This is a genomic window from Citrobacter sp. S55_ASV_140 (genome assembly GCF_018919505.1).
Taxonomy (GTDB): domain Bacteria; phylum Pseudomonadota; class Gammaproteobacteria; order Enterobacterales; family Enterobacteriaceae; genus Citrobacter; species Citrobacter werkmanii.
In genome coordinates this window covers 1-57,671 of sequence record NZ_JAHLQZ010000009.1, presented here as the reverse complement: position 1 = coordinate 57,671, position 57,671 = coordinate 1, and the positions used below count along the sequence as shown (strand labels likewise).

Below are 57,671 nucleotides of genomic sequence, written 5' to 3'. Positions count from 1 at the left end.
ATGTCCGGTCCGGTAGCGCAGTATGGCGATCAGGAGTTTACTGGCGCAGAGCAGGCGATTGCGGATATCAACGCCAAGGGCGGGGTGAAAGGTGACAAACTGGTCGTGGTGAAATATGACGATGCCTGTGACCCGAAACAAGCGGTAGCGGTCGCGAACAAAGTGGTCAACGACGGGATTAAATACGTTATCGGCCATCTGTGCTCATCTTCTACCCAGCCCGCGTCAGATATCTATGAAGATGAAGGCATTCTGATGATTACCCCGGCAGCGACGGCGCCGGAGCTGACCGCGCGTGGTTATAAGCTGGTGATGCGCACCACCGGCCTGGATTCCGATCAGGGGCCAACTGCCGCCAAATACATTCTGGAAAAAGTGAAGCCGCAACGCATTGCCATCATTCACGATAAGCAGCAGTACGGTGAAGGTCTGGCGCGTGCGGTGCAGGACGGCCTGAAGAAAGGCAACGCCAACGTGGTGTTCTTTGACGGGATTACCGCCGGTGAAAAAGACTTCTCGACGCTGGTAGCGCGCCTGAAGAAAGAGAATATCGATTTCGTTTACTACGGTGGTTATCACCCGGAAATGGGGCAGATCCTGCGTCAGTCTCGTGCTGCTGGTCTGAAAACCCAGTTTATGGGTCCGGAAGGGGTAGCGAACGTGTCGCTGTCTAACATTGCGGGTGAGTCTGCGGAAGGCTTACTGGTAACCAAGCCGAAGAACTACGACCAGGTGCCAGCGAACAAACCGATTGTGGATGCTATCAAGGCCAAGAAACAGGATCCAAGTGGCGCATTCGTGTGGACCACTTACGCCGCGCTGCAATCCTTGCAGGCCGGTCTGAACCAGTCTGACGATCCGGCTGAAATTGCCAAGTACCTGAAAGCAAACTCAGTAGAAACCGTAATGGGGCCGCTGTCCTGGGACGAGAAGGGCGATCTGAAAGGCTTCGAATTCGGCGTGTTTGACTGGCATGCTAATGGTACGGCGACAGACGCCAAGTAATTGAGTGCCGAGTGGCGGCTTCGCCTTACCCGGCCTACATACCTGGAAAATTGCGAGGTGGTTTTTTATTTTTTGCTCCCAGCATGTAGGCCGGATAAGCGTCAGCGCCATCCGGCTTTTTTATCTTTTTTCCCAGCCATCCGCCTGGGCTGTAAAGCCTAACGCCTGCATAAACGCGGCCATCACGCTGCGGTCTTCAACGCCTACATCTGCCATCCACCATGAACTCACACTTGGGTTTTCACGGATCACCTCTTCGATCAAATACTGCCCGACGCCGCGACGACGGGTGATTTCACGTACGCGCAACGAATCCAGAGCACCTTGTGTGCCGCTCAGGGTGACACGTACTGCGCCTAACAGACGCTCGTTAAAACGCGCGGCGTAGATCCGGTGCGTTTCATCTACGCTTAATGATGAGGCGGAATATTCCGGCCAGATTTTGCCCAGATCAATCAGATCCTGAGCGCTAAAGTTGTTTAAACGAACGATGGTCAGCTTCATTAGCAGCATGTCCAAATCACAAAAGATGAGATCAGTGTACCGAAATAATTCGCCCGGATGCTTTCTCTTTTTTATGCGATTAACCAGGTTAATAGTTTTGCGACAACGGTAATGACAGTTTGAAACATTAGAGATTGAAAAACAGGCAGGATAATACCCTGGAATGCAGCATTTTATTCCGCTCTTTGTACCGTTATTTTATGCTGACAAACGTGCTTTTTTTTGTTTATCTATAGTGAAAAGCAGAATATTATCTTTTCTTAATCGACTGAAATATAGAGATTTTAGTCTGATTTTGCTTAAAAAACTGCGCTAACCCATTAATGAGACTGGTAAAAATAGTGCAGTTCAAAAAAAGCACAGTCTGCTTTTTAACCACATAAATACAAAATATTAATTACGTCACGAATGGGGATTCAGTTAATGAAACGGAATGCGAAAACAATCATCGCAGGGGTGATAGCACTGGCAATGTCGCATGCTGTCATGGCAGAAGATATCAAGGTGGCTGTTGTCGGGGCGATGTCGGGTCCGGTCGCGCAGTGGGGTGATATGGAATTTAATGGCGCACGTCAGGCCATTAAAGATATCAATGCCAAAGGCGGGATCAAAGGCGACAAGCTGGTGGCCGTGGAATATGACGATGCTTGCGATCCAAAACAGGCCGTTGCCGTAGCAAACAAAATCGTCAACGACGGTATTCAGTATGTTATTGGCCACCTGTGCTCATCTTCGACTCAGCCAGCGTCAGACATCTATGAAGACGAAGGGATCCTGATGATTTCCCCGGGCGCCACTAACCCGGAACTGACCCAGCGCGGTTACGCACACATTATGCGTACTGCGGGTCTGGACTCCTCTCAGGGACCAACCGCCGCGAAATACATTCTGGAGAAGGTGAAGCCGCAGCGCATCGCCATCATCCATGATAAACAGCAATACGGCGAAGGCCTGGCGCGTTCGGTGCAGGACAGCCTGAAAGCGGGCAAAGCCAACATCGTCTTCTTTGATGGCATCACCGCCGGGGAAAAAGATTTCTCTGCGCTGATTGCCCGTCTGAAGAAAGAAAATATCGACTTCGTCTATTACGGCGGCTACTACCCGGAAATGGGGCAAATGCTGCGCCAGGCGCGATCCGTTGGCCTGAAAACGCAGTTTATGGGGCCAGAGGGGGTGGGTAATGCCTCTCTGTCTAACATCGCCGGTGATGCCGCAGAAGGCATGCTGGTGACGATGCCAAAACGCTATGACCAGGATCCGGCGAATAAAGCGATTGTCGATGCGCTCAAAGCTGACAAGAAAGATCCAACCGGACCGTACGTGTGGATCACTTATGCAGCCGTCCAGTCACTGGCGAGCGCAATGGATCGCAGCGGAAGCAAAGAGCCGCTGGATCTGGTGAAAGATCTGAAAGCACACGGGGCTGATACCGTGATTGGGCCGCTGAAATGGGACGAAAAAGGCGATTTGAAGGGATTTGAGTTTGGTGTCTTTCAGTGGCACGCAGATGGTTCATCAACCGTTGCGAAGTAATACCTGAAGACGAGTTATCCCACCGCCCGTGCAAAACGGGCGGGTTAAGAAAGGTTACCTTATGTCCGAGCAGTTCCTCTATTTCTTGCAGCAGATGTTTAACGGCGTCACGCTGGGAAGCACCTACGCGCTGATCGCCATCGGTTATACGATGGTGTACGGCATTATTGGCATGATCAACTTCGCCCATGGCGAGGTGTATATGATCGGCAGCTATGTCTCCTTTATGATCATCGCTGCGCTAATGATGATGGGGATTGATTCCAGTTGGCTACTGGTCGCGGCGGGTTTCGTCGGCGCGATTGTGATTGCCAGCGCCTACGGCTGGAGTATTGAACGGGTGGCGTATCGGCCCGTGCGCAGCTCCAAGCGCTTGATCGCGCTGATTTCCGCTATCGGGATGTCCATCTTCCTGCAAAACTACGTCAGCCTGACGGAAGGTTCACGCGACGTGGCGCTGCCCAGCCTGTTTAACGGCCAGTGGACTGTCGGCAGTAGTGATAACTTCTCTGCATCTATCACCACTATGCAGTTGGTTATCTGGATTGTAACCTTCCTCGCGATGCTGGCACTGACGCTGTTTATCCGCTATTCGCGTATGGGACGTGCCTGCCGCGCCTGTGCGGAAGATCTGAAAATGGCCAGCCTGCTCGGCATTAACACCGACCGTGTGATTGCGCTGACCTTTGTGATCGGTGCGGCAATGGCGGCGGTTGCGGGCGTGCTGCTCGGTCAGTTCTATGGCGTAATTAACCCTTACATCGGCTTTATGGCCGGGATGAAAGCCTTTACCGCGGCGGTACTGGGCGGCATTGGCAGCATTCCTGGCGCGATGATTGGCGGCCTGATTTTGGGCGTTGCCGAAGCGCTTTCCTCTGCTTATCTGAGTACGGAATACAAAGACGTGGTGTCGTTCGCGTTGCTGATTCTGGTACTGCTGGTGATGCCGACCGGTATCCTGGGTCGTCCGGAGGTAGAGAAAGTATGAAACCGATGCATTTTGCAATGGCGCTGCTCTCTGCCGCCATGTTCTTCATCCTGGCGGGCGTCTTCATGGGCGTCCAGTTAGAGCTGGACGGCACCAAACTGGTGGTGGACACCGCTGCGGATATCCGCTGGCAGTGGGTGTTTATCGGCACTGGCGTCGTGTTTCTTTTCCAACTGTTGCGTCCGGCGTTCCAGAAAGGTCTGAAGAGCGTCTCCGGGCCGAAGTTTATTCTGCCAGCGATTGACGGCTCCACCGTTAAACAGAAACTGTTTCTGGTGGCGCTGCTGGTGATTGCCGTGGCATGGCCGTTTATGGTCTCGCGCGGCACGGTCGATATCGCCACGCTGACGATGATTTATATCATCCTCGGCCTCGGCTTAAACGTGGTGGTGGGGCTTTCCGGCCTGCTGGTGCTGGGCTACGGCGGCTTCTATGCCATCGGCGCTTATACCTTTGCGCTGCTGAACCACTATTACGGCCTCGGTTTCTGGACCTGTCTGCCGCTGGCGGGGCTGGTTTCTGCCGCTGCGGGGTTCCTGCTCGGCTTCCCGGTCCTGCGTCTGCGCGGTGATTATCTGGCGATTGTGACCTTAGGCTTCGGCGAAATCGTCCGTATCCTGCTGCTCAACAACACCGAAATCACCGGCGGCCCGAACGGTATTAGCCAGATCCCGAAACCTACTTTTTTCGGTCTTGAGTTCAGCCGCAGCGCGCGTGAAGGCGGCTGGGATACCTTCAGCAACTTCTTTAACGTGAAGTATGACCCGTCCGATCGCGTGATTTTCCTCTATCTGGTGGCGCTGCTGCTGGTGGTGTTCTCGCTGTTTGTCATCAACCGTCTGCTGCGCATGCCGCTGGGACGTGCGTGGGAAGCGCTGCGTGAAGATGAAATCGCCTGCCGTTCGCTGGGCTTAAATCCTACACGCATCAAGCTGACCGCCTTTACCATCAGCGCCGCGTTCGCGGGTTTTGCCGGCACGCTGTTTGCCGCGCGGCAGGGTTTTGTCAGCCCGGAATCGTTCACCTTTGCCGAGTCGGCCTTTGTGTTGGCGATTGTGGTACTGGGTGGAATGGGCTCGCAGTTTGCGGTCATTCTCGCAGCTATCCTGCTGGTGGTGTCACGCGAACTGATGCGTGATTTCAATGAATACAGCATGTTAATGCTGGGTGGTTTGATGGTACTGATGATGATCTGGCGTCCGCAGGGCTTGTTACCGATGACCCGTCCGCAGTTGAAGCTGAAAAACGGGGAAGCAAAAGGAGAGCAGGCATGAGTCAGCCATTATTATCCGTTAACGGCCTGATGATGCGCTTCGGCGGTCTGCTGGCGGTGAACAACGTTGAGCTGGAACTGAGACCGCAGGAAATCGTCTCGTTAATCGGGCCGAACGGCGCGGGAAAAACCACGGTCTTTAACTGCCTGACCGGTTTTTATAAACCGACGGGTGGGACGATTAAGCTGCGTGACCAGCATCTGGAAGGGCTGCCGGGTCAGCAAATCGCGCGTATGGGCGTGGTGCGTACTTTCCAGCACGTACGCCTGTTTCGCGAAATGACGGTGATTGAAAACTTGCTGGTGGCGCAACATCAGCAATTGAAAACCGGTGTCTTTTCCGGCCTGTTAAAAACGCCGTCGTTCCGTCGCGCGCAAAGTGAAGCCCTGGATCGCGCCGCCACCTGGCTTGCGCGTATTGGTTTGCTGGAGCATGCCAACCGTCAGGCCAGTAATCTCGCCTACGGTGACCAGCGTCGCCTGGAGATCGCCCGCTGCATGGTGACGCAGCCTGAGATCCTGATGCTTGACGAGCCTGCCGCTGGTCTCAACCCGAAAGAGACCAAAGAGCTGGATGAGCTGATTGCCGAACTGCGCAACCATCACAACACCACCATTCTGTTGATTGAGCACGATATGAAACTGGTGATGGGCATTTCCGACCGTATTTACGTGGTAAACCAGGGCACGCCGCTGGCGAACGGGACGCCGGAACAGATTCGTAATAACCCGGACGTGATCCGCGCCTATTTAGGTGAAGCATAATGGGGGCGAGGCATAATATGGATAAGGCGATGTTATCGTTCGATAAAGTCAGCGCCCACTACGGCAAAATTCAGGCGCTGCACGAGGTGAGCCTGTATATCAATCAGGGTGAAATCGTAACGCTTATCGGTGCCAACGGCGCGGGGAAAACCACCCTGCTCGGTACGTTATGCGGCGACCCACGCGCGACCAGCGGACGCATTGTCTTTGATGGTAAAGACATTACCGACTGGCAAACGGCTAAAATCATGCGTGAAGCGGTGGCGATCGTCCCGGAAGGGCGTCGTGTGTTTTCGCGCATGACGGTGGAAGAGAACCTGGCGATGGGCGGTTTCTTTGCCGAGAAGGACCAGTTTCAGGAACGTATCAAATGGGTGTATGACCTGTTTCCGCGCCTGCATGAGCGTCGCATTCAGCGTGCGGGTACCATGTCCGGCGGTGAACAGCAGATGCTGGCGATAGGCCGTGCGCTGATGAGCCAGCCCCGGCTATTGTTGCTTGATGAGCCGTCGCTGGGTCTGGCGCCGATTATCATCCAGCAGATCTTTAATACCATCGAGCAGTTGCGCGAGCAGGGGATGACCATCTTCCTCGTCGAGCAGAACGCCAACCAGGCGCTGAAACTCGCCGACCGCGGCTACGTGCTGGAAAACGGTCATGTGGTACTGGAAGACACCGGCGATGCGCTACTGGCGAATGAAGCGGTGCGTAGCGCTTATCTGGGCGGTTAAGATTTCTCTTAAGAGCTAAGGGGCCTGATGGCCCCTTTTTATCGCGTTATGTTATTATTGAGAATGGTTATCAATAATAACATGAACATGGAGAAGGGATGATACGTTCAGGTACCTGCATGATGATTGGAACTCTGTTATTGGCGTTTGCATCTGGTGTTCAGGCACTGGAACCGCAAACGTTCGACCCGCGCGATCCATCTATCTGGGAAGAGAAACCGGCCAACCCGTTGGCACAATCCAGCTCGCCCTGCGAAGTATTCACCAGCTCGGTATGCCCTGGCTGGGAAGATGAAAAATCAGATATCCAACGTGAACGTGAGCGGCGGGAACAGCAGCGTTTACAGAATGAATTTGAGCGACGCTGGCGTCGGGATTAACGTTACCGGAGTAAATGGGCAGCGTGTCAGGTAACGTCGCTAGCTAAATCTGCAGGTATTGCGAGCCTTGTCCCAGCAAGTATAGGTTATTTGCTGCATAATCAACGGCTTGATGTATATCTTGAGTCAATGGTAATTGAATGAATGATTTACCGCGTCAAACTGACGTGCTGCCCATGCCCGCAATAGACGGTGTTACGGTCTCTTTTAATGGACTGCACTATCTGCGCCCCGAGCTACTTCTGGATTTCGTGAGTATCAGTAGCGCGCCGTTGCTTGCCGTTACGCCTGTTGCATTGCTGTACTCTTCTGTTGGTGTGCTGCAGCAGGTCGACTTACGCAAGCTGCCGGTTGAAGTCGTTGGCCGTGTGGTTTATCCCATCACTTCGCTGAAGCTTCCTGCGTTACGAGGAAAGCTCATCATTAACGCCCAGTCGCGACGGCTCAAGTTTCTGGAAAGTCTGGCGGCGATATCGCCGGAAGATAATATCCACGGTATGCAGGTCCTGGGACTGGCGCTGGAGTTTACGTTCGCACAGCCTGAGTGATCTCATCTGTACGGCAAATCTTTTTATGGGCCGGGTAAGGCACCTCCCCGGCTTTGTTGTGCTCCACCCCGCATTTTCCTGTCACTCCGCTTTCACCGCCTTGCCATCTGTTTGTCGCCTTACTATCTTTTTTTTGTAATAAAAAAGTTATTTTTCTGTCATTCGAGCATGTCATGTTACCCCCGCGAGCATAAAACGCGTGATATCGCGCATCCGGCACAACAAGAGAGATAACCGATGATATCGTTACGACATACAGCTTTAGGACTGGCACTTAGCCTGGCATTTGCAGGTCAGGCGCTGGCAGTCACCACCATCCCGTTCTGGCACTCAATGGAAGGCGAACTGGGTAAAGAAGTTGATTCACTGGCGCAACGTTTTAATGCCGCCAATCCCGACTACAAAATTGTTCCACAGTATAAAGGCAACTATGAGCAAAGCCTGAGCGCAGGTATTGCCGCCTTCCGTACCGGAAACGCGCCTGCGCTGCTGCAGGTTTATGAAGTGGGGACGGCAACGATGATGGCCTCGAAAGCCATTAAACCGGTCTATGAAGTATTCAAAGAGGCCGGTATTAACTTTGATGAATCTCAGTTCGTGCCGACGGTTTCCGGTTATTACACTGACTCGAAAAGCGGACATTTACTCTCCCAGCCGTTTAACAGCTCCACGCCGGTGCTGTATTACAACAAAGATGCCTTCAAAAAAGCCGGTTTAGATCCTGAGCAGCCGCCAAAAACCTGGCAGGATCTGGCGGAATACACCGCGAAGCTGAAAGCCGCAGGTATGAAGTGTGGCTATGCCAGCGGTTGGCAGGGCTGGATCCAGATTGAAAACTTCAGCGCCTGGAACGGTCTGCCGGTCGCCACCAAAAACAACGGTTTTGACGGTACTGATGCGGTGCTGGAGTTCAATAAACCGGAGCAGGTGAAACACATTGCACTACTGGAAGAGCTGAATAAAAAGGGCGACTTCAGCTACTTTGGACGTAAAGATGAATCCACCGAGAAGTTCTACAACGGGGATTGCGCCATTACTACCGCTTCTTCAGGTTCTCTGGCCGACATCCGCCACTACGCCAAATTCAACTATGGCGTCGGCATGATGCCGTACGATGCCGATGTGAAGGGCGCACCGCAGAACGCGATTATCGGTGGAGCCAGTCTGTGGGTGATGCAGGGTAAAGACAAAGCCACCTACGAAGGTGTGGCGCAATTCCTTAATTTCCTCGCAAAACCAGAGATTGCTGCCGAATGGCATCAGAAGACCGGCTATCTGCCGATCACCACCGCCGCGTACGATCTGACTCGCGAGCAGGGCTTCTATGATAAGAACCCCGGGGCCGATATCGCCACCCGTCAGATGCTGAACAAACCGCCGTTGCCGTTCACTAAAGGGTTACGTCTGGGCAACATGCCGCAGATCCGTACCATCGTGGATGAAGAGCTGGAAAGCGTGTGGACCGGAAAGAAAACCCCACAGCAGGCGTTGGATGCCGCGGTTGAGCGTGGCAATCAGTTACTGCGCCGCTTTGAGCAATCGACCAAATCGTAATGTGAAATGCCGGGTGGCGGCTGCGCCTTACCCGGCCTACAAATGCGCGTAGGCCGGATAAGCGTAGCGCCATCCGGCGCTGTTCAGGAATCAAACCTCAATGTCCTCATCCCGTCCGGTGTTTCGCTCGCGCTGGCTTCCCTATTTACTGGTGGCCCCGCAGTTGGTTATCACCGTTATTTTCTTTATCTGGCCCGCCGGTGAAGCGCTGTGGTACTCGCTACAAAGCGTTGATCCTTTTGGCCTTTCCAGCCAGTTTGTCGGACTGGAAAACTTTGTCGCGCTGTTTCATGACCCGTACTACCTTGATTCGTTCTGGACGACGATAAAGTTCAGTACGCTGGTTACGGTAAGCGGCCTGCTGGTGTCGCTGTTTTTTGCTGCGCTGGTGAATTATGTCGTGCGCGGTAGCCGTTTTTACCAGACGTTGATGCTGTTGCCCTACGCCGTTGCGCCCGCCGTTGCCGCCGTACTGTGGATCTTCCTGTTTAACCCGGGTCGCGGGCTGATCACCCATTTGCTCGCTGAGTTTGGCTATGACTGGAATCACGCGCAAAACAGCGGTCAGGCCATGTTTCTGGTGGTGTTCGCGTCGGTCTGGAAGCAGATTAGTTACAACTTCCTGTTCTTCTTTGCCGCACTGCAATCTATTCCCCGGTCGTTGATCGAAGCCGCCGCGATTGATGGCGCAGGACCGGTTCGCCGTTTCTTTAAACTGGCGCTGCCGCTGATTGCGCCGGTCAGTTTCTTTTTGCTGGTGGTTAATCTGGTGTATGCCTTCTTTGACACCTTCCCGGTGATCGACGCCGCCACGGCAGGTGGGCCGGTACAGGCGACCACGACGTTGATTTATAAGATCTATCGTGAAGGCTTTGTCGGCCTGGATCTCTCTGCGTCAGCCGCGCAGTCGGTGGTGCTGATGTTCCTGGTCATTATTTTGACGGTGGTGCAGTTCCGCTATGTGGAAAGTAAGGTGCGTTACCAATGATTGAGAACCGTCGTGGGCTGACAATATTCAGCCATACCATGCTGATGCTGGGAATCATGGTGATCCTGTTCCCGTTGTACGTCGCGTTTGTCGCGGCGACGCTGGACAACAAAGCGGTATTTGAAACGCCGATGACGCTGATTCCCGGCACGCAGTTGCTGGAAAACATGAAATACATCTGGGTCAACGGCGTGGGCGTCAACAGCGCACCGTTCTGGCTGATGATGCTCAACAGTTTCATCATGGCGTTCAGTATTACGGTGGGGAAAATCACCGTCTCTATGCTCTCCGCATTCGCCATCGTCTGGTTTCGCTTTCCGCTGCGCAATCTGTTCTTCTGGATGATTTTTATCACCCTGATGCTGCCGGTTGAGGTGCGTATTTTCCCGACGGTAGAAGTGATCGCCAACCTGAAAATGCTCGACAGCTACGCGGGCCTGACGCTGCCGCTGATGGCGTCGGCTACCGCGACCTTCCTGTTCCGTCAGTTCTTTATGACCCTGCCGGATGAGCTGGTTGAAGCGGCGCGTATTGACGGCGCGTCACCGATGCGCTTTTTCCGCGATATCGTGCTACCGCTGTCAAAAACCAATCTGGCGGCGCTGTTCGTGATCACCTTTATTTACGGCTGGAACCAGTATTTGTGGCCGTTGTTAATTATTACCGATGTCAACCTGGGCACTGCGGTAGCGGGCATCAAAGGCATGATCGCCACCGGCGAAGGTACCACCCAATGGAATCAGGTGATGGCAGCCATGCTGCTGACGCTCATCCCTCCGGTAATTATCGTGTTAGCCATGCAGCGTGCCTTTGTGCGTGGTTTAGTGGACAGTGAGAAATAAAATGGCAGGACTCAAACTACAGGCAGTAACCAAAAGCTGGGACGGCAAAACCCAGGTGATTAAACCGCTGACGCTGGACGTTGCGGACGGGGAGTTTATCGTGATGGTCGGGCCATCCGGCTGCGGCAAGTCTACGCTGCTGCGGATGGTGGCCGGGCTGGAGCGGGTCAGCGGCGGCGATATCTGGATCGATAATAAGCGCGTCACCGAGATGGAGCCGAAAGATCGCGGCATTGCGATGGTGTTCCAGAACTATGCCCTCTACCCACATATGAGCGTAGAAGAAAACATGGCCTGGGGGCTGAAGATCCGTGGAATGGGTAAGGAGCATATTGCCGAGCGGGTGAAAGAGGCGGCACGTATTCTCGAACTGGGTGAACTGCTCAAACGTCGCCCACGCGAACTTTCCGGCGGCCAGCGTCAGCGCGTGGCGATGGGACGGGCGATTGTTCGCGATCCGGCGGTATTCCTGTTCGATGAGCCGCTTTCTAACCTCGATGCCAAGCTGCGCGTCCAGATGCGTCTGGAGTTACAACATCTGCATCGCCGACTGAAAACCACCTCGCTGTATGTGACGCACGATCAGGTTGAAGCGATGACCCTTGCCCAGCGGGTGATGGTGATGAACAAAGGCATTGCCGAGCAGATCGGTACGCCGGTTGAAGTGTACGAGAAACCTGCCAGCCGCTTTGTGGCGAGCTTTATCGGCAGCCCGGCGATGAACCTGCTGGATGGGCGTATTAGCGCTTCGGGTACGCATTTTGAACTGGATGACGGCATGGCTTTGCCCATCGCCAGGAGCGTCCGGGAGTGTATTGGGCGTAACATGACGCTGGGTATCCGCCCGGAGCATATTGCGTTAAGCTCGCAGGCCGATGGCGGTGTGCCGTTGGTTGTCGACACGCTGGAAATGCTGGGTGCGGATAACCTGGCGCACGGGCGCTGGGGCGAGCAAAAGCTGGTGGTGCGACTGGCGCATCAGCATCGCCCGACGGCAGGCAGCACGCTGTGGCTGCATCTGCCAGAAAATCATTTGCATCTTTTTGATGGCGAAACAGGACAACGCGTATGAGTAACTGGCCTTATCCCCACATTGTCGCCCATCGCGGCGGCGGTAAGCTGGCTCCGGAAAACACCCTGGCGGCGATAGACGTGGGGGCGCGATACGGGCATACCATGATTGAGTTTGACGCTAAGTTGTCGAAAGACGGCGAGATCTTTTTGCTGCACGACGACAATCTCGAACGGACCAGTAACGGCTGGGGCGTGGCGGGTGAACTGAACTGGCAGGATCTATTACGCGTGGACGCAGGCGGTTGGTTTAGCGGCGAGTTTAAAGGCGAACCGCTGCCGCTGCTCTCGCAAGTGGCCGCGCGCTGCCGTCAGCACGGCATGATGGCGAATATTGAAATTAAACCCACTACCGGCACCGGAACGCTAACCGGCAAAGTCGTGGCGCTGGCCGCGCGTGAACTGTGGGCGGGAATGACGCCGCCGCTGTTGTCGTCTTTTGAAATTGACGCGCTTGAAGCGGCGCAGCAGGCGGTTCCAGAACTGCCGCGCGGTTTACTGCTTGATGAATGGCGTGACGACTGGCGCGAACTCACTACCCGGCTCGGCTGCGTCTCGATTCATCTTAATCATAAGCTGCTGGATGAAGCGCGCGTGGATGCGTTGCGCGACGCGGGGCTACGTATTTTGGTTTATACCGTCAACCGACCCCAGCGCGCGGCAGAGCTGCTGCGCTGGGGAGTGGACTGCATCTGTACCGATGCTATTGATACGATAGGACCGGATTTTCAACCCTATTAAGGCCCAATCGTTTTTAACGGAACGTTAGGCTGCGGCGTGCTGGAGGGCTTCAGCATGTCGCCGTTCTTTTTCTCCGACAGCATATGTTGCTGTTTATTCAGCGAACTGTCCGGGTTGCGGGTTCCGTTCAACATGCCACCGTTGCTGTTGGGCAGCATCTGCTGTTGACCCGAATTCAACTCTCCAGGCTGGGACTGAAGGACTCGCTGGGAATTGGTGTTGATTTGGTTTTCCATATGCTGTTGCTGCATGCGGGTTTGCGTTTGCAACTGCTGGTTGAGCATCCCTTTTTGCTGAATTTGCTGCGTTTGCATTTGGGTTTGCATACGCTGCTGGCTCGGGATCTGGTAACCCGGTTGATTCGGGTTATTCATGGTGTTGATGGGCTGTGCAAAGCCTGCAAACGGCAATAGCATGGCTAAAAGTAAGAGTCGTTTCATCGCTTTTCTCCTCTCGGGGATCGCTTAAGTTTACTCCTTTCTCGCCGTTACGATGATTATTTCAGAGTTATGCACCAGGCTTAGTGGGGGCCGACCCCATACATCTGGAGAATAACGATGATAAAACCGACGTTTTTACGCCGGGTAGCCATTGCTGCTCTGCTCTCAGGAAGTTGTTTTAGCGTTGCTGCCGCGCCGGCAGCGCCACCGCCGGTATCCTACGGTGTCGAGGAAGATGTGTTCCATCCCGTGCGTGCGCAGCAGGGAATGGTGGCCTCGGTGGATGCGTTAGCCACCCAGGTCGGGGTGGATATCCTCAAACAGGGGGGCAATGCCGTTGATGCCGCCGTCGCCGTTGGTTACGCGCTGGCGGTGACGCATCCTCAGGCGGGGAACCTGGGCGGCGGTGGTTTTATGCTGCTGCGCACCAAAGACGGTAACACTACGGCGATTGATTTTCGTGAAATGGCGCCTGCTGCCGCGACCCGTGATATGTTCCTCGACGATCAGGGTAACGCCGATGCGAAAAAGTCGCTGACGTCGCATCTGGCATCCGGTACGCCGGGTACCGTGGCGGGTTTCTCGCTGGCGCTGGAGAAATACGGCACGATGCCGCTGAATAAAGTAGTGCGTCCGGCGATGAAGCTGGCGGAAGAGGGTTTTGTGGTTAACGATGCGCTGGCCGACGACTTAAAAACTTACGGCAGCGAAGTGATCCCTAATCATGAGAACAGCAAAGCCATTTTCTGGAAAGACGGCGAGCCGCTGAAGAAGGGCGATAAGCTGGTCCAGAAGGATCTGGCGAAAAGCCTGGAAATGATTGCCGAAAACGGCCCGGATGCGTTTTATAAAGGGGCGATTGCCGACCAGATTGCCGGCGAAATGCAGAAGAACGGCGGTCTGATGACCAAAGAGGATTTAGCCAGCTATAAAGCCGTTGAGCGTACGCCAATCAGTGGTGACTATCGCGGATATCAGGTCTTCTCCATGCCGCCGCCATCCTCGGGCGGTATTCACATCGTGCAAATTCTCAATATTCTTGAAAACTTCGACATGAAGAAGTACGGCTTTGGCAGCGCCGATGCCATGCAAATCATGGCGGAAGCGGAAAAATACGCCTATGCCGACCGTTCAGAGTATCTGGGTGACCCGGACTTTGTGAAAGTGCCGTGGCAGGCGCTGACCAACAAAGCCTATGCGAAAACGCTGGCCGATCAAATTGATATCAACAAGGCCAAACCTTCCAGCCAGATAAAACCGGGCAAGCTCGCCCCGTATGAAAGCAACCAGACCACCCACTTCTCGGTGGTGGATAAAGACGGCAATGCCGTGGCGGTGACCTATACCTTGAATACAACCTTCGGCACCGGGATTGTGGCGGGTAATACCGGTATTCTGCTCAATAATGAAATGGACGATTTCTCTGCCAAGCCGGGCGTGCCGAACGTATACGGACTGGTGGGCGGCGATGCCAACGCGGTCGGGCCGAAGAAGCGTCCGCTGTCGTCGATGTCGCCGACTATCGTGGTAAAAGACGGGAAAACCTGGCTGGTGACCGGCAGCCCTGGCGGGAGTCGAATCATCACTACTGTGCTGCAAATGGTAGTGAACAGCATTGATTTCGGAATGAACGTCGCCGAAGCGACCAACGCGCCGCGCTTCCATCATCAGTGGTTGCCGGATGAGCTTCGCGTCGAGAAGGGCTTCAGCCCGGACACGCTCAAGTTGCTGGAGCAAAAAGGACAGAAAGTGGCGCTGAAAGAGGCGATGGGCAGCACGCAAAGTATTATGGTTGGGCCGGATGGCGCCCTGTATGGCGCGTCCGACCCGCGTTCCGTGGATGATTTAACGGCGGGATACTGATTTTTACTACCAGGCCCGGTGTCAGGCACCGGGCTATTTGCAGATTATGCCGTGAGTAATCGAGCTGGATTATCAACACAGAGCTTACGAAGAGTATTGTTGTCTACTCCACGTGCAGCCAGATAGGCGAGGAAAACATTCGGGACAAATCCCCAACCATTCCCCCCATTTTTTGCCCACATCTGTTTGAGAAAAACATCATGGCTTAAAACGATTTGGTCGGCGTAACCTAACTCAATCAGGTGTGCTACCGCATCAGCTGTCTCCTGAACGCCCGGCGCGACACCTTCTTTTGGGAAGGTAATGTCCAGACCAATCATGTCAAATTCAAGCCATACGCCGCGGTCGAGCATTTTACGTTGATAGACGACATCTTTTCCTGAAGGGTCCGAATGCGCCAGCGAGACTTTTGCCGGAGAGACGTTCATTTCTTCCAGCACAATATCCAGCACCTCATCCCCCAGTCGCAGCCACCCCGGCATATGGATATTCATCGCCGTGTGGGGGTTGTTACATTGTGCCAGAGACGCTGCTCGCAGGCTGTTACGCTCCGCTTGGGTAAAAGCAGGTGATACGCCGATTTCACCGATCATGCCAGCACGAATATCCGTCTCGCCAATACCCTGATTCAGTTCTTTATCAATGAGTGAGGCTAACAGCTCGACAGGTTTATGGATCCGGGTGCTTTCAAATTTCTCCAGATAAGGCCCCGATGACGCAACGATATTCAAACCCGTTTTTAAGGCAACTTCTCGTAGCGCTGAGGCGTCCCGCCCAATGGATTCTGATCCCGTGGCGTCGACAATCGTCCTGCCGCCCAGGGACATAAAGTTATTGATTTCAAAAATAACATCATCAATCTCTTTTCGGTCCATGTTATCGGCGCAGCAGTAGGGGTCGTGTTTCAGCCCCCACTGCAGGTCAGCACTGACTTTCTTTCCCACCAGTTGCTGTGAAAAAGCATAATGTGGCTCGTCAACGACCGATGACAGATCGTTAAACAGATGTTCATGCGGTAGCGTCAGACTCATATCAGTATTCGCCACCGGGCCAGTTACGGTTTGCAGGAAACCTTTCATCCTGACACCTCCATTTTTTGCGCCATTTTGGATGCTCTGTATTCAGGTATGGTGGTAACAATCGCACCGACTAACGCGAACAGCGTACCGATGATGGTGACCAGGTAGACCGTATTGCCTAATGAAGGGATCAATTCATCAATTAGCACAGAGCCAAGCAGTTGGCCCGCTGTTGACGCTACGCCCAGCATCAATAGCCCTAAGCCTCTCACCAGAATCGCCATCAGCCCGATGGACAGCAGACCCAGAGGACCACCGAGATACATCCACCATGTATCGGGTAACTGGACGGTGACATGGCCTAATGCGATACGGATCGCCAGCGCCGCGCCCAGGACACAAAAGCCGACAATGAAGTTCCATGTAATGGACACCAGCATGGAGCCTGTTGCCTCGGCGACCTTAGCATTCCCCGCAGGCTGCCAGCCAGCGAGTAACCCTGCCAAAAAGGGAAGGATAGCGAGCAGGATAAACGAGGTGGAGTGCCACTGTGGCGACACGACAAAAACTGTGGCGATAACTGCGAACAATGCGCCAGTAATGCGCCATGGCGTAAAATATTTCTTCTCATCCACACCGACGCCAAAACGGTCGCACAGCAGGCCGGAAAGGAGCAGGGCGGAAATTAATGCCGTTTGAAAGGTGGCAACGCCCAGCGCGCTGGCGGATGCGCCTTCAGAAAATACGACCATCGCCCCGCATAATCCTGCAAACCAATTCCATAGCGGGATTTTTCTCTTTTTAATCAGAGTGGGTATTGAGGCGAATTGCTGGCGTGTTTCTTTGCGCGCAATAATAATAAAAAACATGACGACCAGACCGCTGGCAAACGAGATTACTGCACAAGCATTACCGTCTTGTAACCAGTGTCCTAACTGTCCATTAACGGCAGACTGCATCGGGGAAAGCATACCGGCTAAGATGGTGGCAAGCATCAGTAAGGGGGTTGAGTACTTATTCTTGTTCATACATCAATCCTTATATTTTATAAAAGGAGTAACTTTCGTTACTCCATTGTTTTTTATTTTCTGGCGATGAATTGAAGCGTGTTGACCCACAGGTCGGTATAAAATGGCCATGACATAAACTGCTGGGTTCCCCAGTGTGGGGAGCAGTCACTCATAAAGCAGGCGGTTTTACCCTGTTGGTATTCACCGAACACTAACAATGGGTCATTATTTATTGTTAAGACAACATCGGCATCGTCTCTGGCGACGACCTGGTTATATCCCAGAAATACCGGATAATCTGAGAATCCGTTAACAACAGGATGTTCAGGTGAGGCAGCCTCAGCATAGATACCCTCTGGCTTTTCTACCCGGTCATCGCCATCAAGCATAATAACTGGCAGAACCTCAGCAAGAACGGTGTTCTTATAATTGGCTTTTGCCTCAATACCCATAAATGACAGATAGCCGCCAATCATGAGTAGTCCACCGCCATTTTTGACGTACTCTTTAATTGATTCCAGGGCATTTGGCTTTATTTTTAGCTGATAAAATGTCTCATTTTGCAACAGGAAGGTATTGCTACCAATGTCGCTAATAACAATAACATCGTAACGGTTTAACTCATCAATGTTCTCTGGAAATGCAATTTGTACCGTGTGGGCAGGCATGTAATCAATTTCAACGCCGCCTTTCCTCAAGCATTCCAGTAACCATGTAGCGCCTTCTTCATATTTACTGGAAGTGAAGCTGTCATAACCTTTTGAATGAATCATGTGAATATGCCAGGATTCTCCAATAAAGAGCACATTTAGTTTTTTCTGCGTATTGTTCATAGTCTGCCCCTTGATTTAGTGAGTAGAGATAGTTTGTTTGTAATGTGAACCCTGAATGCGATGAAGAACGGATTCGTTTTCCGGCATATCAGACGCATTCGGCGTTTCAACCGCAAGCGAGGCAAATGCGCTGGCGTAGCACAATGCGGATGCCAGTGATTTTCCTTTAGCCAGGCCAGAGGCGAGAGCACCATTGAAAGCGTCGCCAGCGCCAGCGGTGTTTTTTACTACTGCCGGAAATGCCGGGGAATAGATGAATTGTGTTCCGTCATAAGCGAGAGAACCTTTGCTACCTAACGTAATAATGGTATTTTTGACGCCTTTCTGATGAATAATTTTGGCTGCGCATTTGGCTGATTCGATATCATTAACCGCCATATTGGCCAGCAGGCCCGCTTCCGTTTCATTCGGCGTAATATAGTCAATGTTATCAATGATGGTGTTAACCATGTCATTGTATGGCGCTGGATTGATAATGACTGGTATGTCATTTTTTTGTGCGAGACGAATTGTTTGCTGCAGTGCTTCGTAATTCGTCTCCAGTTGTACAAGAACAATATCTGAATGAACAATGGCTTCTTTCTGAATGGTGATTTCATCAGGGGAAATTGTCATGTTGGCGCCAGGGTAGATAGCGATGACATTATCTCCGGTATCTCCATTCACCATGATGGTTGCTGTACCTGTTTGTGTTTCTTTGGTCTGGTAGATAACACTTTTATGGATTTTTGATGAGTTTATAAAATTAATGGCGTAATCACTAAAATGGTCTGAACCTACTTTAGTAATAAAATGCACATCAGAATCGGCATAGCTCGCGGCTAATGCCTGATTACATCCCTTACCGCCGGGTGAAAAAATAAATTTATCGGCAAGCAATGATTCTCCCGTTGAGGGTAATCTCGGTAGATAACTGATAATATCAACATTGAACGAGCCAATAACACATACATTATTTTTCATGGCAGAGAGACCTTTTTTTATTTTCTGTGCTGATTCATATTTTTCCAGCACATAAGCAATTTCATTTTTTGCGACGTTATCAAGAGAATCAAGGGTAATAAATGCACCACCATGACAGCGAGTAAGATATCCCTGTCCGGCAAGTTCATTGAGATCTGAACGAATAGTTTCCTTTGTTACCTTGAGACATTTCGCCAGATTTGAAACTTTTACAGCTCCCGAAATACTGAGTTCTTTCAATATTCTATGATGGCGTTCAAATTTCATTTTTTACCTCACCGTGGTTAAGTTAGTCCCAGGGGAAGTATATTGTTGTGATTGTCACCATAAAGTGACGGCAGAAACCAAAAAAAAACAAAAATGTAATATTAATTTTATTAAGGTTACGAAAAATAGAGATGAAGATAAAAAGTGAATAGCCATATAATTCAGAGGGTTGTTGGGCCTGAGCATGACGGCGGTGAGAAGATGGGCAGCAATCAATAACTTTATTTCAGGACAGGGTGGCGCTTCCGTTTCTGGATTTAACGGCGGGAAATTAAGAATAACGGCCTACAGTATTCTGAATGATGTAGGCCAGGTGGAGTGGTTATGGCACATATCCCTGAAGTGATTCAGACCAGTGGAATATTTGGCTGCTTTTATCCTGCAGGTTAACGCGTTCTAAATCATAAAATCCGTGCGTCTTTGCCGAGCGCATTTTGAGAATGTACTTACTTTCGTCGATGTCATGCTGCCTTGTGCCATCTTTATTCCAGTCTCCAGCGATGTCCGTATATTGATAAACAAGGTCAGAAAATATGTTGATTATCCTGTTGTCTTTGATCGCATAGAGTTCCAGTACTTCATAAAATGCGCCACCGCCGGAATACGCATCAGAGTATCCACCCCGCACCCCGAATGCCAGTGTATCGGGTGCTATCCGGTACGGTGCCAGATCCAGTTTTGTATAATAAGCCAGCGGTCTGGCGGACTCATCATCGCTCTCTTTTTCGGCGGCTTTATTCCACCCCGAGAGTTGGTTTAACGGTTTTTCCGAACGAGCAATCGGTGTTAGCCGTTGGTTCTGCCAGGAAAAAACGCCGAGATATAATTTATTAGCGCGTCCGTTGCTGTAGTTTTCCGGGCAGTTGTTATCTGCGTATTTCTTTGCCTGCCCGGCATCGGCCTGATTGTCAGCGAAACAGGCGACGCCAATATATTTGCCGTCTTTGCCCCAGGCTTTGGCACCCGTGAGGATCAGGTTGCCAGGATCTTCATTCGGCGCAACCCAGGCAATCCACTGGTTCTCAGATAATCCCTGTGGAAGCTCGCCAAATCCTTTCGCTGGTGTTGCTCCCGCCATTTGCTCAGCGAAAATTTGTTTACCTTCAGGATGTTGGATTGCACTGGGTACGGAATCGAGATTTTGTACGGTAGTGGCAAAAGCAGGGGAGAGCGAGGCCAGCAAAACCAGGAGAAGGTACTTTTTCACTATTGCGTCCTTTCAATAAGCAAGGCGAAAAATTCGCCCTGAGATTTATTTCACACGCGCCATAAAGTAGGCATCAACATACTCACCGTTGCGCAGGCCGTATCTCTTACCGGTGCCTTCGATTTCAAAGCCGTACTTCTTATAGACCGCCACGGCGGGCTCATTATCAACAAATACCGTTAGCTCAATGCGGTCAACGCGCAGCCAGTTGTCGCACATGTCGATCATGGTGCGGATCAGCGCGCTGGCGACGCCGCGGTTTTGCCAACGAGCGTCAACGCAAATACCGAAATCAGCGACGTGGCTGCGGCGCGGGCGCTGGGCAACTGCAATGGAAAGATGTCCCACGACGATATCATCGATGCAGGCCACCAACTGTTTGATCCCCGGTTGATCGGCGAGTCGCGTTTGCCACATCTCCATGGAAGGATGAGGAACCTGTAGCGTGTTGTGGTACACCTCCGGCTGGGCGTGAATCTGACGAATGGCGTCGTAATCTTTCGGTTCAGCGTGGCGTATCACTATCTCACTCATTCCTTATCTCCTGCAGGGTTAATTGAGCATTTACACTCGCTGAGAAAGAAAATTCCGTCAACTGCATTTTTTTGCAAAAAGAAGTAGACAAGTGCGAATGAGAATGATTATTATTGCTCTGCGTTCAGGGGAACCCCTACGGAGAACCTGAAAGCACGACATTGCTCACATTGCTTCCAGTATTATTTTAGCCAGCTTTTGCTGGCTTTTTTTTTGGGTTTTGTTTCAGCCTGGCTTACTTGCCATTTTGTCCCCGGCAAAGAATCCAACATTCAGTCTCCTCACGCTTTGCGCTATGGTGTAAACAATCACCTTCAAAAGGATCGTCTCATGACCTTACACTGCGCATTTATTGGATTCGGTAAAAGCACCACCCGTTACCATCTCCCTTACGTTCTGAATCGTAAAGATACCTGGCATGTCGCGCATATTTTCCGTCGTCACGCTAAACCGGAAGAGCAGGCGCCGATCTATTCCCACATTCACTTCACCAGCGATCTGGATGAGGTGCTGGGCGATCCACAGGTAAAACTGGTGATCGTCTGTACGCATGCTGATAGCCATTTTGAATATGCCAAACGCGCGCTGGAGGCGGGTAAAAGCGTGCTGGTTGAGAAACCGTTCACGCCGACGCTGGCGGAAGCAAAAGTGTTGTTCGAACTGGCGCGAAGCAAAGGACTGACCGTCACTCCGTATCAGAATCGTCGTTTTGATTCCTGTTTTCTCACGGCTAAAAAAGCGATTGAGAGCGGCAAACTGGGTGAAATAGTGGAAGTTGAAAGCCATTTTGACTACTACCGACCCGTGGCGGAAACCAAACCGGGCCTGCCGCAGGACGGCGCATTCTATGGTTTGGGCGTACACACCATGGATCAGATTATCTCGCTGTTCGGGCGTCCCGACCATGTAGCCTATGACATTCGCAGTCTGCGCAACAAGGCGAACCCGGATGATACCTTTGAAGCGCAGTTGTTCTACGGTGACCTGAAAGCCATTGTGAAAACCAGCCATCTGGTGAAAATCGACTATCCGAAGTTTATTGTTCACGGCACCAAAGGCTCGTTTGTGAAGTACGGTATCGACCAGCAGGAAACCAGCCTGAAGGCCAATATTATGCCCGGCGAACCCGGTTTCGCCGCTGACGATTCTGTTGGTGTGCTGGAGTATGTCAATGATGATGGCGTTACGGTGAAAGAAGAGGTGAAACCGGAAGTGGGGGACTACGGTCGCGTCTATGATGCGCTGTACCACACGCTGACCGTCGGTACGCCTAATTACGTCAAGGAATCTGAAGTTCTTACCAACCTGGAAATCCTCGAACGGGCCTTCGAACAGGCGTCTCCCGCGACGATAACCCTCGCCAAATAGCTCTTACCGACTCCTCTGAGGTTGTTCATATTTTTTGAACAGAGGAGTCAATTTTCACCCTCTATGATCCCAGACGGATTGGGTCCACACTTACTCCATCGAAAACATCTGGGGGTGAACATAATGATCTATTTACGCAAAGCGAACGACCGTGGTCATGCGAATCATGGCTGGCTCGATTCCTGGCATACCTTTTCTTTTGCTAACTACTATGACCCGAACTTTATGGGGTTTTCGGCACTGCGCGTGATTAACGATGACGTGATCGACGCAGGTCAGGGCTTTGGCACTCACCCCCATAAAGACATGGAAATCCTGACCTACGTACTGGAAGGCGTGGTGGAGCATCAGGACAGCATGGGCAACAAAGAGCAGGTTCCGGCCGGTGAATTCCAGATTATGAGCGCCGGGACGGGGATCCGACACTCGGAGTACAACCCGAGCAATACTGAGAAACTACACCTGTATCAAATCTGGATCATGCCGCAGGAAAACGGGATTACGCCACGCTATGAACAGCGCCGTTTCGATGCGGTGCAGGGCAAACAGCTGGTGCTGTCGCCGGATGCCCGCGATGGTTCGCTGAAAGTGTACCAGGATATGGAGTTGTACCGCTGGGCGCTGCTCAAAGATGAGCAGTCGGTGCATCAGATTGCCGCCGAGCGCCGCGTCTGGATCCAGGTGGTAAAAGGCAATGTCACCATTAACGGAACCAAAGCCACCACCAGCGATGGTCTGGCAATCTGGGATGAGCAGGCAATTTCGATTCATGCCGATAGCGACAGCGAAGTGTTACTGTTTGACCTGCCACCGGTATAACGTGCTGTAACCTGATGTAGGCCGGATAAGACGCGAAAGCGTTGCCATCCGGCTTTTCATCGTTTGTCATTAATTCCGTGCGTCCGTGGTAAACTGGGGAAATCTATCCCTTTTTAACGCTTCAGGACGATGAAAAAGAAAAGACCCGTACTTCAGGATGTAGCCGACCGCGTGGGCGTCACCAAAATGACGGTCAGTCGCTTTTTGCGTAACCCGGAGCAGGTCTCCGTGGCGCTGCGGGGCAAAATTGCCGCTGCACTTGATGAGCTGGGTTATATTCCCAATCGCGCACCTGATATCCTGTCTAACGCCACCAGTCGCGCTATCGGCGTGCTGTTACCGTCTCTCACCAACCAGGTTTTTGCGGAAGTGTTACGCGGCATTGAGGCCGTCACCGACGCGCATGGTTATCAAACCATGCTGGCGCACTACGGCTATAAGCCCGAAATGGAGCAAGAGCGTCTGGAGTCGATGCTGTCGTGGAATATCGATGGTCTGATCCTCACTGAACGTAGCCATACACCCCGTACGCTGAAAATGATCGAAGTCGCGGGTATCCCGGTCGTCGAGTTGATGGACAGTCAGTCCCCGTGTCTGGATATCGCCGTCGGTTTTGATAACTTCGAGGCCGCACGTCAGATGACCGCCGCTATCATCGCCCGCGGGCACCGTCATGTTGCTTATCTTGGCGCGCGTCTTGATGAACGTACTATCATCAAACAGAGGGGCTACGAACAGGCTATGCGCGATGCCAATCTGGTGCCGTACAGCGTGATGGTGGAGCAGTCTTCATCTTACTCATCCGGTATTGAACTTATCCGTCAGGCGCGGCGTGAATATCCGCAACTGGATGGTGTGTTCTGTACCAACGATGACCTGGCGGTAGGGGCGGCATTTGAATGTCAGCGTTTAGGGCTGAGAATCCCTGACGATATGGCGATTGCCGGTTTCCACGGCCATGATATCGGTCAGGTAATGGAGCCGCGTCTGGCGAGTGTGCTCACGCCGCGTGAACGAATGGGCAGCATTGGCGCAGAACGCCTGCTGGCGCGCATCCGAGGTGAAGCAGTCACACCTAAAATGTTAGATTTAGGTTTCACCTTGTCACCGGGTGGATCTATTTAAGCCAACAACTTTGAAGTAGCTCACACTTATACACTTCGGGCACGAATGGATATTGCTTCTCTATTTATCCGGCTGGACAATGTTACCGATAACAGTTACCCGTAACAATTTCCTGATTCTTGTACCAGTGGGGGCAACGCTTTGAGCACGACTAATCATGATCACCACGTTTACGTTCTGATGGGCGTATCAGGCAGCGGTAAATCTGCTGTCGCAAGTGAAGTGGCGCATCAACTGCAGGCCGCGTTTCTTGATGGCGATTTTCTCCATCCGCGCAGCAACATCATGAAAATGGCTTCCGGTGAGCCACTCAACGATGACGACCGTAAACCGTGGTTACAGGCGCTGAATGACGCCGCCTTTGCGATGCAGCGTACCAATAAGGTGTCGCTGATCGTCTGTTCCGCGCTAAAAAAAGTCTATCGCGATCAGCTGCGCGACGGTAACCCGAACCTCTCATTCATTTACCTGAAGGGCGATTTTGACGTAATCGAAAGCCGCCTGAAGGCGCGTAAAGGGCACTTCTTCAAAACGCAAATGCTGGTAACCCAGTTCGAAGCGCTGGAAGAACCGGATGCGAATGAAAAAGATGTTCTGGTGGTTGATATCGATCAGCCGCTGGACGGTGTGGTAGCTAGCACCATTGAAGTGATTAACCAGGGCAGTAAGTAGTGACTACATTAACGCTTGTTTTAACAGCAGTAGGGTCTGTTTTATTACTGCTGTTTTTGGTGATGAAGGCGCGTATGCATGCCTTTGTTGCTTTGATGGTGGTGTCTATTGGTGCAGGTCTCTTTTCCGGTATGCCGCTTGATAAAATCGCGGCGACCATGGAAAAAGGGATGGGAGGCACGCTCGGCTTTCTGGCGATTGTGGTGGCGCTGGGGGCGATGTTTGGCAAGATTTTGCACGAGACCGGCGCGGTCGATCAGATTGCCGTCAAGATGCTGAAATCTTTCGGTCACAGCCGCGCGCATTATGCGATTGGTCTGGCCGGCCTGATTTGCGCGCTACCGCTGTTCTTTGAAGTGGCGATTGTGCTGCTGATAAGCGTGGCGTTCTCAATGGCGCGTCACACCGGAACGAACCTGGTGAAGCTGGTTATTCCGCTGTTTGCGGGGGTGGCGGCCGCTGCGGCGTTCCTGCTGCCGGGACCTGCGCCGATGCTGCTCGCATCCCAAATGCACGCTGACTTTGGCTGGATGATCCTGATTGGCCTGTGCGCAGCCATTCCGGGCATGATTATTGCCGGGCCGTTGTGGGGCAATTTCATCAGCCGTTACGTTGAACTGCATGTGCCAGAAGACATTACCGAGCCGCATCTTGGCGAAGGCAAAATGCCCTCCTTTGGCTTCAGTCTGGCGCTGATCCTGCTGCCGTTAGTACTGGTTGGCCTGAAAACCATCGCCGCGCGCTTTGTGCCGGTCGGTTCTTCAACCTACGAATGGTTCGAGTTTATCGGTCACCCGTTTACCGCGATTCTGGTTGCCTGTCTGGTGGCGATTTACGGCCTGGCAGTGCGCCAGGGCATGGCAAAAGATCGGGTGATGGAGATTTGTGGTCACGCGCTGCAACCGGCGGGGATTATTCTGCTGGTGATTGGTGCGGGCGGCGTGTTCAAGCAGGTGCTGGTTGATTCCGGCGTTGGCCCGGCCCTGGGTGAAGCGTTAACCGGTATGGGGCTGCCCATTGCCATTACCTGCTTCGTGCTGGCGGCGGCAGTACGTATCATTCAGGGGTCCGCGACCGTGGCCTGCTTAACGGCGGTCGGTCTGGTCATGCCGGTGATTGAGCAACTGAACTACTCCGGCGCGCAGATGGCGGCGCTGTCTATCTGTATCGCAGGCGGCTCAATCGTCGTCAGCCACGTTAACGACGCCGGTTTCTGGCTGTTCGGGAAATTCACCGGCGCGACCGAAGCGCAAACGCTGAAGACCTGGACGATGATGGAAACCATCCTCGGTACGGTCGGCGCGATTGTCGGTATGATTGCTTTCCAGCTGCTGAGCTGAGTCTTGTTGCCCGGTGGCGCTGCGCTTACCGGGCCTGGAAACGGGCACAGAACCACATCGTAGGCCGGGTAGCCTGGAGGAATAAGGCGAGGGAACCGCGACGCGGTGATTTTCCTGCCGGAGAGCCGGGATTGTTAAGGGGGCTGCGTAGCCCCCTTAACACGTTCACTGGTGACGAGATCTCAGAGAAGCAATGAACATAACGTGAACGGAACTGTTCTCCGGGTAACATGCTATTTGATCCAAATAAAGAGAAATTACCCCTTCATCCACATCCGTACGCCATCGAGGAACATCTGGGTTGCCATCATCACCAGAATCAATCCCATCAGACGTTCCAGCGCGTTCACTCCTTTCTCGCCCAACAGACGTAAAAACAGCGACGACTGCAGCAGAATCACAAATGTCCCGCCCCAGGCGATCAGTAGCGCTATCACCAGATGTCCCATCTGATTTGGGTACTGATGTGATAACAGCATCAACGAGGCCAGGATTGTCGGCCCGGCCACCAGAGGGATTGCCAGCGGTACGATAAACGGCTCTTCGCCTGCCGGAAGGCCGGTGCTGTTCCCGGTGGCGCTGGGGAAAATCATCTTAATGGCGATCAGGAACAAAATGATGCCCCCGGAGATCGAGACGGTTTCTGCACGCAGGTTAAGAAATGCCAGAATTTTCTCGCCCGCAAACAGGAATATCAGCATCACCAACAGCGCAATGAACAGCTCGCGAATCATAATCGCGCGGCGGCGTTTTGGTTCGGTATGTTTCAATACGGACATGAAAATGGGCAGATTTCCGAGCGGATCCATAATCAGGATCAATAAAACTGCCGCTGAAATGATTTCATTCATAACTCAAATTCCCTGATAATTACCGCGGACTTTCTGCTTGCTTGCGCAGCGGGATAAGTCGCATTACTGATGGCTTCGCTATCATTGATTAATTTCACTTGCGACTTTGGCTGCATTTTGTATGGTGAAGGATATGCCACCAGGACACTGGCATACATACACAGCACACATCTTCGCAGGAAAAAAACGCTATGAAAAATGTTGGTTTTATCGGCTGGCGCGGTATGGTCGGCTCTGTTCTCATGCAACGCATGGTTGAGGAGCGTGACTTCGACGCCATTCGCCCTGTTTTCTTTTCTACTTCCCAGCTCGGGCAGGCGGCACCGACGTTCGGTGGAACCGCGACCGGCACGCTTCAGGACGCTTTTGATCTGGACGCGCTGAAGGCGCTCGATATCATCGTGACCTGTCAGGGCGGCGATTATACCAACGAAATCTATCCAAAGCTTCGTGAAAGCGGCTGGCAGGGTTACTGGATTGACGCGGCCTCCTCGCTGCGCATGAAAGACGATGCCATCATCATTCTCGATCCGGTTAACCAGGATGTGATTACCGACGGTCTGAACAAAGGTATTAAGACTTTTGTCGGCGGTAACTGTACCGTTAGCCTGATGCTGATGTCCCTCGGCGGCCTGTTTGCCAATGACCTGGTCGACTGGGTTTCCGTGGCGACCTATCAGGCGGCTTCCGGCGGCGGCGCGCGCCACATGCGTGAACTGCTGTCCCAGATGGGCCATCTGTATGGCCATGTGGCCGATGAACTGGCGACCCCTTCCTCTGCTATTCTCGACATCGAACGTAAGGTGACGACCCTGTCCCGCAGCGGCGAACTGCCGGTTGATAACTTTGGCGTACCGCTGGCCGGGAGCCTGATTCCGTGGATCGACAAACAGCTCGATAACGGTCAGAGCCGTGAAGAGTGGAAGGGACAGGCGGAAACCAACAAAATTCTCAACACCTCTGCCGTGATCCCGGTTGATGGCCTGTGCGTGCGCGTCGGCGCGCTGCGCTGCCACAGTCAGGCGTTCACCATTAAACTGAAAAAAGATGTGTCTATTCCGACCGTGGAAGAACTGCTGGCGGCGCACAATCCGTGGGCCAAAGTGGTGCCAAACGATCGGGAGATCACCATGCGTGAGTTAACCCCGGCGGCCGTTACCGGTACGCTGACCACGCCAGTAGGCCGTCTGCGTAAGCTGAATATGGGACCGGAGTTCCTGTCAGCCTTTACCGTGGGCGATCAGTTGCTGTGGGGTGCTGCGGAGCCATTGCGCCGTATGCTGCGCCAGTTGGCGTAATAATTTGTTAACGATCAAGGGGTGAGGAATCACCCCTTTTTTTGCGTAATACAGGAGTAAGCGCAGATGTTTCATTTTTTACCAGGAGTAAGATAAAGCATTGGCTATTCTTTAAGGGTGACTTAGTACCGGAGGTATTAAGTTGTTGCCTGAAGGTGGGACGACGCAGAGAGGATGCACAATTGTGCTGCGCCGTTCAGGTCAAAAAAAGTGTCACTACCTGATGTCGAAAATCAGTTGGAAGGCGTGACACCATAAAACAGGATGACAACCATGTCCGTTCGTATCGATAGAGACGTGATTAATGCGCTAATTGCAGGCCATTTTGCGGATCCTTTTTCCGTACTCGGTATGCATCAAACTGACGCGGGACTTGAAGTCCGCGCCTTACTTCCAGACGCCACAGAAGTGTGGGTGATCGAACCCAAAACCGGACGTAAAGTCGGCAAGCTGGACTGCCTCGACTCTCGCGGTTTTTTCTGTGCAGTACTTCCCCGCCGTAAAAATTTCTTTCGTTATCAGTTAGCCGTTGTCTGGCATGGCCAGCAGAATCTTATTGATGACCCTTATCGTTTTGGTCCGCTAATCCAGGATATGGATGCCTGGCTGTTATCTGAAGGTACGCACCTGCGGCCTTACGAAACGCTGGGCGCGCATGCGGATACCATGGATGGCGTAACCGGTACGCGTTTCTCAGTCTGGGCGCCCAACGCCCAACGTGTTTCGGTGGTCGGGCAGTTCAACTACTGGGATGGCCGTCGCCACCCGATGCGTCTGCGCAAAGAGAGCGGTATCTGGGAGCTGTTTATCCCCGGCGCACAGCATGGTCAGTTGTATAAATACGAGATGATCGATGCTAACGGTAAGTTGCGCATTAAAGCTGACCCTTACGCCTTCGAAGCGCAGATGCGCCCGGAGACCGCGTCGCTTATCTGCGGCCTGCCCGAAAAAGTGGTGCAAAGCGAGGAGCGCAAAAAAGCCAACCAGTTTGATGCGCCGATCTCTATCTACGAGGTGCACCTGGGTTCATGGCGTCGTCATACTGATAACAACTTCTGGCTGAGCTACCGCGAACTGGCGGATCAACTGATTCCTTACGCCAAGTGGATGGGCTTTACCCATCTCGAGCTATTGCCGATTAACGAGCATCCGTTCGACGGCAGTTGGGGCTACCAGCCTACCGGTATGTATGCGCCGACCCGTCGTTTCGGGACGCGTGATGATTTCCGCTATTTTGTGAATGCCGCGCATCAGGCGGGGCTGAACGTCATTCTGGACTGGGTTCCGGGCCATTTCCCGTCAGATGATTTTGGTCTGGCAGAGTTTGATGGCACCAGGTTGTATGAGCACAGTGACCCGCGTGAAGGGTATCACCAGGACTGGAATACGCTGATCTACAACTACGGCCGCCGTGAGGTCAGCAACTATCTGGTGGGTAACGCCCTGTACTGGATTGAACGTTTTGGGATTGACGCGCTGCGCGTGGATGCCGTGGCATCGATGATTTATCGCGACTACAGCCGCAAAGAAGGGGAATGGGTCCCGAATGAATTTGGTGGTCGTGAGAACCTCGAAGCGATTGAATTTTTACGCAATACCAATCGTATTCTTGGCGAGCAGGTGCCCGGCGCCGTAAGCATGGCGGAAGAGTCAACCGACTTTGCCGGCGTATCAAGACCGCAGGACATGGGCGGTTTAGGGTTCTGGTATAAGTGGAACCTCGGCTGGATGCACGACACGCTGGACTACATGAAACTGGATCCGGTTTATCGTCAGTATCATCACGACAAGCTGACCTTCGGCATGCTGTACAACTACACCGAAAACTTTGTTCTGCCGCTGTCGCACGATGAAGTGGTGCACGGTAAAAAATCCATTCTCGACCGCATGCCGGGAGACGCATGGCAGAAGTTTGCCAACCTGCGCGCTTACTACGGCTGGATGTGGGCCTTCCCGGGTAAGAAACTGCTGTTTATGGGCAACGAGTTTGCTCAGGGACGTGAATGGAATCACGACGTCAGTCTGGACTGGCACTTACTGGAAGGCGGCGATAACTGGCACCACGGGGTGCAACGTCTGGTGCGTGACCTGAACCATACTTATCGCCATCACAAGGCACTGCACGAGCTCGACTTTGACGGCTATGGCTTTGAATGGCTGGTGGTTGACGATAAAGAACGTTCGGTGCTGATTTTTGTTCGTCGTGACAAGGCCGGCAACGAAATTATCGTTATCAGCAATTTTACGCCAGTACCTCGCCACGGCTATCGCTTCGGTATCAATCAGCCGGGCAAATGGCGTGAAATCCTCAATACCGATTCGATGCATTACCACGGTAGCAATACCGGTAACGGCGGCGCGGTGCATAGCGATGAAATCGCCAGTCATGGCCGCCAGCACTCACTGAGCCTGACGTTGCCGCCGTTGGCGACGATCTGGCTGGTTCGGGAGGGGGAATGACGCATCTGGCAACCGGCAACGCCACCCCGCATGGTGCAACGTATGACGGCCATGGCGTCAATTTCACGCTTTTCTCGGCCCACGCCGAACGCGTTGAATTATGCGTTTTCGATGAGCAAGGCTGTGAACTCCGCTATGACCTGCCGGGGCGTAGCGGCGATATTTGGCACGGTTATCTGGCCAACGCCCGTCCGGGCCTGCGCTATGGCTATCGCGTACATGGTCCGTGGCAACCAGAGCAAGGCCACCGGTTTAACCCGGCGAAACTGTTGCTCGATCCTTATGCGCGCCGGGTGGATGGCGCGTTAAAAGATAACCCGCTGCTGCACGGCGGGCTAAATGAACCTGATCATCATGATAATGCCGCCATCGCGCTGAAGAGTGTGGTGGTGTCCGACCATTATGACTGGGAAGACGATGCCCCGCCGCGCACGCCGTGGGGCAATACCGTGATTTACGAAGCGCATGTCAAAGGACTGACGTATCTGCACCCTGAGCTGCCGGAAGAGCTTCGCGGAACCTATAAAGCGCTGGGTCATCCGGTGATGATCGACTATTTCAAACGCCTGGGCATTACTGCGCTTGAGCTGCTACCGGTGGCGCATTTCGCCAGCGAACCGCGTCTGCAGCGGCTGGGCTTGTCGAACTACTGGGGCTACAACCCGGTCGCTATGTTCGCGTTGCATCCGGCTTACGCCTGCTCGCCGGAGAGCGCGTTGGATGAGTTCCGTGATGCGGTGAAAGCGCTGCACAAAGCGGGGATTGAGGTCATTCTCGACATCGTTTTGAACCACAGCGCCGAGCTGGATCTCGAAGGGCCCGTCTTCTCGCTGCGCGGAATTGATAACCGTAGCTATTATTGGATCAGGGATGATGGCGATTACTACAACTGGACCGGTTGTGGGAACACCCTCAATCTGAGCCATCCCGGCGTTGTCGAGTATGCGTGTGAATGCCTGCGTTACTGGGTTGAAACTTGCCACGTGGATGGTTTTCGTTTTGATTTAGCGTCGGTTATGGGACGTACGCCTACGTTTCGTCAGGATGCGCCGTTGTTCACTGCAATCCAAAACTGTCCGCTGCTCTCACGCATCAAACTGATTGCGGAACCGTGGGATATCGGTGAAGGCGGGTATCAGGTGGGGAACTTTCCACCGCCGTTTGCCGAGTGGAATGACCATTTTCGCGATGCGGCGCGACGTTTCTGGCTCCAGCGTAATCTCTCTTTAGGAGAATTCGCCGGGCGTTTTGCCGCATCCAGCGACGTGTTTAAACGCAATGGCCGCAAACCCAGCGCCACGGTCAATCTGGTGACCGCGCACGACGGTTTTACCCTACGTGACTGTGTGTGCTTCACAAATAAGCACAATGAAGCGAATGGTGAGGAAAATCGCGACGGCACTAGCAATAACTACAGTGATAATCATGGTAAAGAAGGGTTAGGCGGCTCGCTGGACCTGATTGAACGGCGGCGCGACAGCATTCATGCGCTGTTGAGTACGCTGTTGCTCTCTCAAGGGACGCCGATGCTGCTGGCCGGCGACGAGCATGGCCATAGCCAGCACGGCAACAATAACGCTTACTGTCAGGATAACGCCTTAACCTGGCTGGACTGGCAGCAGGCAAACGGTGGACTAACCACCTTTACCGCCGCGTTGATTCATCTTCGCCAGCAAATCCCCGCATTAACGGGCGATTGCTGGTGGGAAGAGGGCGATGGCAATGTTCATTGGCTGAATAAGTACGCACAACCCTTAAGTGCGGATGAGTGGCAAAACGGCCCGAGGCAGATGCAAATCCTGCTTTCTGACCGTTTCCTGATTGCAATAAACGCCACGCTTGAGGTGACAGATATCGTTTTACCTGAAGGGGAATGGCGAGCTATTCCCCCATTTGCCGGAGAGGACAATCCGGTGCTTACGGCTGTCTGGCAGGGACCTGCGCACGGATTGTGTGTGTTCCATAGAGGATAAAAAAGGAGTTAGTCATGGTGAGTTTAGAGAAGAACGATCGTGTTATGTTGGCGCGCCAGCTGCCATTAAAATCTGTTGCCCTGATCCTGGCCGGTGGCCGCGGTACCCGCCTGAAAGATTTGACCAATAAACGTGCCAAGCCGGCCGTGCACTTTGGCGGTAAATTCCGCATTATCGATTTTGCTTTATCCAACTGTATTAACTCCGGCATCCGCCGTATCGGCGTGATCACGCAATACCAGTCGCACACGCTGGTACAGCATATTCAGCGCGGCTGGTCGTTCTTTAGCGAAGAGATGAACGAGTTTGTCGATCTGCTGCCTGCGCAGCAGAGAATGCAGGGTGAAAACTGGTATCGCGGCACGGCGGATGCGGTAACCCAAAACCTGGACATCATTCGCCGCTACAAAGCGGAATATGTAGTGATCCTCGCAGGCGATCATATTTATAAGCAGGACTACTCGCGTATGCTGATCGACCATGTCGAGAAGGGCGCGCGTTGCACCGTGGCCTGTATGCCGGTGCCTATCGAAGAGGCCAGCGCGTTTGGTGTGATGGACGTGGACGACAGCGACAAAATTATCGAGTTCGTTGAAAAACCTGCCAACCCGCCAGCCATGCCGGGTGACCCGACCAAATCTCTTGCCAGCATGGGGATCTACGTTTTTAACGCCGATTACCTGTATGAGTTACTGGCGGAAGATGACCTCGATGAAAACTCCAGTCACGATTTCGGTAAAGACATCATCCCAAAAATCACCGAAGCTGGCATGGCGTATGCACATCCCTTCCCGTTGTCCTGCGTACAGTCTGACCCGGAATCCGAGCCGTACTGGCGCGATGTGGGAACGCTGGAAGCTTACTGGAAGGCCAACCTCGATCTGGCCTCGGTGACGCCTGAACTGGATATGTACGACCAGGACTGGCCAATCCGTACGCATATGGAATCTCTGCCGCCGGCGAAATTTGTGCAGGACCGTTCCGGTAGCCACGGAATGACGCTGAACTCGCTGGTCTCCGGCGGCTGTATTATTTCTGGTTCGGTGGTGGTGCAGTCCGTTCTGTTCCCGCGAGTGCGGGTGAATTCATTCTGTAACATTGATTCGGCAGTGTTGTTGCCTGAAGTATGGGTAGGACGTTCATGCCGGTTACGTCGTTGCATCATTGACCGTGCCTGCGTTATCCCTGAAGGCATGGTGATTGGTGAAAATGCGGAAGAGGATGCTCGTCGCTTCTACCGCTCAGAAGAAGGCATTGTGCTGGTCACGCGTGAAATGCTGCGCAAACTGCAAATCAAACAGGAGCGATAATGCAGGTTTTACACGTATGTTCAGAGATGTTCCCCCTGCTTAAAACCGGGGGACTGGCGGATGTTCTTGGGGCGTTACCGGCCGCGCAAATTGCGGACGGTGTAGATGCCCGCGTGCTGCTCCCGGCGTTTCCGGATATCCGTCGCGGCATTCCTGATGCTCAGGTGGTGACGCGTCGCGATACCTTTGCAGGCAGAATTACGCTGCTGTTCGGGCATTACAACGGCGTCGGCATTTACCTCGTGGACGCGCCGCATCTCTATGACCGTCCGGGTAGTCCGTATCACGACACCAACCTGTTCGCTTATACCGATAACGTCCTGCGTTTTGCGTTGCTCGGCTGGGCCGGATGTGAAATGGCCTGCGGGCTTGACCCATTCTGGCGCCCGGATGTGGTGCATGCGCACGACTGGCATGCCGGTCTGGCCCCGGCGTATCTGGCGGCGCGCGGCCATCCGGCGAAATCGGTGTTCACCGTCCACAACCTGGCGTATCAAGGCATGTTTTATGCAAAGCATATGGATGACATCCAATTGCCATGGTCGTTCTTTAATGTGCACGGGCTGGAGTTTAACGGGCAGATTTCGTTCCTGAAGGCCGGGTTGTACTACGCCGACCACATCACGGCGGTGAGTCCGACCTACGCGCGGGAGATTACCGAACCGCAGTTTGCCTACGGCATGGAAGGTCTGTTGCAACAGCGTCATCGGGAAGGGCGACTTTCCGGCGTGCTGAACGGCGTTGATGAAAAAATCTGGAGCCCGGAAACCGATCTGCTACTGGCCTCGCGCTATACACGCGACACGCTGGATGAGAAGGCGGAGAACAAACGTCAGCTACAAATTGCGATGGGACTTAAGGTTAACGATAAAGTGCCGCTGTTTGCTGTCGTGAGCCGTCTGACCAGTCAGAAAGGGCTGGATCTGGTGTTGGAGGCTCTGCCGGGTCTGTTAGAGCAGGGGGGGCAACTGGCGCTGCTTGGCGCGGGCGATCCAGTATTACAGGAAGGCTTCCTGGCCGCTGCGGCGGAACATCCGGGACAGGTAGGGGTGCAAATTGGTTATCACGAAGCCTTCTCGCACCGCATCATGGGTGGGGCCGACGTCATTCTGGTACCCAGCCGTTTTGAACCGTGCGGCTTAACGCAGTTGTATGGGCTGAAGTATGGCACGCTGCCGCTGGTGCGGCGTACCGGTGGGCTGGCGGATACGGTCTCTGACAGTTCGCTGGAAAACCTGGCGGACGGTATCGCCAGTGGGTTTGTCTTTGAGGACAGTAATGCCTGGTCGCTGCTACGCGCGATCCGGCGTGCTTTCGTATTGTGGTCCCGGCCTTCGCTTTGGCGGTTTGTACAACGCCAGGCCATGACCATGGATTTTAGCTGGCAAGTCGCGGCGAAGTCTTACCGCGAGCTTTACTACCGCTTGAAATAGATATCCAGGAATCACCTATATGAACGCTCCATTTACTTATGCATCGCCCACACTCAGCGTCGAGGCACTTAAGCATTCTATTGCCTACAAACTGATGTTCACGATTGGTAAGGACCCGGTCATTGCCAACAAACATGAGTGGCTGAACGCCACGTTATTCGCGGTGCGCGATCGTCTCGTGGAGCGCTGGCTGCGTTCTAACCGTGCGCAATTATCCCAGGAAACCCGTCAGGTTTATTATCTGTCAATGGAGTTTCTGATTGGGCGCACGCTTTCCAATGCGCTGTTATCGTTGGGGATTTACGACGATGTTAAAAGTGCGCTGGAAGGTATGGGATTAGATCTGGAAGATCTGATCGACGAAGAGAATGACCCCGGTCTCGGTAACGGTGGCCTCGGACGCCTGGCAGCCTGCTTCCTCGACTCACTGGCAACGCTGGGTCTGCCCGGACGTGGTTACGGTATCCGTTATGACTATGGCATGTTTAAACAGAACATTGTCGATGGTCGACAAAAAGAGTCCCCGGACTATTGGCTGGAATACGGTAACCCGTGGGAATTCAAACGCCACAACACGCGCTACAAAGTGCGCTTTGGCGGCCGCGTGCAGATGGAAGGCAAGAAAACGCGTTGGATTGAGACCGAAGAGATCCTCGCAGTGGCCTACGACCAGATTATCCCCGGTTATGACACTGACGCCACCAACACGCTGCGCCTGTGGAATGCCCAGGCCAGCAGCGAAATCAACCTCGGTAAATTTAACCAGGGCGACTACTTTGCGGCGGTGGAAGATAAAAACCACTCCGAGAACGTCTCCCGCGTACTGTATCCGGATGACTCTACCTATTCGGGACGCGAGCTGCGGTTGCGCCAGGAGTATTTCCTCGTCTCCTCAACGGTGCAGGACATCCTGAACCGCCATTATCAACTGCATAAAACCTACGACAACCTGGCCGATAAAATCGCCATTCACCTTAACGACACCCACCCGGTGCTGTCGATCCCTGAGCTGATGCGCCTGCTGATCGATGAACACAAGTTCAGTTGGGACGACGCGTTTGAGGTGTGCTGTCAGGTCTTCTCGTATACCAACCACACCTTGATGAGTGAAGCGCTGGAAACCTGGCCGGTGGATATGCTGGGCAAAATCCTGCCGCGCCATTTGCAAATCATTTTTGAGATTAACGACTACTTCCTGAAGACGCTGCAGGAGCAGTATCCGAACGATACCGCTCTGCTGGGACGGACGTCGATTATCGATGAATCTAACGGTCGTCGTGTGCGTATGGCATGGCTGGCGGTGGTGGTGAGCCACAAGGTTAACGGTGTGTCTGAACTGCACTCCAACCTGATGGTGCAGTCGCTGTTTGCTGACTTTGCGAAGATTTTCCCGACTCGCTTCTGCAACGTGACCAACGGTGTGACGCCGCGTCGCTGGCTGGCGCTGGCGAACCCATCGCTTTCTGACGTACTGGATGAGAACATTGGCCGCACCTGGCGTACCGATCTCAGCCAGCTCAGCGAGCTTGAGCAGCACTGTGATTTCCCGTTAGTGAATCAGGCTGTGCGTCGTGCGAAGCTGGAGAACAAAAAGCGACTGGCAACGCTCATCGCCCAGCAGCTGAACGTGGTAGTGAACCCGAAATCGCTGTTTGATGTGCAGATTAAGCGTATTCACGAGTACAAACGTCAGCTAATGAATGTGCTGCATGTGATCACCCGCTACAACCGCATCAAAGCCGATCCAGACGCCGAGTGGGTGCCGCGCGTGAATATCTTCGCGGGTAAAGCGGCTTCAGCCTATTACATGGCGAAGCACATCATTCATTTGATCAACGATGTCGCGAAGGTGATCAACAACGATCCGCAGATTGGCGATAAATTGAAGGTCGTGTTTATCCCCAACTACAGCGTCAGTCTGGCGCAGGTGATTATTCCTGCTGCCGACTTGTCTGAGCAGATTTCGCTGGCCGGGACCGAAGCCTCCGGGACCAGTAATATGAAATTTGCGCTCAACGGCGCGCTGACCATCGGGACGCTGGATGGCGCCAACGTTGAGATGCTGGAACATGTGGGTGCGGAGAATATCTTTATCTTTGGTAATACGGCGGAAGAGGTTGAGGCTTTACGCGTTCAGGGCTACAAGCCGCGTGAGTATTACGAGAAAGATGAAGAGTTGCATCAGGTGCTGACGCAGATTGGCAGCGGCGTGTTCAGCCCTGAGGAGCCTGGACGTTATCGTGATCTGGTCGATTCGCTGATTAACTTTGGCGATCACTATCAGGTGCTGGCGGATTATCGCAGCTATGTCGATTGCCAGGATAAGGTTGATGAGCTGTATCGCCATCCGGAAGAGTGGACCACGAAGTCGATGATAAACATCGCCAATATGGGGTACTTCTCTTCGGACAGGACGATCAAAGAGTATGCCGAGAACATCTGGCATATTGATTCGGTGCGGTTGTAACATCCGAGGCCGGGGGCGCTGCGCTTGCCCGGCCTACGTTTATACACTTTTGAAGGCCGGATAAGGCGTTAGCCGCCATCCGGCATTTTTATCAGGAGGCCAGCGACAGCTGGTGCTTCTCGACATACTCCGTCAGCCATTGGGTCATGCGGGACTGCTGTTCGGCATTCAGCCACATGCCTTCTTTCGTACGACGCCACAGCGCATCTTCTGCGCGACGCACCCACTCATGCTCAACCAGATACTTCAGCTCGGCCTCATAGAACTCATGGCCGAAGTCTTCGCCTAACTCGGCGATTGACGTGGCGTCGCCGATAATCCATTCAGTATTGCTGCCATAGGTACGCGAATAATGGCGCGCCAGCGATTCGGTCAGGAACGGATAGCGACGGCGCAGTTTTGCCGCGTAATCTTCGCGATCGCCGCCAATATCACCGCCAGGCAGGATGCACTCTTTGGTCCATGCCGGGCCAATGCCCTGATAGTACGACGACAGTTTTTCCATCGCGTGCTCGGCCAGCTTACGGTAGGTTGTCAGCTTACCGCCAAAGACCGACAACAGCGGCGCTTTGCCGTTTTCGTCGTGGATATCCAGCGTGTAATCACGGGTAATAGCCTGCGGCGAGTCGGACTCGTCATCGCATAGCGGACGCACGCCCGAGTAAGTCCAGACGATATCGTCACGGCTAAGCTGTTTCTTAAAGTGCGCGTTGTAGACCTTCAGCAGGTAATTGATTTCGCTTTCATCAATTTTCACTGCTTTCGGGTCGCCTTTGTATTCGACGTCAGTCGTCCCGATGATCGAGAATTCGTCCATCCATGGGATAACAAACACAATACGTTTATCTTCGTTTTGCAGGATATACGCTTGCTTCTGGGTATGTACGCGCGGCACCACAATGTGGCTACCTTTAATCAGACGAATACCGTACGGCGAAGGCAGATGCATGCCGTCGTCGAAGAACTCTTTCACCCACGGACCGGTGGCATTGACCAGACCGCGCGCCTGCCAGGTGTGTTTTTTGCCGGTATCGATATCTTCGGCTTCAACGATCCACAGGCCGTTTTTACGGCGAGCGGAGGTGGCGCGGGTGCGGGTTAATACTTCACCGCCTTTGCGCACGACCATTTGGGCGTTTGCCAAAACCAGACGCGCATCGTCTACCCAGCAGTCAGAATATTCGAAACCGCGCACAATCTCAGGTTTCATTACGGAATCCGCGCCAAAACGCAAACCAGTAGAACCCGGCAAACTGGTGCGTTTGCCCAGATGATCGTACATAAACAAACCAATACGGATCATCCATGCCGGACGCAGGTGCGGGCGATGGGGCAGACGAAAGCGCATCGGGAAGGCGATATGCGGCGCCATTTTCAACAGCACTTCACGTTCTGCCAGCGCCTCGCTCACCAGGCGGAATTCGTAGTGTTCCAGGTAGCGCAGGCCACCGTGGATGAGTTTGGAGCTGGCGGAGGAGGTGGCGCAGGCTAAATCCTGTGCCTCCAGCATCAGCACGGATAAACCGCGTCCAGCGGCATCTGCCGCGATACCGGCACCGTTGATGCCTCCACCTATCACAATCAGATCTTTGGTTTCCATGCTGGCCTCTCGCACTTTCGTTATAGCTCATTAATGTTCGTTATCGAGCATAATAGCAAAGAATTGCGCCATTGGTAACATTGGATAAACAATTTACAGTGATACATATAACATTATGGCGTTTACCTGCTCAGGCAACGTACACTGGAGGGTAATATTGGTTACCTGCCAGAATATAAGTAGAACTTAACAAGAGAACGCCATGGATCAGTTTGAGTGTATTAATGTCGAAGAAGCCCATCAGAAACTCCTGCACGGAATGGCGGTGCTGGTGGACATCCGCGATCCGCAAAGCTATGCGATGGGCCACGCGCCGCAGGCCTTTCATCTGACGAACGACACGTTGGGGACGTTTATGCGTGACCATGATTTTGATACTGCCGTGATGGTGATGTGTTACCACGGCAACAGCAGTAAAGGCGCGGCGCAGTATCTTCTTCAGCAGGGCTATGATGCGGTTTACAGCGTTGATGGCGGCTTCGATGCCTGGCATCGACATTTTCCTGCAGAAGTGACATACGGTTTGTAAGCTAACAAAGATGCAGCCTGAAACGGACAGGATATATATACTGTCCTCTTTTGTGTGGAATAAGCGACAGCAATAATGTTGATGATTACCTCTTTTGCTAACCCCCGCGTGGCGCAGGCATTTGTTGATTATATGGCGACGCAGGGCGTTATCCTGACGATTCAACAACATCAGCAAACGGATGTCTGGCTGGCGGATGAGTCCCAGGCTGAACGCGTGCGTGCTGAACTGGCGCGATTTCTCGATAACCCGGGCGATCCGCGTTACCTCGCGGCCAGTTGGCAGTCAGGTCATACCGACAGCGGTCTGCGCTATCAACGTTATCCGTTTCTGGCCACATTGCGCGAACGTGCCGGCCCGGTGACCTGGGCGGTAATGGCGGCGTGTGTGTTGGTGTTTATCGCGATGAATGTGCTGGGCGACCAGGCGGTAATGCTCTGGCTGGCCTGGCCGTTCGATCCTTCGCTGAAATTTGAGTTTTGGCGTTATTTCACCCACGCGTTTATGCATTTCTCGCTCATGCACATTTTGTTCAACCTGCTGTGGTGGTGGTATCTCGGCGGCGCGGTTGAAAAGCGCCTGGGCAGCGGAAAGCTGATCGTCATTACTGTGATCAGCGCCTTGCTGAGCGGTTATGTTCAGCAGAAATTTAGCGGCCCGTGGTTTGGCGGGCTGTCTGGCGTGGTATATGCGCTGATGGGCTACGTGTGGTTGCGCGGCGAGCGCGATCCGCAAAGCGGTATTTTCCTGCAGCGTGGTTTGATTATCTTTGCCTTGATCTGGATTGTTGCCGGCTGGTTTGATCTGTTCGGCATGTCGATGGCGAACGGCGCACATATCGCCGGGCTGGCCGTGGGTCTGGCAATGGCGTTTGCCGATACTATTCATGTGCGAAAACGAACTTGACTCAAGTTTTGTGGTGCCGGAAGGCGGTGTGCGTTTGGACCAATTTGTAGGCCGGATAAGCGTCAGCGCATCCGGCAAAATTCCAGGGAACAATAATGAAGCAAACACAACGACATGACGCGATCATTGAGCTGGTAAAAAAACAGGGATACGTCAGTACCGAGGAGCTGGTGGAGCATTTCTCCGTCAGCCCGCAGACGATTCGCCGGGATCTGAATGACCTGGCCGATCAAAATATGATTTTGCGTCACCACGGCGGCGCGGCGTTGCCATCCAGCTCGGTCAATACCCCATGGCATGACCGTAAAGCGACGCAGACGGCGGAAAAAGAGCGCATTGCGCGCAAAGTTGCCACGCAGATCCCTAACGGTTCAACGCTGTTTATTGATATCGGCACCACACCGGAAGCGGTGGCGCATGCGCTGCTTAATCACAGCAACTTACGCATTGTGACCAATAATCTCAATGTGGCAAACACGCTGATGGCGAAAGAGGATTTCCGCATTATTCTGGCCGGGGGCGAACTGCGTAGCCGTGACGGCGGCATTATGGGCGAAGCGACCCTCGACTTTATTTCCCAGTTCCGTCTGGACTTCGGCATCCTGGGGATCAGCGGTATCGACAGCGATGGCTCCCTGCTGGAGTTTGATTATCACGAAGTGCGCACCAAACGCGCGATCATTGAGAATTCACGTCACGTCATGCTGGTAGTGGATCACTCGAAGTTCGGACGTAACGCGATGGTGAATATGGGCAGCATTAGCATGGTGGATGCGGTTTATACCGACACGCTGCCGCCAGCTGGCGTGATGCAGGTTATTGCCGACCACCATATTCAGTTAGAGCTGTGTTAAGTTAACTCCAGGCCTGATAAGCGTAGCGCATCAGGCATTAACTATACCCCATAGCCCATCATCTTCAGCAGTTTCTGCGCATGCTGCACCGCATCCTGGCGGTGGGCGACGCCGAGCTTTTGGTACAAATTGCGGATGTGCGTCTTAATGGTCGTGGCTGCAACGGCCAGCTCACCGGCGATCTGCTCGTTGCTGTAACCTGAATAAATCAGTCCCAGAACCTGCCATTCGCGCTGGGTCAGCGGGCTGGTGCGGATAAGCTCCGGCACTTCCGGATGGGTAAGCAGTCGCTCAACGAATCCTTCATCAAAGTGGGCGAATTTGTGGCGGTGGTGCTGGTTAATCTCCCGCAAAACGCGCTGGGCGCGGTGCTGGTCGAGTTCTGGCAGCGTATTGAGCTGAATCAGTTGGCGCAACTGCTGCGCCATCGCCTCACCTTCGATAACAAAGTGGCTGATAAATCCGGTACGGTTCGCCAGTTGCAGCGCTTCGAGTAAGACGCGCTGCGCGTCATTTTTGCGTCCTGCCTGCCAGTACAACTGATTAAGTAGCAACAGGTTACGGTTCAGATCGCTCATCAGGCGCAGGTTACGCGCATTTTCATTTAACTCTTCCAGTACGATTTCCGCCGGTTCAAACTCACCCAGCAGGATCTGCGCGCGGGCGATGTTGCGCCACTGACTTTGCAGGAAGTGGTTATTAGCGAACTCCGGCTTCGGCGTGTGGCGTAGCCAGTTGGCGGCCGAGTTTTTGTCACCCACCATTTGCCAGTAAATCACCCGGACTTTATCGGCATTTGAGATCCAGTCGCTGTGATAGCGACCGTTGCCCAATAAGTTTTCCAGACGGTTGAGCAGGCTACGCGCATTGTCTAAATCGCCCCGGGCCAGCGAACACTGAATCAGCAGCGCCAGGCACTGTAGCTGTTGCTGCGGCTGGAATGTGGAAAGCAACTCAATGCCCATGCGGGCAGACGCTTCAGCTTCGTCCAGACGTGCCCATGCCCACAGTAACTGCGCGCGGATACGTACCAGGAACTCATGCATCGGCAGCTGTTCCAGGTGCTGCTCTTTGATCAGCTGGAACGCTTTTTCCTGCGTCTCCCAGGCGGCCTGCAAAAAGCCCTGGGCAAATAAAATTTCGCTTTGCTGGATCAGACTCCACAGCGCGTAATGCCAGACATCATGATGGCGCGCCATTTGCTCGGTTTGCTGCATCAACGCCAGTGAACGCGTGAGATCACCCTTACAATGCAGGACTTCACCATGCACCGAGGTGGCAACGATACGGCTATAGAACCAGGCGATGGGTAATTCATCCAGCGCCAGTTTTGCCAGACGTTCTGCTTCGTCAGGGTTACCGTCGTTAATCGCTACCTGCGCACGCAGCGCGTTAAATTCAGCGTGCAGCGTCGGCTCCATGTCGCCTTTCATCTCTTGTTCCGCACGGGCCAGCAGGGTATTAACCTCGCTGTAGCGGTGCTGGCTTTGCATCAGCCAGGCTTGCAGCAGAACCAGACGCGGATTTTCCAGTAGGCTTTCCCACGGCAGGGCTTTCAGCGACTCTTCCAATAGCGCCAGTTCGCTGTGGTTAAACGGGCCCCACGCATGATTAAGTAGGATATCGCGCAGCATATGGGCGTCGCCTGCCGCCAGAGCGTGGTGGATAGCTTCGCTAGGGAAACCCTGCGCCATCCAGCTTTCTGCGGCCGCGCGGTGTATTTCAGGCAGCTCGCTCGCCAGTTCCCACTGACAACGCTGGCGTAAAAAGCTGCCAAACAGCGGGTGATAGCTGAACCACTCGCCGACGTCATCCATCCGCTGCAGAAATAACCCCTGACGCTCAATTTCCTCAAGTCGCATTTGCCCGTTTTCTTCGCCGGTGACCCGAACGATCAGCGCATCGTTCATCGAACGCAGGATGGCGCTTTTGAGCAGAAAGTGACGGGTGTCGAGGTCAACGCTATCCAGCACTTCATCTACCAGGTAGTCGGATAAATGGCTGGCGTTGATCCCCGCGAGGCGTCGTGCCGACTGGTGCGCAGAGTTATTGTTCTGGCGGGCGGAAAGGGCAATCAGTTGTAACGCTGTGGCCCAGCCCGCAACGTCATCGCACATCCGGCTGCTTTCAGCCGCTTCAATCGGGGAGGATAAACGCCGATCGAAAAATTGTTTCGCTTCCTGATGGTTAAAGGCCAGTTGTTGGCTGCCGATTTCCAGCAACTGATCGCGCACCCGCAGGTTGGCAATGCCCAACTGCGGCAGATTACGCGACAGCACGACCAGTGTGAGATTTTCAGGCTGGTGGCGCAGGAAAAAGCGCATTGCTTCGTGAATGGCTGGATTAGAGATCAGGTGATAATCATCCACCACCAGGTAGAGTGGACGATGCCACTCGGCTAGTTCAATAAATAGCTGCGCAAACAGTGACGTCAGGCTGGCATACTGGCGTTTTTGCACCATCGCTTCGCTGGTGGTGCAATGACCACCGGTCGCCTGCTGGATCGCGGCAATCAGATAGCTGGCAAAACGCTCCTGCTGGTTATCGCCTTCATCCAGAGAGTACCAACCTAACTCGGTCTTCCCCGCCGCCCATTGTGAAACAAGCGTTGTTTTTCCATAACCAGCAGGACTTGTGATCAGGGCGAGCCTGAAATTGTTCGCGCCGGAAAGTTTAGCCAACAGGCGCTCACGAACCACCGTATGGTCGAGACGAACCGGACGACTTAATTTAGACGGAATCAACATAAGTTAGTCACTTCACTGTGTGAAAATGGGGAAGAATGATTTTTTTTGCGCTTCGTAATTAATAGATATAAGGTCGGCCAGATTGGTATTTTATGCAAGCTAAGCGGGCTTTTTGTGTGTCTGATTTTGCACTATGTCACAAATCTATACATCTATTGCAATAATTTCTTTAAAGAGTCGCAACAGGCGTGGCGACTGGATCCAGCGTGACTTTCACCCAGCGGAAAGATTCCACTTTTTTATGTTGTTACTGTAACGTTTAATAAAAAGACGATGAGTTTTGTGCTCGACTTAAAACTTTCATGTGAAATAACTCAAGCAGAATGCGTATTTCAGGTGAGAAACTATTTCTCTGTTTACATATTTTTTCTAAATACGATCTTACTGTTTGATATTGTCTGGCTAATCTCTTTAGGTTAATGCGAAAACCGTGATGCATTTCAGGGGGATGCGGGGGAAACCTACGTATTGACCGGCAATGCCTCTCTGCTTTAAGTGGCGGCGATCACACTTTTATGCTCATCCCCGCTCCTCCTCCCTCCCTAATCCGTGCCAGGATGAGGAAGGTCAACAACGAGCCTGGCAAACTAGCGATAACGTTGTTTTATTACCTAAGGACCTGGAATCCCTATGTCACAGCCAACCTTCAACAAAGATCAATTTCAGGCAGCCCTGACGCGTCAGTGGCAGCGTTTCGGTTTACTGTCGGCTCACGAAATGACGTCGCGCCAGTGGTGGCAGGCAGTGAGTGGGGCGTTGGCTGAGTTACTCAGCGCCCAGCCAGCGGTGAAACCGGCAAAAAATCAGCGCCATGTTAACTACATCTCGATGGAATTTTTGATTGGTCGTCTGACCGGCAACAACTTACTCAATCTGGGCTGGTATCAGGCGGTGAGCGATGAACTGAAAGCGCACGACGTCAATCTGACCGATCTGCTGGAAGAAGAGATCGATCCGGCGTTAGGTAACGGTGGATTGGGGCGTCTGGCGGCCTGCTTCCTGGATTCGATGGCGACGGTCGGCCAGTCGGCGACGGGCTATGGTCTCAACTACCAGTACGGCCTGTTCCGCCAGTCTTTTGCCGACGGTCAGCAGATGGAAGCCCCGGATGACTGGCATCGCGGTAGCTATCCGTGGTTCCGTCACAACGAGGCGTTAGATGTGCAGGTAGGCATTGGCGGTAAAGTCACCAAAGAGGGACACTGGGAGCCGGGATTTATCATCACCGGTCAGGCTTGGGATCTGCCGGTTCTCGGCTACCGTAACGGCGTGGCGCAACCGCTGCGTCTGTGGCAGGCCAGCCACGCGCATCCGTTTAACCTGACTAAATTTAATGACGGTGATTTCCTGCGCGCTGAGCAGCAGGGTATCGACGCTGAGAAACTAACCAAGGTGCTGTACCCGAACGACAACCACACCGCGGGTAAAAAGCTGCGCCTGATGCAGCAGTACTTCCAGTGCGCCTGCTCCGTAGCCGACATTCTGCGCCGCCATCATCTGGCAGGGCGTAAACTGCATGAGCTGGCCGATTTCGAAGTGATTCAGTTGAACGATACTCACCCGACCATCGCGATCCCTGAGCTGCTGCGTGTGCTGATTGATGAGCATCAGATGAGCTGGGACGATGCGTGGGCCATTACCAGCAAAACCTTTGCGTACACCAACCATACCCTGATGCCGGAGGCGTTGGAGTGTTGGGATGAGAAGTTGGTGAAAGCGCTACTGCCGCGCCATATGCAAATCATCAAAGAGATTAACGACCGCTTTAAGAAACTGGTCGATAAAACCTGGCCGGGTAATGCTGAAGTGTGGGCGAAACTGGCGGTGGTGCATAATAAACAGGTACGTATGGCCAATATGTGCGTGGTCAGCGGTTTTGCAGTTAACGGCGTGGCGGCGCTGCACTCCGATCTGGTGGTGAAAGATCTGTTCCCGGAATATCACCAGCTCTGGCCTAACAAATTCCATAACGTCACCAACGGGATTACCCCGCGTCGCTGGATCAAACAGTGCAACCCGGCGCTTGCCGCGCTGCTGGATAAATCGCTGAAAAAAGAGTGGGCCAACGACCTCGACCAGTTGATTAACCTGGAAAAATACGCCGACGACGCGAAGTTCCGTCAGACTTATCGTGACATTAAGCTGGCGAATAAAAAGCGCCTGGCAGAGTTTGTGAAAGTACGGACAGGTATTGAAATCAATCCGCAGGCAATCTTTGATATTCAGATCAAACGTCTGCATGAGTACAAGCGTCAGCATCTGAACTTGCTGCATATTCTGGCGCTGTACAAAGAAATTCGTGAAAACCCGCAGGCGGATCGCGTGCCGCGCGTCTTCCTGTTTGGCGCGAAAGCCGCTCCGGGTTACTACCTGGCGAAAAATATTATCTTCGCTATCAACAAGGTGGCGGAAACCATCAATAACGACCCGAAAATCGGCGACAAGCTGAAAGTCGTCTTCCTGCCGGATTATTGTGTCTCGGCAGCGGAAATGCTGATTCCGGCGGCGGATATCTCTGAGCAGATCTCAACCGCGGGCAAAGAGGCTTCCGGCACAGGTAACATGAAACTGGCGCTGAACGGCGCGTTAACCGTCGGTACGCTGGATGGCGCCAACGTCGAAATCGCCGAGAAGGTGGGCGACGAAAATATCTTTATCTTTGGTCATACCGTGGAAGAGGTGAAAGCCCTGAAAGCGAAAGGCTATGACCCGGTGAAATGGCGTAAGAAAGATAAGGTGCTGGATGCTGTTCTGAAGGAGTTGGAAAGCGGAAAATTCAGCGACGGCGATAAACATGCCTTTGACCAGATGCTGCACAGTATTGGTAAGCAGGGCGGTGATCCGTATCTGGTCATGGCGGACTTCGCGGCCTACGTTGCAGCCCAGAAGCAGGTTGACGTGTTGTACCGTGACCAGGACGCCTGGACCCGGGCGGCAATTCTGAATACCGCACGTTGCGGCATGTTCAGTTCAGATCGCTCTATTCGCGATTATCAGGCTCGTATCTGGCAGGCGAAACGTTAAGGAAGCGCGATGGAAAGCAAACGTCTGGATAATGCCGCGCTGGCGGCGGGGATCAGCCCACATTACATTAATGCCCACGGTAAACCGCAGTCTATTGGCGCCGAAACCAAGCGGCGTTTGCTTGACGCCATGCATCGCACCACCGCCGCCACGAAGGTGGCGGTGACCCCGGTGCCGAACGTCATGGTTTATACCGCGGGCAAAAAAATGCCGTTGGCGGTTGAGGGAAGTGGAGAGTTTACCTGGCTGCTAACCACCGAAGAGGGTGTGCAGCACAAAGGGCATGCCGTCGGCGGTAAATCTTTCAACCTTCCGGCGAAGCTGCCGGAGGGGTATCACACGCTTACCCTGACTCAGGGGGAGTTGCGTACACATTGCCGTATCATCGTGGCGCCGAAGCGCTGTTACGAACCGCAGGCGTTGTTGGCCGGGCAGAAGCTGTGGGGGGCATGCGTTCAGCTTTACACCCTACGTTCAGAAAAAAACTGGGGGATTGGCGACTTTGGCGATCTCCGCGCCATGTTGGTGGATGTGGCACAACGCGGCGGCGCGTTTATCGGCCTGAATCCTATTCATGCGCTGTATCCGGCGAACCCGGAAAGTGCAAGTCCATACAGCCCATCGTCACGTCGCTGGCTGAATATTATTTATATTGATGTCAACGCAGTAGACGATTTCCACCACAGTAAAGAGGCACAGGCCTGGTGGCAGAAACCCACGACTCAGCAAGCCCTGCAAAAGGCGCGAGATGCCGTATGGGTGGATTACTCTACCGTTACCGCACTGAAGATGACGGCTCTACGTATGGCGTGGAAAAGCTTCTCTGCGCGTGATGATGAGCAGATGGCGGCATTTCGCCAGTTTGTGGCTCAGGAAGGGGATAGCCTGTACTGGCAGGCGGCCTTTGACGCCCTGCATGCGCATCAGGTGAAAGAAGACGCATTGCGCTGGGGCTGGCCGGTGTGGCCAGAGGCTTTCCAGTCGGTGGACTCGCCAGAGGTCAAACAGTTCTGCGAAGCGCATCGTGATGACGTGGACTTCTACCTGTGGCTTCAGTGGCTGGCGTATACCCAGTTCGCTGACTGCTGGGAAACGAGTCAGGGTTTTGCGATGCCTGTCGGGCTGTATCGCGATCTGGCGGTCGGCGTGGCAGAAGGGGGGGCGGAAACCTGGTGCGACCGTGAGCTGTACTGCCTGAAAGCCTCGGTTGGCGCGCCGCCGGATATTCTCGGTCCGCTGGGTCAGAACTGGGGGCTGCCGCCGATGGATCCGCACATCATCACAGCCCGCGCTTACGAACCTTTTATCGAGCTGCTGCGCGCCAATATGCAGAACTGCGGCGCATTGCGTATCGATCATGTTATGTCGATGCTGCGTCTGTGGTGGATCCCCTACGGTGAAACGGCCGATCACGGCGCCTACGTGCATTATCCGGTCGACGATCTTCTTTCAATTCTGGCGCTGGAAAGTAAACGTCATCACTGCATGGTGATTGGTGAAGATCTGGGTACTGTGCCGGTGGAGATCGTCAGCAAGCTGCGCGATAGCGGCGTGTACTCCTACAAAGTGCTTTACTTTGAGAATGACCATGAGAAAAACTTCCGTGCGCCGAAAGCGTACCCGGAACAATCAATGGCAGTCGCGGCGACGCATGACCTTCCCACGCTTAAAGGTTATTGGGATAGCGGCGATCTGACGCTGGGTAGAGCGCTGGGTCTGTACCCGGATGAGGTTGTGCTACGAGGGTTATATCAGGACCGGGAGTTGGCGAAACAAGGGCTGCTGGACGCGCTGCACAAATATGGCTGTCTGCCAAAACGCGCGGGTCACAAGGCCTCGCTGATGTCGATGACGCCGATGCTTAATCGTGGCATGCAACGCTACATCGCTGACAGCAACAGTGCGCTGCTGGGCCTGCAACCGGAGGACTGGTTAGGAATGGCGGATCCGGTCAACATCCCGGGGACCAGCGACCAGTACAAAAACTGGCGGCGTAAGCTCACCGCTACGTTGGAGCAGATGTTCGCCGATGACGGGGTGAACAAGCTGATTAAGGATTTGGATAAACGCCGAAAAGCCGCTGCGAAGAAGAAATAGTGTTAGTTGGCCGGATGGCGGCGCAGAATGCGTCTTATCCGGCCTACAATGACTGCGGTAGGCCGGGTAAGCGAAGCGCCACCCGGCACCGTTTTATCAGACCACCATGCCCAGCAGCAGACAACCTACCAGACCGCAGATGGAGATAATGGTCTCCAGCATTGACCATGACTTGATGGTCTCACCGATAGTCAGGTTGAAGTACTCCTTGAACAGCCAGAAGCCAGGATCGTTCACGTGGGAGAAAATGACGGAGCCGGAACCGACTGCAATAACCATCAGCTCAGGGCTTACGCCGGTCGTCGCAATCAGCGGCGCCACTATCCCACCTGCGGTGATAGCTGCAACGGTTGCGGAACCCAGCGCGATACGCAGTACCGCAGCGATAGACCATGCCATCAGCAGCGGAGAAACGTTCGAGCCGTGCATCATTGAAGCGATGTATTTGTCCACGCCGCTATCAACCAGAACCTGTTTGAAGGCACCGCCACCACCGATGATCAACAGCATCATCGCGATGATTTTGATTGAGGACACCAGCGTGTCGTTAATCTGATCCATCGAACGTCCACGGTTCAGACCAAACGTGAACATCGCAATCAGCACCGCGATAAGCGTAGCCATGACCGGGTCGCCAAGGAATTCTGCAACCGTCAGGAAAGCATGACCTTTAGGCAGAATCATCTCCGCGACGGCGCGCATCGCCATCAGGATAACCGGAACCAAAGAGGTCCAGACGCTGACGCCAAAGCCTGGCATCTCTTCTTCGGTGAAGGTTTTTGCGCTGTACAAACCTTCCGGGATTGGTTTATCGATGCCTTTCAGGAAGCGCGCGTACACCGGACCGGCGAGAATAACGGTCGGGATGGCCAGAATCGTACCAAACAGCAGGGTTTTACCCATATCTGCGTGGAAAATGGTGGCGATAGCAGTCGGACCCGGGTGAGGCGGCAGGAAACCGTGCGTGACGGACAGCGCAGCAGCCATCGGGACACCAACGTACAGCAGCGGGATGTTTGCCGCCGCGGCAATCGTGAACACCAGCGGCAGCATCAGTACGAAGCCGACTTCGTAGAACAGGGCAAAACCGACGGTGAAACCGGTTAATACTACCGCCCACTGAATGTGTTTTTTGCCGAATTTAGCAATCAGCGTGGTGGCGATGCGCTGTGCGCCGCCGCAGTCTGCCAGCATTTTGCCCAACATGGCGCCAAAACCCATAATCAGGGCGAGGCTGCCAAGGGTTCCGCCGACGCCGGCTTTAATAGAACCGATGACTTTATCCAGCGGCATCCCTTGCATCAATCCGACAGCAAGCGCCACCAGGACGAGAGCGATGAAGCCGTTCATTTTGAAACGGATCATCAGGAGAAGTAACAAGATTACACCGATAGCAACGATGACTAATGGCATGATTTACCTGGCCTTTACTTTGTTATGGGTAACGTCAGTGTTTAGATGACAAATTCCGATTGTCCCGACCGGGAACCGAGTATTCACAGCACCAATGCTGATTACCGTCAAAACTAATTAGTTTAGCTGGCTGTTATGGGTGTGTTAGGTGCTGATATGAATGATACGGGTAACATGCAGCGCTTGAAAATCACCTGAGCAGGCAAAATTTAAATTATGAGAGGCGGGTCAAATTATAGCGGAGTTGTTGCAGGGGACATGCAGAGAAATGTAAGGGTGCAGGCCGGATAAAGCGTTTACGCTGCCATCCGGCATCAATGCCCGATGGCGACGCGGATGCGCCTGATCGGGCCTTGCAGGTCTGGTCGTTAGTAGTAAGAGTGCTCACCACGCTGGTGTTCGGTTAAATCGCGAACGCCTTTCAGTTCAGGGAATTCAGCCAGCAGCTGTTTCTCGATACCTTCTTTCAGCGTTACATCTACCATTGAACAGCCGTTACAGCCGCCGCCAAATTGCAGAATGGCGTAGCCTTCATCGGTGATCTCCATCAGAGAGACGCGGCCACCATGGCCTGCCAACTGTGGGTTGATCTGCGATTGCAGCATGTACTCTACGCGTTCCATCAGCGGCGCATCATCGGCAACTTTACGCATTTTGGCGTTTGGCGCTTTCAGCGTCAGCTGGGAGCCTAACTGGTCGGTAACGAAATCGATTTCTGCATCTTCCAGATACGGTGCGCTCAGTTCATCAACATATGCGGTCAGCAGGTCAAATTTAATGGCGGTGTCGGTTGCTTCCACGGCGTCGGGCGGGCAATAAGAAACGCCGCATTCAGCGTTAGGCGTGCCGGGATTAATCACAAATACGCGAATTTGTGTCCCTTCTTCCTGATTTGCCAGCAGTTTGGCAAAGTGCGCTTGTGCAGCATCGGAAATATGGATCATAGTAATGGCCTAATAGTTGACTATTTTACTTGGTTATAATACGCCCATCATCGAGGCTCTACAAGGTTCGACACAGGCACCATACCTGGACAGTCGCCGCGCCGTTGCGTAAAAGCAGCTGCGCGATTTCCGCGACGGTACTTCCGGTAGTGACGACATCATCCACAATAACCATATGGAGTCCCTGCACCGGCAATTCAAGGCGAAAGGCATTTTTCAGGTTACGTTTGCGTAATCTGGCGCTGAGATAGTGTTGTGTGGCGGTGGCCCGAACCCGTGTGATGGCCTGCCTGTCCCAGTCGCATCCAAGCCAGCGCGCCAAAGGGCGACACAGTAAATCACTCTGATTAAATCCTCTGCGCCAGTGTCGGCGTTGCCAGAGCGGGACGCTAACTATTCTGTCCGGCAGAGGAAGAGCGCTGACGCGCCGGGCCTGTAATACCTCCAGCAACAGTAAACGTGAAAGAGCACTGGCCATTTCGCTGCGGCGTGAAAACTTAAACTGGTGGATAAGTCCGCTCAGCGGAGGAATATAGTCGCTGACGGCGATCAGACGCTGCCACGGCGGGGGTTTTTGCAGGCAACGACCGCAGGGAAGCGAAGGATGTGCGGCGGGTAGTCCGCATTGAGGACACCGGCAGAGAGGCTGACGTGTTGCCCGCGTGCAAACCGAACAGATCCCCCAGTGCCCCAACGTCAACGGCATTCGGCATAGCCAGCACAATCCTGGTACTGTTAGCATAGATGCATCCTTTCAGGCTAAAAGAGAACAATAACTGATGAATGACATCTGGTGGCAGACCCAGGGTTCGGGAAATTGCCATCTTGTGCTGCTGCACGGATGGGGACTGAACGCGGAAGTATGGCATTGCATAAGTGAGGAACTGAGCTCGCATTTCACGCTGCATCTTGTCGACTTGCCGGGATTTGGTCGCAGCCAGGGGTTCGGCGCAATGTCGCTGGAAGAGATGGCCGGGCGGGTATTAAAACAGGCGCCGGAGAAAGCCATCTGGCTCGGCTGGAGTCTCGGGGGGCTGGTCGCCAGTCAGGTGGCGTTAACGCATCCTGAGCGTGTTCAGGCGCTGGTTACCGTGGCATCCTCACCTTGTTTTAGCGCGCGCGACGAATGGCCGGGCATTAAGCCGGAAGTACTGGTCGGTTTCCAGCAACAGTTGAGCGAAGATTTCCAGCGTACGGTTGAGCGTTTTCTGGCCTTGCAAACGATGGGTACTGAAACCGCGCGTCAGGATGCGCGAGCGCTGAAGAAAACGGTGCTGGCATTACCCATGCCGGACGTCGAGGTGCTTAATGGCGGGCTGGAGATCCTGAAAACGGTCGATCTGCGTGAGCCGTTATGTTCTGTGGATATACCTTTCCTGCGGATGTACGGTTATCTTGATGGTTTGGTTCCGCGCAAAGTCGTCCCGATGCTGGATACCCTGTGGCCACAGAGCGAGTCGTTGGTGTTTGCCAAAGCAGCGCATGCGCCGTTTATCTCACATCCGACGGAGTTCTGCTCAGCGCTGGTGGCGTTAAAACAGCGGCTATAAATCCGCTGTTTTGCCCGGTGGAATCATACTGCCGGGTTGGTGATTAATGGCTGCACGTAGCCAGATCCTCAGCGGTCAGGCCGGTGATTCTGCAGATGGTCAGCGGGTCTATACCATCTGCCAACATGGTTGTTGCAATGCGTAGAGTTTCCTCTCGTTTGCCTTGTTGCAAACCCTCTCGTAACCCCTGTCGTAACCCTTTCCTGTGACCTTCCTGAAGACCATTAAGGTGCCCTTCCTGACGTAATCTTTCGGCAATAGTCATCAACTTTTCCTTATGTTGAGGTAAACGTTCGGCGACCTGGTGAATAAATTCGCTAAAACGCGCGGTGTCCCCGGCCTGCATCAGGTAATTAAACAGGGCTTTCAACTGGTTGTCATTAGCATGTCCTTTAACAAGCAGGATGGCGAGTTTTTCAACTAACCCCATCAAATCGCGTTTACGAATATGCTTTTGGATGAGCTCCAACAGCGCCATCCGGCGGTGCTGCATGATCTCGTCATCGGGCACAACGGTGATATCGACCAATGGAAATGCTGTGGCATAAAGTGGCCTGGCTGCCTCCGGGTCGTCAAATTCGTCCAGCCAGCAGAGTGAATATGGATATGGGCTGACGGTGCCATGATAAAAAAGTATGGGGATCACCAACGGTAGTTTCTTATGGCCCGCAGCCAAAATATGGCCTGGATGTTTGCTGCCATTTGTAGGCCGGATAAGCGTAGCGCCATCCGGCAGGAGCGGCAAACTAGCGCAAAGCCCACCACTCGCGCAGGCAGGCTTTACCTTCCGGGCAACTCTTGCAGCTTCCGGACAGACACCCATCGGCATCTTCCTGAATCCGCACCGCTTTGCCCATCTTTTCTAACTGATTCAGCATGGCGTCAATCATTGGCTGCGGGGTATGCAGCGTGTGGCTAATTTGCTTTGCCTCCATGCGCCCCCGCAGCGCCAGTAAATCACGAACCTGAATAAGCGATGCCATCGTTTTCAGCCTTAATGGCAATCGCCAGTGGTACTGGAACAGCAGGAGCTAGCTGTTCTGTTGGTTGACAGCAGTGAGAGATCCACCCGGCTGCGGGCACGGCGCAGCAGACCCAGCAACACGATGTTAAACAGAATGACGGCTAAGATGCACACCAGACTGTAAGTCGGATGCGCTTTGTAGCTGACGGTCTGATAAAACAGCGTTGACAGTGAATAGGCGATGTTCAGGCCCCACAGGATCGAGAAGCCCATCCAACCACGGCTGGATTCACGTGCGATAGCCCCCATCACTGAAATGCACGGGACATACAGCAGCACGAAAATCAGGTAGCTGTACGCGGCGGCGGCGCTGCCAAATTTCTCGCCCATCACGCCCATTGCGCCTGTAGCCATCTCGCCGTCGCCTTTGCTGGCTTCAATAGGGTTGGCCAGCACGCTCAGGCTGAAGGTGTCTTTCAGGCTTTGCCAGGTTTCATCCACCGCACTGAACAGCTCGTCACCGAGGTGGAAATCTGCCGGATTGAATTCTTCTTCCTGAATGTTTTCTGCGGTGTAAAGCGTGTTCAGCGTACCGACAACCACCTCTTTTGCCATCGCACCGGTGAACAGACCGACGGTTGCCTGCCAGTTATCTTCGTGGACGCCAATCGGCTTGAAGACTGGGGTGATGACGCGGCTGACGGAAGCCAGAGCAGAGTCGTTGATGTTATCGACGATTTTCCCGCTTAGCGAGAAGCTGTTAAAGGCGCTGAGGAAAATACTGACGATGATAATCACTTTACCGGCACGCAGCACGAAGCCTTTCAGACGTTGCCAGGTCTGAATAATCAGGCTCTTGATGTGCGGCACATGGTATACCGGCAGCTCCATGACGAATGGTGTTGCTTCGCCACGCATGATGGTGTGTTTGAGCATCAGGCCGGTCAGCACCGCCATGATGATACCCAGTACGTACAACGAGAAGACCGCCAGCGCGCCGTTCTGACCAAAGAAAGCCGCGGCAAAGACGGCGAAAATCGCCAGACGTGCGCCGCAGGACATAAACGGCGCCATCATGATGGTCATCAGACGTTCACGTGGCGCATCCAGCGTACGGGCGCCCATCACCGACGGTACGTTGCAGCCAAAGCCGACTATCAGCGGGACAAACGATTTGCCCGGCAGTCCCAGTGCCTGCATCAGACGGTCCATCACAAACGCAGCGCGCGCCATGTAACCGGAGTCTTCAAGGAAAGAGAGGAACAGGTACATCATGCCGATTTGCGGCACCAACGGCAGCACGGTGTTAATCCCGCCGCCAAGACCTTGCGCCAGGAAGATAGTGAGCCAGTCCGGGAAGTGCAGCGTATAGCCAATCCATTGAATACCATGAATAAACAGCGCCACGGAACCCACATCGAATAACGGCTGCAGTGCGCCGCCAATGTTAATGGCGAGCAGGAACATCAGGTACATCACGAACAGGAAAATCGGCAACCCGAGGAAGCGGTTGAGGACAATTTTATCCACCGCGGTGGTGAAATGGCTCGGCTCTGCCGTCAGGGTATTACTGACGGTATCGCAGATTGCGGCGATGCATTGGTAACGCGCATCGGCGATATGCAGCGCGGGATCGTCCATTGTTTCACTCAGACGCGCAATGGCGGCATCGAGGTTTTGCGCGGCCTCACCGGCGTAGGCACGGCTGTAGATATCGCCTTCCAGCATTTGCAGGCCCAGCCAGCGGCGTTGTTTTAGCGGCATATCTTTGGCCATCGCATCGGCGAGGGAATCGGCTTCCTGCAACAACGGCTGGGCATAATGCACCAGTTCGACGGTGTCGTTTTCCTTGTAGCGATCGATCGCCAGCTTCAACGCTTCAATGCCGCGGGCGCGGGTGGAGACCAGCGGAACCACCGGGCAGCCAAGACGGGCGGAGAGGGCGTCGATATCGATACGGATTTGCTGTTTCTCAGCAATATCCAGCATGTTCAGAGCGACGATACAGGGAATGCCCAGCTCAAGCAGTTGCAACGTCAGGTAGAGGTTGCGCTCAAGGTTTGAGGCATCGACCACGTTGATCAACAGATCCGCGTCGCCGCTTAAAATGTAGTGGCAGGCGATTTGCTCATCAAGAGAGGTCTGCGACGAGATTGTCGTCAGTGAATAGGTGCCGGGTAAGTCGACCAGCGTGACCTGATGGTCCGTCGTGGCGAAATGACCTTCTTTACGCTCAACGGTAACGCCAGCCCAGTTGCCTACACGCTGACGCGCGCCGGTGAGCTGGTTGAATAAGGTTGTCTTGCCGGAATTAGGATTACCAATTAAACCAATGGTTAGTTTTTTCATTTTTATAGACTCACTGTATTAACAGGACACCGCTTCCACTTCTAATAACGCCAAATCCTTTTTACGCAATACCAGACTTACGCGACGCGTTTCAATATGGATAGGATCGCCGAGCGGGGCGACGCGAACCACGTTGAAGGATGAGCCGGGTAGCATGCCAAGTGACAACAGTTTCTGACGATAAGCCGGGCTGATTTCACGGGCAAAACCGGTAATTTTCCACGCACTGTCAGGAGTGAATTGCATAGGGACCTACTTATATCTCGCTAACTGGGTGATTACCTCATGGGGCGACAGGGCGGCATGAGACCAGATGATTAGCCAACGTAAGGAAAGAGTAAATAATCAACAAACCAATGATAATGAGAATGGTTTCTATCATCAATAGAATAAGTGTGACGGAATGTACAATTAGATAATAATTTGAGCCAATTTTGATATTCCTCAATATTTATTCTGGTTGGGGACGAATGATTCGCGCTAGCAATTATTGAAATCCTTAATGTTTAATTAAGGTTT

The 57,671-nt window shown here is 53.4% G+C and carries 48 protein-coding genes and 1 pseudogene (1 of these 49 running past the window's edge); 31 read left to right on the top strand and 18 right to left on the bottom strand.

Features of this window, described 5'->3' with window-relative positions:
* Window positions 1–1,005, top strand: partial view of a branched chain amino acid ABC transporter substrate-binding protein LivJ gene (livJ, locus tag KQJ18_RS03265; RefSeq protein WP_139815584.1) — the 3' portion only. Its footprint begins 99 nt before the window's first position; 1,005 of the gene's 1,104 nt are visible here — the last part of the coding sequence; its start codon lies beyond the left edge, outside the window; it ends in the stop codon at window positions 1,003–1,005.
* Window positions 1,006–1,125: 120 nt separating this feature from the next.
* Here the strand turns inward: livJ and panM are convergent, their stop codons facing one another.
* Entirely contained in the window at window positions 1,126–1,509 is a 384-nt protein-coding gene (gene panM / locus KQJ18_RS03260; protein WP_038634992.1) for an aspartate 1-decarboxylase autocleavage activator PanM, read from the bottom strand.
* Between the two features lie 423 nt (window positions 1,510–1,932).
* On the opposite strand from panM, the gene livK reads away from it, so the two are divergent.
* The 12 genes from livK to ugpQ all read left to right on the top strand — a co-directional run bounded on the left by livK (window position 1,933) and on the right by ugpQ (window position 12,923).
* Window positions 1,933–3,042 (top strand): high-affinity branched-chain amino acid ABC transporter substrate-binding protein LivK, encoded by a 1,110-nt coding sequence (gene livK / locus KQJ18_RS03255; protein ID WP_038634989.1) that lies wholly within the window; start codon window positions 1,933–1,935, stop codon window positions 3,040–3,042.
* A 61-nt stretch (window positions 3,043–3,103) separates the two neighbouring features.
* Window positions 3,104–4,030: a high-affinity branched-chain amino acid ABC transporter permease LivH gene (gene livH / locus KQJ18_RS03250; protein ID WP_003827575.1), complete on the top strand. Its 927-nt coding sequence runs from the start codon at window positions 3,104–3,106 to the stop codon at window positions 4,028–4,030.
* A complete protein-coding gene (gene livM, locus KQJ18_RS03245; protein ID WP_038634986.1) occupies window positions 4,027–5,304 on the top strand; it encodes a branched chain amino acid ABC transporter permease LivM in 1,278 nt (425 codons plus the stop codon). Before livH ends, livM begins: the two co-directional genes overlap by 4 nt.
* Window positions 5,301–6,068 (top strand): high-affinity branched-chain amino acid ABC transporter ATP-binding protein LivG, encoded by a 768-nt coding sequence (gene livG / locus KQJ18_RS03240; protein ID WP_003827578.1) that lies wholly within the window; start codon window positions 5,301–5,303, stop codon window positions 6,066–6,068. The genes livM and livG overlap by 4 nt, the downstream gene beginning before the upstream one ends.
* 17 nt (window positions 6,069–6,085) lie before the next feature.
* Window positions 6,086–6,799: a high-affinity branched-chain amino acid ABC transporter ATP-binding protein LivF gene (livF, locus tag KQJ18_RS03235; protein ID WP_087856271.1), complete on the top strand. Its 714-nt coding sequence runs from the start codon at window positions 6,086–6,088 to the stop codon at window positions 6,797–6,799.
* Between the two features lie 98 nt (window positions 6,800–6,897).
* Window positions 6,898–7,179, top strand: coding sequence for a hypothetical protein (locus KQJ18_RS03230; RefSeq protein WP_069323776.1), 282 nt, complete (start codon window positions 6,898–6,900; stop codon window positions 7,177–7,179).
* Between the two features lie 140 nt (window positions 7,180–7,319).
* A complete protein-coding gene (locus tag KQJ18_RS03225; RefSeq protein ID WP_085049030.1) occupies window positions 7,320–7,727 on the top strand; it encodes a dTDP-glucose pyrophosphorylase in 408 nt (135 codons plus the stop codon).
* A 237-nt stretch (window positions 7,728–7,964) separates the two neighbouring features.
* On the top strand, window positions 7,965–9,281 hold the full coding sequence (gene ugpB / locus KQJ18_RS03220; RefSeq protein WP_016154831.1) for a sn-glycerol-3-phosphate ABC transporter substrate-binding protein UgpB: 1,317 nt from the start codon (window positions 7,965–7,967) through the stop codon (window positions 9,279–9,281).
* A 100-nt stretch (window positions 9,282–9,381) separates the two neighbouring features.
* Window positions 9,382–10,269 (top strand): sn-glycerol-3-phosphate ABC transporter permease UgpA, encoded by an 888-nt coding sequence (gene ugpA, locus KQJ18_RS03215; protein ID WP_085049029.1) that lies wholly within the window; start codon window positions 9,382–9,384, stop codon window positions 10,267–10,269.
* The gene (ugpE, locus tag KQJ18_RS03210) at window positions 10,266–11,111 is read left to right on the top strand and encodes a sn-glycerol-3-phosphate ABC transporter permease UgpE (protein WP_006687455.1); all 846 of its coding nucleotides are present in this window, start codon (window positions 10,266–10,268) and stop codon (window positions 11,109–11,111) included. The genes ugpA and ugpE overlap by 4 nt, the downstream gene beginning before the upstream one ends.
* Before the next feature lies 1 nt (window position 11,112).
* Window positions 11,113–12,183, top strand: coding sequence for a sn-glycerol-3-phosphate import ATP-binding protein UgpC (locus tag KQJ18_RS03205; RefSeq protein WP_069323779.1), 1,071 nt, complete (start codon window positions 11,113–11,115; stop codon window positions 12,181–12,183).
* A complete protein-coding gene (gene ugpQ, locus KQJ18_RS03200) occupies window positions 12,180–12,923 on the top strand; it encodes a glycerophosphodiester phosphodiesterase (protein ID WP_087856273.1) in 744 nt (247 codons plus the stop codon). The genes KQJ18_RS03205 and ugpQ overlap by 4 nt, the downstream gene beginning before the upstream one ends.
* Here ugpQ and KQJ18_RS03195 read toward each other — a convergent pair.
* A complete protein-coding gene (locus KQJ18_RS03195) occupies window positions 12,920–13,363 on the bottom strand; it encodes a DUF2756 family protein (protein WP_038634965.1) in 444 nt (147 codons plus the stop codon). The genes ugpQ and KQJ18_RS03195 overlap by 4 nt on opposite strands.
* Window positions 13,364–13,480: 117 nt before the next feature.
* On the opposite strand from KQJ18_RS03195, the gene ggt reads away from it, so the two are divergent.
* A complete protein-coding gene (ggt, locus tag KQJ18_RS03190; RefSeq protein ID WP_190971850.1) occupies window positions 13,481–15,226 on the top strand; it encodes a gamma-glutamyltransferase in 1,746 nt (581 codons plus the stop codon).
* A 44-nt stretch (window positions 15,227–15,270) separates the two neighbouring features.
* On the opposite strand, the gene KQJ18_RS03185 is transcribed toward ggt, so the two are convergent.
* The 6 genes from KQJ18_RS03185 to yhhY all read right to left on the bottom strand — a co-directional run bounded on the left by KQJ18_RS03185 (window position 15,271) and on the right by yhhY (window position 21,059).
* On the bottom strand, window positions 15,271–16,305 hold the full coding sequence (locus tag KQJ18_RS03185; RefSeq protein WP_216421405.1) for a phosphotriesterase-related protein: 1,035 nt from the start codon (window positions 16,303–16,305) through the stop codon (window positions 15,271–15,273).
* A complete protein-coding gene (locus tag KQJ18_RS03180; RefSeq protein WP_069323783.1) occupies window positions 16,302–17,273 on the bottom strand; it encodes a DMT family transporter in 972 nt (323 codons plus the stop codon). Before KQJ18_RS03180 ends, KQJ18_RS03185 begins: the two co-directional genes overlap by 4 nt.
* Before the next feature lie 53 nt (window positions 17,274–17,326).
* Window positions 17,327–18,088, bottom strand: coding sequence for a glutamine amidotransferase (locus tag KQJ18_RS03175; protein WP_085049026.1), 762 nt, complete (start codon window positions 18,086–18,088; stop codon window positions 17,327–17,329).
* Window positions 18,089–18,103: 15 nt separating this feature from the next.
* Window positions 18,104–19,318, bottom strand: a complete 1,215-nt coding sequence (locus tag KQJ18_RS03170; RefSeq protein WP_069323785.1) for a PfkB family carbohydrate kinase — start codon at window positions 19,316–19,318, stop codon at window positions 18,104–18,106.
* Window positions 19,319–19,640: 322 nt separating this feature from the next.
* Window positions 19,641–20,525 (bottom strand): hypothetical protein, encoded by an 885-nt coding sequence (locus tag KQJ18_RS03165; RefSeq protein WP_087856277.1) that lies wholly within the window; start codon window positions 20,523–20,525, stop codon window positions 19,641–19,643.
* 45 nt (window positions 20,526–20,570) lie between these two features.
* Window positions 20,571–21,059: an N-acetyltransferase gene (gene yhhY, locus KQJ18_RS03160; protein WP_069323786.1), complete on the bottom strand. Its 489-nt coding sequence runs from the start codon at window positions 21,057–21,059 to the stop codon at window positions 20,571–20,573.
* 330 nt (window positions 21,060–21,389) lie between these two features.
* Here yhhY and KQJ18_RS03155 point away from each other — a divergent pair, with 330 nt between their 5' ends.
* The 5 genes from KQJ18_RS03155 (at window position 21,390) to gntU (ending at window position 26,383) form a co-directional block, all read left to right on the top strand.
* Complete coding sequence (locus tag KQJ18_RS03155; protein WP_150345519.1) at window positions 21,390–22,427, top strand: oxidoreductase; 1,038 nt, start codon at window positions 21,390–21,392, stop codon at window positions 22,425–22,427.
* A gap of 123 nt (window positions 22,428–22,550) precedes the next feature.
* The gene (yhhW, locus tag KQJ18_RS03150; RefSeq protein ID WP_085049023.1) at window positions 22,551–23,246 is read left to right on the top strand and encodes a quercetin 2,3-dioxygenase; all 696 of its coding nucleotides are present in this window, start codon (window positions 22,551–22,553) and stop codon (window positions 23,244–23,246) included.
* Between the two features lie 129 nt (window positions 23,247–23,375).
* The gene (gene gntR, locus KQJ18_RS03145; protein WP_038634949.1) at window positions 23,376–24,371 is read left to right on the top strand and encodes a gluconate operon transcriptional repressor GntR; all 996 of its coding nucleotides are present in this window, start codon (window positions 23,376–23,378) and stop codon (window positions 24,369–24,371) included.
* Window positions 24,372–24,512: 141 nt separating this feature from the next.
* Complete coding sequence (gntK, locus tag KQJ18_RS03140; protein ID WP_038634945.1) at window positions 24,513–25,043, top strand: gluconokinase; 531 nt, start codon at window positions 24,513–24,515, stop codon at window positions 25,041–25,043.
* A complete protein-coding gene (gntU, locus tag KQJ18_RS03135) occupies window positions 25,043–26,383 on the top strand; it encodes a gluconate transporter (protein WP_032940610.1) in 1,341 nt (446 codons plus the stop codon). The genes gntK and gntU overlap by 1 nt, the downstream gene beginning before the upstream one ends.
* Before the next feature lie 257 nt (window positions 26,384–26,640).
* Here the strand turns inward: gntU and yhgN are convergent, their stop codons facing one another.
* The gene (yhgN, locus tag KQJ18_RS03130; RefSeq protein WP_003023480.1) at window positions 26,641–27,234 is read right to left on the bottom strand and encodes an NAAT family transporter YhgN; all 594 of its coding nucleotides are present in this window, start codon (window positions 27,232–27,234) and stop codon (window positions 26,641–26,643) included.
* Window positions 27,235–27,425: 191 nt separating this feature from the next.
* Here yhgN and asd point away from each other — a divergent pair, with 191 nt between their 5' ends.
* The 6 genes from asd (at window position 27,426) to glgP (ending at window position 38,175) form a co-directional block, all read left to right on the top strand.
* Window positions 27,426–28,532, top strand: a complete 1,107-nt coding sequence (gene asd, locus KQJ18_RS03125; protein WP_069323790.1) for an aspartate-semialdehyde dehydrogenase — start codon at window positions 27,426–27,428, stop codon at window positions 28,530–28,532.
* A gap of 273 nt (window positions 28,533–28,805) precedes the next feature.
* Window positions 28,806–30,992, top strand: coding sequence for a 1,4-alpha-glucan branching enzyme (glgB, locus tag KQJ18_RS03120; protein ID WP_150345518.1), 2,187 nt, complete (start codon window positions 28,806–28,808; stop codon window positions 30,990–30,992).
* Window positions 30,989–32,965, top strand: coding sequence for a glycogen debranching protein GlgX (glgX, locus tag KQJ18_RS03115; RefSeq protein ID WP_150345517.1), 1,977 nt, complete (start codon window positions 30,989–30,991; stop codon window positions 32,963–32,965). Before glgB ends, glgX begins: the two co-directional genes overlap by 4 nt.
* A 14-nt stretch (window positions 32,966–32,979) precedes the next feature.
* Window positions 32,980–34,275, top strand: a complete 1,296-nt coding sequence (glgC, locus tag KQJ18_RS03110) for a glucose-1-phosphate adenylyltransferase (RefSeq protein WP_006687433.1) — start codon at window positions 32,980–32,982, stop codon at window positions 34,273–34,275.
* Window positions 34,275–35,708, top strand: coding sequence for a glycogen synthase GlgA (glgA, locus tag KQJ18_RS03105; protein WP_038634926.1), 1,434 nt, complete (start codon window positions 34,275–34,277; stop codon window positions 35,706–35,708). The genes glgC and glgA overlap by 1 nt, the downstream gene beginning before the upstream one ends.
* A 19-nt stretch (window positions 35,709–35,727) precedes the next feature.
* The gene (gene glgP / locus KQJ18_RS03100; RefSeq protein WP_087856281.1) at window positions 35,728–38,175 is read left to right on the top strand and encodes a glycogen phosphorylase; all 2,448 of its coding nucleotides are present in this window, start codon (window positions 35,728–35,730) and stop codon (window positions 38,173–38,175) included.
* Window positions 38,176–38,266: 91 nt separating this feature from the next.
* On the opposite strand, the gene glpD is transcribed toward glgP, so the two are convergent.
* Window positions 38,267–39,775 carry a glycerol-3-phosphate dehydrogenase gene (glpD, locus tag KQJ18_RS03095; protein ID WP_150345516.1) on the bottom strand — a complete coding sequence of 503 codons (1,509 nt, stop codon included), beginning with the start codon at window positions 39,773–39,775 and terminating at the stop codon, window positions 38,267–38,269.
* Window positions 39,776–39,977: 202 nt separating this feature from the next.
* On the opposite strand from glpD, the gene glpE reads away from it, so the two are divergent.
* From glpE to KQJ18_RS03080, 3 genes are all read left to right on the top strand, one after another.
* Window positions 39,978–40,304: a thiosulfate sulfurtransferase GlpE gene (glpE, locus tag KQJ18_RS03090; RefSeq protein ID WP_150345515.1), complete on the top strand. Its 327-nt coding sequence runs from the start codon at window positions 39,978–39,980 to the stop codon at window positions 40,302–40,304.
* A gap of 75 nt (window positions 40,305–40,379) precedes the next feature.
* On the top strand, window positions 40,380–41,210 hold the full coding sequence (gene glpG, locus KQJ18_RS03085; protein WP_038634914.1) for a rhomboid family intramembrane serine protease GlpG: 831 nt from the start codon (window positions 40,380–40,382) through the stop codon (window positions 41,208–41,210).
* 95 nt (window positions 41,211–41,305) lie between these two features.
* Window positions 41,306–42,064 (top strand): DeoR/GlpR family transcriptional regulator, encoded by a 759-nt coding sequence (locus KQJ18_RS03080; protein ID WP_003023499.1) that lies wholly within the window; start codon window positions 41,306–41,308, stop codon window positions 42,062–42,064.
* Window positions 42,065–42,105: 41 nt separating this feature from the next.
* Here the strand turns inward: KQJ18_RS03080 and malT are convergent, their stop codons facing one another.
* Window positions 42,106–44,811, bottom strand: a complete 2,706-nt coding sequence (gene malT, locus KQJ18_RS03075; protein WP_216421403.1) for an HTH-type transcriptional regulator MalT — start codon at window positions 44,809–44,811, stop codon at window positions 42,106–42,108.
* Between the two features lie 630 nt (window positions 44,812–45,441).
* Between malT and malP the strand changes: the two genes are divergently transcribed.
* Window positions 45,442–47,835, top strand: coding sequence for a maltodextrin phosphorylase (gene malP / locus KQJ18_RS03070; RefSeq protein ID WP_087856283.1), 2,394 nt, complete (start codon window positions 45,442–45,444; stop codon window positions 47,833–47,835).
* A gap of 9 nt (window positions 47,836–47,844) precedes the next feature.
* Window positions 47,845–49,932, top strand: coding sequence for a 4-alpha-glucanotransferase (gene malQ, locus KQJ18_RS03065; protein ID WP_150345513.1), 2,088 nt, complete (start codon window positions 47,845–47,847; stop codon window positions 49,930–49,932).
* A 96-nt stretch (window positions 49,933–50,028) separates the two neighbouring features.
* On the opposite strand, the gene gntT is transcribed toward malQ, so the two are convergent.
* From gntT to gntX, 3 genes are all read right to left on the bottom strand, one after another.
* Window positions 50,029–51,345: a gluconate transporter gene (gntT, locus tag KQJ18_RS03060; RefSeq protein ID WP_150345512.1), complete on the bottom strand. Its 1,317-nt coding sequence runs from the start codon at window positions 51,343–51,345 to the stop codon at window positions 50,029–50,031.
* Between the two features lie 368 nt (window positions 51,346–51,713).
* A complete protein-coding gene (gene nfuA, locus KQJ18_RS03055) occupies window positions 51,714–52,289 on the bottom strand; it encodes a Fe-S biogenesis protein NfuA (protein WP_003023509.1) in 576 nt (191 codons plus the stop codon).
* A gap of 58 nt (window positions 52,290–52,347) precedes the next feature.
* Window positions 52,348–53,031 carry a DNA utilization protein GntX gene (gntX, locus tag KQJ18_RS03050; RefSeq protein WP_085049013.1) on the bottom strand — a complete coding sequence of 228 codons (684 nt, stop codon included), beginning with the start codon at window positions 53,029–53,031 and terminating at the stop codon, window positions 52,348–52,350.
* Window positions 53,032–53,068: 37 nt separating this feature from the next.
* Between gntX and bioH the strand changes: the two genes are divergently transcribed.
* Window positions 53,069–53,839, top strand: a complete 771-nt coding sequence (gene bioH / locus KQJ18_RS03045) for a pimeloyl-ACP methyl ester esterase BioH (protein WP_216421400.1) — start codon at window positions 53,069–53,071, stop codon at window positions 53,837–53,839.
* Between the two features lie 43 nt (window positions 53,840–53,882).
* Here the strand turns inward: bioH and KQJ18_RS03040 are convergent.
* The 4 genes and pseudogenes from KQJ18_RS03040 to feoA form a co-directional block, all read right to left on the bottom strand.
* Window positions 53,883–54,541, bottom strand: a pseudogene (locus KQJ18_RS03040) (Rpn family recombination-promoting nuclease/putative transposase); the annotation flags it as partial.
* Window positions 54,542–54,585: 44 nt separating this feature from the next.
* Window positions 54,586–54,822 carry a [Fe-S]-dependent transcriptional repressor FeoC gene (gene feoC / locus KQJ18_RS03035; protein ID WP_038634895.1) on the bottom strand — a complete coding sequence of 79 codons (237 nt, stop codon included), beginning with the start codon at window positions 54,820–54,822 and terminating at the stop codon, window positions 54,586–54,588.
* 11 nt (window positions 54,823–54,833) lie between these two features.
* Entirely contained in the window at window positions 54,834–57,152 is a 2,319-nt protein-coding gene (gene feoB / locus KQJ18_RS03030; RefSeq protein ID WP_150345509.1) for a Fe(2+) transporter permease subunit FeoB, read from the bottom strand.
* Between the two features lie 18 nt (window positions 57,153–57,170).
* Window positions 57,171–57,398 carry a ferrous iron transporter A gene (feoA, locus tag KQJ18_RS03025; RefSeq protein WP_003023519.1) on the bottom strand — a complete coding sequence of 76 codons (228 nt, stop codon included), beginning with the start codon at window positions 57,396–57,398 and terminating at the stop codon, window positions 57,171–57,173.
* Window positions 57,399–57,671 lie beyond the last annotated feature (273 nt).

Excerpts from the sequence above, each read along its gene's own strand:
- panM (WP_038634992.1), bottom strand. The coding sequence starts at position 1,509 with ATGAAGCTGACCATCGTTCGTTTAAACAACTTTAGCGCTCAGGATCTG.
- livK (WP_038634989.1), top strand. The coding sequence starts at position 1,933 with ATGAAACGGAATGCGAAAACAATCATCGCAGGGGTGATAGCACTGGCA.
- livH (WP_003827575.1), top strand. The coding sequence starts at position 3,104 with ATGTCCGAGCAGTTCCTCTATTTCTTGCAGCAGATGTTTAACGGCGTC.
- livM (WP_038634986.1), top strand. The coding sequence starts at position 4,027 with ATGAAACCGATGCATTTTGCAATGGCGCTGCTCTCTGCCGCCATGTTC.
- livG (WP_003827578.1), top strand. The coding sequence starts at position 5,301 with ATGAGTCAGCCATTATTATCCGTTAACGGCCTGATGATGCGCTTCGGC.
- livF (WP_087856271.1), top strand. The coding sequence starts at position 6,086 with ATGGATAAGGCGATGTTATCGTTCGATAAAGTCAGCGCCCACTACGGC.
- KQJ18_RS03230 (WP_069323776.1), top strand. The coding sequence starts at position 6,898 with ATGATACGTTCAGGTACCTGCATGATGATTGGAACTCTGTTATTGGCG.
- KQJ18_RS03225 (WP_085049030.1), top strand. The coding sequence starts at position 7,320 with ATGAATGATTTACCGCGTCAAACTGACGTGCTGCCCATGCCCGCAATA.
- ugpB (WP_016154831.1), top strand. The coding sequence starts at position 7,965 with ATGATATCGTTACGACATACAGCTTTAGGACTGGCACTTAGCCTGGCA.
- ugpA (WP_085049029.1), top strand. The coding sequence starts at position 9,382 with ATGTCCTCATCCCGTCCGGTGTTTCGCTCGCGCTGGCTTCCCTATTTA.
- ugpE (WP_006687455.1), top strand. The coding sequence starts at position 10,266 with ATGATTGAGAACCGTCGTGGGCTGACAATATTCAGCCATACCATGCTG.
- KQJ18_RS03205 (WP_069323779.1), top strand. The coding sequence starts at position 11,113 with ATGGCAGGACTCAAACTACAGGCAGTAACCAAAAGCTGGGACGGCAAA.
- ugpQ (WP_087856273.1), top strand. The coding sequence starts at position 12,180 with ATGAGTAACTGGCCTTATCCCCACATTGTCGCCCATCGCGGCGGCGGT.
- KQJ18_RS03195 (WP_038634965.1), bottom strand. The coding sequence starts at position 13,363 with ATGAAACGACTCTTACTTTTAGCCATGCTATTGCCGTTTGCAGGCTTT.
- ggt (WP_190971850.1), top strand. The coding sequence starts at position 13,481 with ATGATAAAACCGACGTTTTTACGCCGGGTAGCCATTGCTGCTCTGCTC.
- KQJ18_RS03185 (WP_216421405.1), bottom strand. The coding sequence starts at position 16,305 with ATGAAAGGTTTCCTGCAAACCGTAACTGGCCCGGTGGCGAATACTGAT.
- KQJ18_RS03180 (WP_069323783.1), bottom strand. The coding sequence starts at position 17,273 with ATGAACAAGAATAAGTACTCAACCCCCTTACTGATGCTTGCCACCATC.
- KQJ18_RS03175 (WP_085049026.1), bottom strand. The coding sequence starts at position 18,088 with ATGAACAATACGCAGAAAAAACTAAATGTGCTCTTTATTGGAGAATCC.
- KQJ18_RS03170 (WP_069323785.1), bottom strand. The coding sequence starts at position 19,318 with ATGAAATTTGAACGCCATCATAGAATATTGAAAGAACTCAGTATTTCG.
- yhhY (WP_069323786.1), bottom strand. The coding sequence starts at position 21,059 with ATGAGTGAGATAGTGATACGCCACGCTGAACCGAAAGATTACGACGCC.
- KQJ18_RS03155 (WP_150345519.1), top strand. The coding sequence starts at position 21,390 with ATGACCTTACACTGCGCATTTATTGGATTCGGTAAAAGCACCACCCGT.
- yhhW (WP_085049023.1), top strand. The coding sequence starts at position 22,551 with ATGATCTATTTACGCAAAGCGAACGACCGTGGTCATGCGAATCATGGC.
- gntR (WP_038634949.1), top strand. The coding sequence starts at position 23,376 with ATGAAAAAGAAAAGACCCGTACTTCAGGATGTAGCCGACCGCGTGGGC.
- yhgN (WP_003023480.1), bottom strand. The coding sequence starts at position 27,234 with ATGAATGAAATCATTTCAGCGGCAGTTTTATTGATCCTGATTATGGAT.
- asd (WP_069323790.1), top strand. The coding sequence starts at position 27,426 with ATGAAAAATGTTGGTTTTATCGGCTGGCGCGGTATGGTCGGCTCTGTT.
- glgB (WP_150345518.1), top strand. The coding sequence starts at position 28,806 with ATGTCCGTTCGTATCGATAGAGACGTGATTAATGCGCTAATTGCAGGC.
- glgX (WP_150345517.1), top strand. The coding sequence starts at position 30,989 with ATGACGCATCTGGCAACCGGCAACGCCACCCCGCATGGTGCAACGTAT.
- glgC (WP_006687433.1), top strand. The coding sequence starts at position 32,980 with ATGGTGAGTTTAGAGAAGAACGATCGTGTTATGTTGGCGCGCCAGCTG.
- glgA (WP_038634926.1), top strand. The coding sequence starts at position 34,275 with ATGCAGGTTTTACACGTATGTTCAGAGATGTTCCCCCTGCTTAAAACC.
- glgP (WP_087856281.1), top strand. The coding sequence starts at position 35,728 with ATGAACGCTCCATTTACTTATGCATCGCCCACACTCAGCGTCGAGGCA.
- glpD (WP_150345516.1), bottom strand. The coding sequence starts at position 39,775 with ATGGAAACCAAAGATCTGATTGTGATAGGTGGAGGCATCAACGGTGCC.
- glpE (WP_150345515.1), top strand. The coding sequence starts at position 39,978 with ATGGATCAGTTTGAGTGTATTAATGTCGAAGAAGCCCATCAGAAACTC.
- glpG (WP_038634914.1), top strand. The coding sequence starts at position 40,380 with ATGTTGATGATTACCTCTTTTGCTAACCCCCGCGTGGCGCAGGCATTT.
- KQJ18_RS03080 (WP_003023499.1), top strand. The coding sequence starts at position 41,306 with ATGAAGCAAACACAACGACATGACGCGATCATTGAGCTGGTAAAAAAA.
- malT (WP_216421403.1), bottom strand. The coding sequence starts at position 44,811 with ATGTTGATTCCGTCTAAATTAAGTCGTCCGGTTCGTCTCGACCATACG.
- malP (WP_087856283.1), top strand. The coding sequence starts at position 45,442 with ATGTCACAGCCAACCTTCAACAAAGATCAATTTCAGGCAGCCCTGACG.
- malQ (WP_150345513.1), top strand. The coding sequence starts at position 47,845 with ATGGAAAGCAAACGTCTGGATAATGCCGCGCTGGCGGCGGGGATCAGC.
- gntT (WP_150345512.1), bottom strand. The coding sequence starts at position 51,345 with ATGCCATTAGTCATCGTTGCTATCGGTGTAATCTTGTTACTTCTCCTG.
- nfuA (WP_003023509.1), bottom strand. The coding sequence starts at position 52,289 with ATGATCCATATTTCCGATGCTGCACAAGCGCACTTTGCCAAACTGCTG.
- gntX (WP_085049013.1), bottom strand. The coding sequence starts at position 53,031 with ATGCTAACAGTACCAGGATTGTGCTGGCTATGCCGAATGCCGTTGACG.
- bioH (WP_216421400.1), top strand. The coding sequence starts at position 53,069 with ATGAATGACATCTGGTGGCAGACCCAGGGTTCGGGAAATTGCCATCTT.
- feoC (WP_038634895.1), bottom strand. The coding sequence starts at position 54,822 with ATGGCATCGCTTATTCAGGTTCGTGATTTACTGGCGCTGCGGGGGCGC.
- feoB (WP_150345509.1), bottom strand. The coding sequence starts at position 57,152 with ATGAAAAAACTAACCATTGGTTTAATTGGTAATCCTAATTCCGGCAAG.
- feoA (WP_003023519.1), bottom strand. The coding sequence starts at position 57,398 with ATGCAATTCACTCCTGACAGTGCGTGGAAAATTACCGGTTTTGCCCGT.